This window comes from Kitasatospora sp. NPDC034533 (assembly GCF_055575155.1).
Map to the genome: position 1 here is coordinate 1 of NZ_JBVITE010000039.1, position 55,885 is coordinate 55,885.

At 74.3% G+C, this 55,885-nt stretch carries 49 protein-coding genes (1 of these 49 cut by a window edge); 27 read left to right on the forward strand and 22 right to left on the reverse strand.

What is annotated here, in order from left to right:
* Positions 1-170: 170 nt before the first annotated feature.
* A complete protein-coding gene (locus tag ACZ55U_RS24520) occupies positions 171-1,682 on the reverse strand; it encodes a YihY/virulence factor BrkB family protein (RefSeq protein ID WP_465528956.1) in 1,512 nt (503 codons plus the stop codon).
* Positions 1,683-1,881: 199 nt separating this feature from the next.
* Here ACZ55U_RS24520 and ACZ55U_RS24525 point away from each other — a divergent pair, with 199 nt between their 5' ends.
* The 11 genes from ACZ55U_RS24525 to ACZ55U_RS24575 all read left to right on the forward strand — a co-directional run bounded on the left by ACZ55U_RS24525 (position 1,882) and on the right by ACZ55U_RS24575 (position 11,899).
* Positions 1,882-1,965 carry a putative leader peptide gene (locus ACZ55U_RS24525; RefSeq protein ID WP_310593185.1) on the forward strand — a complete coding sequence of 28 codons (84 nt, stop codon included), beginning with the start codon at positions 1,882-1,884 and terminating at the stop codon, positions 1,963-1,965.
* A gap of 198 nt (positions 1,966-2,163) precedes the next feature.
* Positions 2,164-3,888, forward strand: coding sequence for a nitrite/sulfite reductase (locus tag ACZ55U_RS24530; protein WP_465528958.1), 1,725 nt, complete (start codon positions 2,164-2,166; stop codon positions 3,886-3,888).
* A 154-nt stretch (positions 3,889-4,042) separates the two neighbouring features.
* Positions 4,043-4,225, forward strand: a complete 183-nt coding sequence (locus tag ACZ55U_RS24535) for a hypothetical protein (protein WP_465528960.1) — start codon at positions 4,043-4,045, stop codon at positions 4,223-4,225.
* Positions 4,206-4,907, forward strand: coding sequence for a phosphoadenylyl-sulfate reductase (locus tag ACZ55U_RS24540; protein ID WP_465528962.1), 702 nt, complete (start codon positions 4,206-4,208; stop codon positions 4,905-4,907). Before ACZ55U_RS24535 ends, ACZ55U_RS24540 begins: the two co-directional genes overlap by 20 nt.
* A 76-nt stretch (positions 4,908-4,983) precedes the next feature.
* Positions 4,984-5,580, forward strand: a complete 597-nt coding sequence (gene cysC / locus ACZ55U_RS24545) for an adenylyl-sulfate kinase (protein WP_465528964.1) — start codon at positions 4,984-4,986, stop codon at positions 5,578-5,580.
* Positions 5,577-6,515, forward strand: a complete 939-nt coding sequence (gene cysD, locus ACZ55U_RS24550) for a sulfate adenylyltransferase subunit CysD (protein WP_465528966.1) — start codon at positions 5,577-5,579, stop codon at positions 6,513-6,515. The genes cysC and cysD overlap by 4 nt, the downstream gene beginning before the upstream one ends.
* 2 nt (positions 6,516-6,517) lie before the next feature.
* On the forward strand, positions 6,518-7,882 hold the full coding sequence (locus ACZ55U_RS24555) for a sulfate adenylyltransferase subunit 1 (RefSeq protein WP_465528968.1): 1,365 nt from the start codon (positions 6,518-6,520) through the stop codon (positions 7,880-7,882).
* A gap of 246 nt (positions 7,883-8,128) precedes the next feature.
* The gene (locus ACZ55U_RS24560; protein WP_465528970.1) at positions 8,129-9,292 is read left to right on the forward strand and encodes an aliphatic sulfonate ABC transporter substrate-binding protein; all 1,164 of its coding nucleotides are present in this window, start codon (positions 8,129-8,131) and stop codon (positions 9,290-9,292) included.
* Between the two features lie 148 nt (positions 9,293-9,440).
* Positions 9,441-10,244 carry an ABC transporter ATP-binding protein gene (locus ACZ55U_RS24565; protein WP_465528972.1) on the forward strand — a complete coding sequence of 268 codons (804 nt, stop codon included), beginning with the start codon at positions 9,441-9,443 and terminating at the stop codon, positions 10,242-10,244.
* Positions 10,231-11,145, forward strand: a complete 915-nt coding sequence (locus ACZ55U_RS24570; RefSeq protein WP_465528974.1) for an ABC transporter permease — start codon at positions 10,231-10,233, stop codon at positions 11,143-11,145. The genes ACZ55U_RS24565 and ACZ55U_RS24570 overlap by 14 nt, the downstream gene beginning before the upstream one ends.
* A 10-nt stretch (positions 11,146-11,155) precedes the next feature.
* A complete protein-coding gene (locus tag ACZ55U_RS24575) occupies positions 11,156-11,899 on the forward strand; it encodes a sirohydrochlorin chelatase (RefSeq protein WP_465528975.1) in 744 nt (247 codons plus the stop codon).
* An 82-nt stretch (positions 11,900-11,981) separates the two neighbouring features.
* Here the strand turns inward: ACZ55U_RS24575 and ACZ55U_RS24580 are convergent, their stop codons facing one another.
* From ACZ55U_RS24580 to ACZ55U_RS24595, 4 genes are all read right to left on the reverse strand, one after another.
* Positions 11,982-12,281, reverse strand: coding sequence for a hypothetical protein (locus tag ACZ55U_RS24580; protein ID WP_465528977.1), 300 nt, complete (start codon positions 12,279-12,281; stop codon positions 11,982-11,984).
* Between the two features lie 818 nt (positions 12,282-13,099).
* Positions 13,100-14,785, reverse strand: coding sequence for a DEAD/DEAH box helicase (locus ACZ55U_RS24585; protein ID WP_465528979.1), 1,686 nt, complete (start codon positions 14,783-14,785; stop codon positions 13,100-13,102).
* Between the two features lie 158 nt (positions 14,786-14,943).
* Positions 14,944-15,150, reverse strand: coding sequence for a cold-shock protein (locus ACZ55U_RS24590; RefSeq protein ID WP_030060364.1), 207 nt, complete (start codon positions 15,148-15,150; stop codon positions 14,944-14,946).
* 311 nt (positions 15,151-15,461) lie between these two features.
* Positions 15,462-17,654 (reverse strand): MMPL family transporter, encoded by a 2,193-nt coding sequence (locus tag ACZ55U_RS24595; RefSeq protein ID WP_465528981.1) that lies wholly within the window; start codon positions 17,652-17,654, stop codon positions 15,462-15,464.
* Between the two features lie 789 nt (positions 17,655-18,443).
* Here ACZ55U_RS24595 and ACZ55U_RS24600 point away from each other — a divergent pair.
* Both ACZ55U_RS24600 and ACZ55U_RS24605 read left to right on the forward strand, forming a co-directional pair.
* Positions 18,444-19,337, forward strand: coding sequence for a phosphotransferase enzyme family protein (locus ACZ55U_RS24600; protein ID WP_465528983.1), 894 nt, complete (start codon positions 18,444-18,446; stop codon positions 19,335-19,337).
* Positions 19,338-19,510: 173 nt separating this feature from the next.
* The gene (locus ACZ55U_RS24605) at positions 19,511-20,539 is read left to right on the forward strand and encodes a polysaccharide deacetylase family protein (RefSeq protein ID WP_465528985.1); all 1,029 of its coding nucleotides are present in this window, start codon (positions 19,511-19,513) and stop codon (positions 20,537-20,539) included.
* A 16-nt stretch (positions 20,540-20,555) separates the two neighbouring features.
* On the opposite strand, the gene ACZ55U_RS24610 is transcribed toward ACZ55U_RS24605, so the two are convergent.
* The 4 genes from ACZ55U_RS24610 to ACZ55U_RS24625 all read right to left on the reverse strand — a co-directional run bounded on the left by ACZ55U_RS24610 (position 20,556) and on the right by ACZ55U_RS24625 (position 24,037).
* A complete protein-coding gene (locus tag ACZ55U_RS24610) occupies positions 20,556-21,035 on the reverse strand; it encodes a GNAT family N-acetyltransferase (RefSeq protein WP_465528987.1) in 480 nt (159 codons plus the stop codon).
* A gap of 23 nt (positions 21,036-21,058) precedes the next feature.
* Complete coding sequence (locus ACZ55U_RS24615) at positions 21,059-21,760, reverse strand: exonuclease domain-containing protein (RefSeq protein ID WP_465528989.1); 702 nt, start codon at positions 21,758-21,760, stop codon at positions 21,059-21,061.
* 83 nt (positions 21,761-21,843) lie between these two features.
* Complete coding sequence (locus ACZ55U_RS24620; RefSeq protein WP_465528991.1) at positions 21,844-22,797, reverse strand: GNAT family N-acetyltransferase; 954 nt, start codon at positions 22,795-22,797, stop codon at positions 21,844-21,846.
* A 46-nt stretch (positions 22,798-22,843) separates the two neighbouring features.
* On the reverse strand, positions 22,844-24,037 hold the full coding sequence (locus tag ACZ55U_RS24625) for an SAV2148 family HEPN domain-containing protein (protein ID WP_465529082.1): 1,194 nt from the start codon (positions 24,035-24,037) through the stop codon (positions 22,844-22,846).
* Between the two features lie 486 nt (positions 24,038-24,523).
* Here ACZ55U_RS24625 and glgX point away from each other — a divergent pair, with 486 nt between their 5' ends.
* The 3 genes from glgX to treZ all read left to right on the forward strand — a co-directional run bounded on the left by glgX (position 24,524) and on the right by treZ (position 30,959).
* Positions 24,524-26,668 carry a glycogen debranching protein GlgX gene (glgX, locus tag ACZ55U_RS24630; RefSeq protein WP_465528993.1) on the forward strand — a complete coding sequence of 715 codons (2,145 nt, stop codon included), beginning with the start codon at positions 24,524-24,526 and terminating at the stop codon, positions 26,666-26,668.
* A 122-nt stretch (positions 26,669-26,790) separates the two neighbouring features.
* Positions 26,791-29,226, forward strand: a complete 2,436-nt coding sequence (gene treY, locus ACZ55U_RS24635) for a malto-oligosyltrehalose synthase (RefSeq protein ID WP_465528995.1) — start codon at positions 26,791-26,793, stop codon at positions 29,224-29,226.
* Entirely contained in the window at positions 29,226-30,959 is a 1,734-nt protein-coding gene (gene treZ, locus ACZ55U_RS24640) for a malto-oligosyltrehalose trehalohydrolase (RefSeq protein WP_465528997.1), read from the forward strand. Before treY ends, treZ begins: the two co-directional genes overlap by 1 nt.
* 53 nt (positions 30,960-31,012) lie before the next feature.
* Here treZ and ACZ55U_RS24645 read toward each other — a convergent pair whose 3' ends face one another.
* Both ACZ55U_RS24645 and ACZ55U_RS24650 read right to left on the reverse strand, forming a co-directional pair.
* On the reverse strand, positions 31,013-31,906 hold the full coding sequence (locus tag ACZ55U_RS24645; RefSeq protein ID WP_465528999.1) for a transketolase family protein: 894 nt from the start codon (positions 31,904-31,906) through the stop codon (positions 31,013-31,015).
* Positions 31,907-31,970: 64 nt separating this feature from the next.
* Positions 31,971-32,684, reverse strand: coding sequence for a thiamine pyrophosphate-dependent enzyme (locus tag ACZ55U_RS24650; RefSeq protein ID WP_465529001.1), 714 nt, complete (start codon positions 32,682-32,684; stop codon positions 31,971-31,973).
* Positions 32,685-32,741: 57 nt separating this feature from the next.
* Here ACZ55U_RS24650 and soxR point away from each other — a divergent pair, with 57 nt between their 5' ends.
* Entirely contained in the window at positions 32,742-33,278 is a 537-nt protein-coding gene (gene soxR, locus ACZ55U_RS24655; protein ID WP_465529003.1) for a redox-sensitive transcriptional activator SoxR, read from the forward strand.
* A gap of 7 nt (positions 33,279-33,285) precedes the next feature.
* On the opposite strand, the gene ACZ55U_RS24660 is transcribed toward soxR, so the two are convergent.
* The 3 genes from ACZ55U_RS24660 to ACZ55U_RS24670 all read right to left on the reverse strand — a co-directional run bounded on the left by ACZ55U_RS24660 (position 33,286) and on the right by ACZ55U_RS24670 (position 35,249).
* Positions 33,286-33,807 (reverse strand): GNAT family N-acetyltransferase, encoded by a 522-nt coding sequence (locus ACZ55U_RS24660; protein WP_465529005.1) that lies wholly within the window; start codon positions 33,805-33,807, stop codon positions 33,286-33,288.
* A gap of 113 nt (positions 33,808-33,920) precedes the next feature.
* Complete coding sequence (locus tag ACZ55U_RS24665) at positions 33,921-34,586, reverse strand: formylglycine-generating enzyme family protein (RefSeq protein WP_465529007.1); 666 nt, start codon at positions 34,584-34,586, stop codon at positions 33,921-33,923.
* A gap of 210 nt (positions 34,587-34,796) precedes the next feature.
* Positions 34,797-35,249 carry a hypothetical protein gene (locus ACZ55U_RS24670; protein ID WP_465529009.1) on the reverse strand — a complete coding sequence of 151 codons (453 nt, stop codon included), beginning with the start codon at positions 35,247-35,249 and terminating at the stop codon, positions 34,797-34,799.
* 409 nt (positions 35,250-35,658) lie between these two features.
* Here ACZ55U_RS24670 and ACZ55U_RS24675 point away from each other — a divergent pair, with 409 nt between their 5' ends.
* The 3 genes from ACZ55U_RS24675 (at position 35,659) to ACZ55U_RS24685 (ending at position 38,734) form a co-directional block, all read left to right on the forward strand.
* Positions 35,659-36,372, forward strand: a complete 714-nt coding sequence (locus ACZ55U_RS24675) for a class I SAM-dependent methyltransferase (protein WP_465529011.1) — start codon at positions 35,659-35,661, stop codon at positions 36,370-36,372.
* Positions 36,373-36,767: 395 nt separating this feature from the next.
* Positions 36,768-37,415 carry a TetR/AcrR family transcriptional regulator gene (locus tag ACZ55U_RS24680; protein ID WP_465529013.1) on the forward strand — a complete coding sequence of 216 codons (648 nt, stop codon included), beginning with the start codon at positions 36,768-36,770 and terminating at the stop codon, positions 37,413-37,415.
* Positions 37,416-37,969: 554 nt separating this feature from the next.
* Positions 37,970-38,734: a hypothetical protein gene (locus ACZ55U_RS24685; RefSeq protein WP_465529015.1), complete on the forward strand. Its 765-nt coding sequence runs from the start codon at positions 37,970-37,972 to the stop codon at positions 38,732-38,734.
* A gap of 188 nt (positions 38,735-38,922) precedes the next feature.
* On the opposite strand, the gene ACZ55U_RS24690 is transcribed toward ACZ55U_RS24685, so the two are convergent.
* From ACZ55U_RS24690 to ACZ55U_RS24700, 3 genes are all read right to left on the reverse strand, one after another.
* Positions 38,923-39,492: a hypothetical protein gene (locus tag ACZ55U_RS24690; protein ID WP_465529017.1), complete on the reverse strand. Its 570-nt coding sequence runs from the start codon at positions 39,490-39,492 to the stop codon at positions 38,923-38,925.
* 180 nt (positions 39,493-39,672) lie between these two features.
* The gene (locus ACZ55U_RS24695) at positions 39,673-40,233 is read right to left on the reverse strand and encodes a GNAT family N-acetyltransferase (protein ID WP_465529019.1); all 561 of its coding nucleotides are present in this window, start codon (positions 40,231-40,233) and stop codon (positions 39,673-39,675) included.
* The gene (locus ACZ55U_RS24700) at positions 40,230-41,288 is read right to left on the reverse strand and encodes a LysR family transcriptional regulator (protein ID WP_465529021.1); all 1,059 of its coding nucleotides are present in this window, start codon (positions 41,286-41,288) and stop codon (positions 40,230-40,232) included. The genes ACZ55U_RS24695 and ACZ55U_RS24700 overlap by 4 nt, the downstream gene beginning before the upstream one ends.
* A gap of 70 nt (positions 41,289-41,358) precedes the next feature.
* On the opposite strand from ACZ55U_RS24700, the gene ACZ55U_RS24705 reads away from it, so the two are divergent.
* Entirely contained in the window at positions 41,359-42,138 is a 780-nt protein-coding gene (locus tag ACZ55U_RS24705; RefSeq protein WP_465529023.1) for a CTP synthase C-terminal region-related (seleno)protein, read from the forward strand.
* Between the two features lie 7 nt (positions 42,139-42,145).
* On the opposite strand, the gene ACZ55U_RS24710 is transcribed toward ACZ55U_RS24705, so the two are convergent.
* Positions 42,146-42,820 (reverse strand): GNAT family N-acetyltransferase, encoded by a 675-nt coding sequence (locus ACZ55U_RS24710; protein WP_465529025.1) that lies wholly within the window; start codon positions 42,818-42,820, stop codon positions 42,146-42,148.
* 101 nt (positions 42,821-42,921) lie between these two features.
* On the opposite strand from ACZ55U_RS24710, the gene ACZ55U_RS24715 reads away from it, so the two are divergent.
* Positions 42,922-44,184 (forward strand): sensor histidine kinase, encoded by a 1,263-nt coding sequence (locus ACZ55U_RS24715; RefSeq protein ID WP_465529027.1) that lies wholly within the window; start codon positions 42,922-42,924, stop codon positions 44,182-44,184.
* A 23-nt stretch (positions 44,185-44,207) separates the two neighbouring features.
* On the opposite strand, the gene coaE is transcribed toward ACZ55U_RS24715, so the two are convergent.
* Together coaE and ACZ55U_RS24725 are read right to left on the reverse strand one after the other, a co-directional pair.
* Positions 44,208-44,810: a dephospho-CoA kinase gene (gene coaE / locus ACZ55U_RS24720; RefSeq protein ID WP_465529029.1), complete on the reverse strand. Its 603-nt coding sequence runs from the start codon at positions 44,808-44,810 to the stop codon at positions 44,208-44,210.
* A gap of 52 nt (positions 44,811-44,862) precedes the next feature.
* Positions 44,863-45,504 (reverse strand): MBL fold metallo-hydrolase, encoded by a 642-nt coding sequence (locus tag ACZ55U_RS24725; protein WP_465529030.1) that lies wholly within the window; start codon positions 45,502-45,504, stop codon positions 44,863-44,865.
* A gap of 62 nt (positions 45,505-45,566) precedes the next feature.
* Between ACZ55U_RS24725 and ACZ55U_RS24730 the strand changes: the two genes are divergently transcribed.
* Positions 45,567-45,998 carry a MarR family winged helix-turn-helix transcriptional regulator gene (locus ACZ55U_RS24730; RefSeq protein ID WP_465529032.1) on the forward strand — a complete coding sequence of 144 codons (432 nt, stop codon included), beginning with the start codon at positions 45,567-45,569 and terminating at the stop codon, positions 45,996-45,998.
* Here the strand turns inward: ACZ55U_RS24730 and ACZ55U_RS24735 are convergent.
* Positions 45,981-48,314: an MMPL family transporter gene (locus tag ACZ55U_RS24735; RefSeq protein ID WP_465529034.1), complete on the reverse strand. Its 2,334-nt coding sequence runs from the start codon at positions 48,312-48,314 to the stop codon at positions 45,981-45,983. The two genes, ACZ55U_RS24730 and ACZ55U_RS24735, sit on opposite strands and share 18 nt — an antisense overlap.
* Positions 48,315-48,646: 332 nt before the next feature.
* Positions 48,647-50,137, reverse strand: coding sequence for a 30S ribosomal protein S1 (rpsA, locus tag ACZ55U_RS24740; RefSeq protein ID WP_402224825.1), 1,491 nt, complete (start codon positions 50,135-50,137; stop codon positions 48,647-48,649).
* 414 nt (positions 50,138-50,551) lie between these two features.
* On the opposite strand from rpsA, the gene ACZ55U_RS24745 reads away from it, so the two are divergent.
* The 4 genes from ACZ55U_RS24745 to ACZ55U_RS24760 form a co-directional block, all read left to right on the forward strand.
* Positions 50,552-51,439, forward strand: a complete 888-nt coding sequence (locus tag ACZ55U_RS24745) for a class I SAM-dependent methyltransferase (RefSeq protein WP_465529036.1) — start codon at positions 50,552-50,554, stop codon at positions 51,437-51,439.
* A gap of 6 nt (positions 51,440-51,445) precedes the next feature.
* Positions 51,446-53,959 carry an ATP-dependent helicase HrpB gene (gene hrpB, locus ACZ55U_RS24750; RefSeq protein WP_465529038.1) on the forward strand — a complete coding sequence of 838 codons (2,514 nt, stop codon included), beginning with the start codon at positions 51,446-51,448 and terminating at the stop codon, positions 53,957-53,959.
* 236 nt (positions 53,960-54,195) lie between these two features.
* Positions 54,196-55,416 carry a helix-turn-helix domain-containing protein gene (locus ACZ55U_RS24755; RefSeq protein ID WP_465529040.1) on the forward strand — a complete coding sequence of 407 codons (1,221 nt, stop codon included), beginning with the start codon at positions 54,196-54,198 and terminating at the stop codon, positions 55,414-55,416.
* Positions 55,417-55,869: 453 nt separating this feature from the next.
* On the forward strand, positions 55,870-55,885 hold the start of the coding sequence (locus tag ACZ55U_RS24760) for an ATP-binding protein (protein ID WP_465529042.1). Its footprint extends 410 nt past the window's final position; only the first 16 of its 426 coding nucleotides appear in the window; the start codon lies at positions 55,870-55,872; its stop codon lies off the right edge, out of view.

A 55,885-nucleotide genomic window follows, 5' to 3' on the forward strand; every position in this document is an offset into this window, starting at 1 on the left:
CGCTCGGCTGGGAAACCCCAGCCGAGCGTCTGGCTAAACTCCTCGCGGCCTAGACAACCGACCACGTGTTGCAACGACCGCTAGAAACCGCCACTCGCGGGAAAGGCCCTGTCCGTATGTCCTGCGGTGAGTTCCCGCCGGTCCTGCGGTGAGTTCCCGCCGCGTCCGTCCTACCGCTGTTCCCACGGCGGCCGGGGCGGCCTCGGCGGGTACCCCGGCACCTGCTGCCCGGGAGGCCCCGGCGGAGGCCCCAGCGGAGGCCCCGGGGGCGGTCCCAGGGGAGGCGGCCCCAGCGGCGGCCTCGCCTGAGCCACCGGCCCCGCCCCGGAACCGGACCCGGACCCCGACCCCGGCCCAGCGCCAGGCCCAGGCCCCGCGCCAGGCCCGCCCCCAGAACCAGAATCAGGACCAGAACCAGGCCCAGAACCCCGCCCCGACCCCGCCCCGCCCGGCCGGTCGCTGTCCGGCGGCGGCGGCGCCGGCCGGTGGTGCGGCCCGCCCCGGGCCGTGAGCCGCCCGCGCAGGTTGTCGGCGGCCAGCACGTCGGCCCACCGCTCCGGGTACTCGGAGGGCGCGTCGACGTCCTCCCCCTCGTCCTCGCCCCACTCCTCCTCGACGCCCTCCGCGAGCCCGAGCTCGCGGGCGCGCCGGGCCCGTTCGCCGGCCCGCCGGGCGGCCACCTCGCGGATCACGGCAGCCGCCGCCTCCTCCTGGGCGCGCTCGTTCTCGGCACGCGCGTCGGCGGTCTCCAGGGTCGGCCAGCGGCGGTCTATCGCGGCGTTCATCGCGGCGCCGATGAGGACCGCGAGCGCCACCACGAAGATCCACAGCAGCACGGCCACCGGCGCCGCCAGCGAGCCGTACGCCGAGGGCGAGGAGCCCTCGACCGACCGGACCAGGTAGATCCGCAGGCCGACGCTGCAGAACACCAGCACCACCAGGGCGACCAGCGCGCCGGGGATGTCCTCGCGCCACGGGGTCGAGACCGGGACGGCCAGGTGGTAGAGGGTGGTCAGCGAGACGATCAGCAGCACGATCGCGACCGGCCCGTAGAGGGTGTCGACCAGTCCGGCCACGCCCGGCACCGCGTTCTCCACCAGCCCGGGCCCGGCCATCAGCAGCGGCAGCACCAGCGAGCCGATCACCAGGGCGCCGAGGTAGAGGCCGAGCGACATCAGCCGGGTCTTGACGATGCCCCGCTTGCCGTCGAGCCCGTACATGACGGTGATGGTGTCGATGAAGATGTAGAGGGCCCTGGAGCCGGACCACAGCGACAGCAGGAAGCCCAGCGAGATGATGTCGGGCCGGGTGGTGCCGAACACCTGGTTCAGCAGCGGGACCACGATCTCCTCGACGGAGGAGTTCGACAGCACCTTCCCGGAGGCCGAGATGATGTCGTGCTTGAGCCCGTCGATGGTGCTCGCCTCGACGAAGGAGTCGAGGTAGCCGAGGGTGCCGGCCAGACCGAGCAGCAGCGGCGGGATGGACAGCAGGGTGAAGAAGGCCGCCTCCGCGGCGAGGCCGGTGACCCGGTACTCGACGCAGGTGTTGGTGGTGTCCTTCACCAGCTCCCAGGCCGTGCGGTGCCAGGTGGCCTGTCTGGCCGCGCGCCGGGAGCCCTTGCCGCGGCGCCGGGAGGGCCGCTCGGCGTTCGGTCTGCTCGTATCGCCTGCTGCTTGCACAGGGCCAACCGTATCGGGCCGGGGCCGCGCGGTTGATCTCCCCGGGTACGGGCGCGGGCGCGGACGTCCCGGCGGGCAGTGGCGGGGAGCGGCGGCGGGGAGCGGCGGCAACCCCCATTCGTCCCACATGACGGAACGTCAGCGTCCATTATCCGGATGTTAGTGGACCGCGAGTCCCGCGCCGTGCGAATCTCTTGCCATGCCTAGCGCCGGAACCACCCTAGTAGGTCGACTCCACGTCGATCTCCTTCGCGTGTCCAGCGCCATCTGTCCGGTGACCTGAGCTCCCACCTCCGCCGCACCACCGCATCCGGCGCCGACCCCCCGCCATCCCCGCCGCCGTGGATGCGCAGGCGCCCGCCCGGTCCTGGTCACTGCCCGCCATGCCTTGAGAAATCCGCAGGTCAGAGCAGCACCGCACGGCCGAGCACGCCCAGCGATCCCTCCGGCGCCAGCGCCACCTGCCCAGAAGGACTTCACCATGGCCACCTCCCCCGAGACCGTCGAGCCCCCGGCCGACCGCGCCGCCGAGCGCCGCCCCGCGGCGGCCCGCAAGGTGACCCGCCACCGCGGCGAGGGCCAGTGGGGCATGGGCCACTACACCCCCTTGAACGCCAACGAGCAGTTCAAGAAGGACGACGACGGTCTCAATGTGCGGACACGTATTGAGACGATCTACGCGCACCGGGGCTTCGACTCGATCGACCCCGCCGACCTGCGCGGCCGGATGCGCTGGTGGGGCCTCTACACCCAGCGCAAGGAGGGCATCGACGGCGGCAAGACCGCGATCCTGGACCCGCACGAGCTGGACGCCGAGTTCTTCATGCTCCGGGTGCGCATCGACGGCGGCCGGCTGACCGCCCCCCAGCTGCGGGCGATCGCCGAGGTCTCCGAGCAGTACGCCCGCGGCACCGCCGACCTGACCGACCGCCAGAACATCCAGTACCACTGGATCCGGATCGAGGACGTCCCGGCGATCTGGCAGAAGCTGGAGGCCGTCGGCCTGTCCACCACCGAGGCCTGCGGCGACACCCCGCGCGTCATCCTCGGCTCCCCGGTGGCCGGCATCGCCGAGGACGAGATCATCGACGGCACCCCCGCCATCGAGGAGATCCAGCGCCGCTTCATCGGCAACAAGGACTTCTCCAACCTTCCGCGCAAGTTCAAGAGCGCGGTCTCCGGCTCCCCCCAGCTGGACGTCGCGCACGAGATCAACGACGTCTCCTTCGTCGGCGTGGTCCACCCCGAGCACGGCCCCGGCTTCGACCTGTGGGTCGGCGGCGGCCTGTCCACCAACCCCAAGCTGGGCGTGCGGCTGGGCGCGTGGGTCCCGCTGGAGGAGGTGGCGGACGTCTACGGCGGCGTCATCGGCATCTTCCGCGACTACGGCTACCGGCGCCTGCGCAACCGCGCCCGGCTGAAGTTCCTGGTCGCCGACTGGGGCGCGGAGAAGTTCCGCCGGGTGCTGGAGGAGGAGTACCTCGGCCGCGCGCTGGTCGACGGCCCCGCCCCCGCCGAGCCCACCGCCCGCTGGCGCGACCACGTCGGCGTCCACCGGCAGAAGGACGGCAACTACTACATCGGCTTCGCCCCGCGCGTCGGCCGGGTGGACGGCAAGCTGCTCGGCCGGATCGCCGACCTCGCCGAGGCCCACGGCAGCAACCGGCTGCGCACCACCGCCGAGCAGAAGATGCTCATCCTCGACATCGCCGAGGACAAGGTCGACTCGGTGGTGGCCGGCCTGGAGGCGCTCGACCTGCGGGTCAGCCCCTCGCCGTTCCGCCGCGGCACCATGGCCTGCACCGGCATCGAGTACTGCAAGCTCGCCATCGTCGAGACCAAGGAACGCGGCCGCACCCTCATCGACGAGCTGGAGCAGCGCCTGCCGGACTTCGACGAGCCGCTGACCATCAACATCAACGGCTGCCCGAACGCCTGCGCCCGCATCCAGGTCGCCGACATCGGCCTCAAGGGCCAGCTGGTCACCGACGAGCACGGCAACCAGGTCGAGGGCTACCAGGTGCACCTCGGCGGCGCGCTCGGCCTGGAGGCCGGCTTCGGCCGCAAGATCCGCGGCCTCAAGGTCACCAGCGAGGGCCTGCCCGACTACGTCGAGCGCGTGCTGACCCGCTACCGGGCCGACCGCGCCGAGGGCGAGCGCTTCGCCCAGTGGGCGGCCCGGGCCGGCGAGGAGCAGCTGTCGTGACCGGGCGCGGCGAGCGGACCGAGCGGGCGGGGGCGACGGCCCGGCGCACCGGCAGGGACGGGGCGACGGCCCGGCGCACCGGCAGGGACGGGGCGACGGCCCGGCGCACCGGCAGGGACGGGGCGACGGCCCGGCGGACCGAGGAGGCGCCGCGATGAGCGAGCGCGCCGCACCGTTCTTCTGCCCGTACTGCGGGGACGAGGACCTGCGCCCCTCCGAGGCCGGGCACGGCGCCTGGGAGTGCCACGGCTGCCGCCGGGCCTTCCAGCTGAAGTTCCTCGGCCTGCTGTCACCGACCGACCACGGGGGTACGTCACATGAGCAGCACCGCCACTGACCACGAGGCGATGGCCCGCAAGGCCGGGCTCGAACTGGAGGAGGCCTCCGCGCAGGAGGTCCTCCGGTGGGCCGCCGACACCTTCGGCCCGCGCTTCTGCGTCACCTCCTCGATGGAGGACGCGGTGGTGGCGCACCTGGCGTCCTCGGTGTTCCCGGGGGTGGACGTGGTGTTCCTGGACACCGGCTACCACTTCCCGGAGACCCTCGGGACGCGCGACGCGGTGGCCGCGACCATGCCGGTCAACGTCATCACGCTCACCCCGCTGAAGAGCGTCGCCGAGCAGGACGCCGAGCACGGCCCGCGGCTGCACGACCGCGACCCGGACCTGTGCTGCTCGCTGCGCAAGGTCGAGCCGCTGAACCGGGGCCTGGCCGGCTACGACGCCTGGGCGACCGGGCTGCGCCGCGACGAGTCGCCGAGCCGGGCGAACACGCCGGTGGTGTCCTGGGACCCGAAGCGCCGCAAGGTCAAGATCGCCCCGATCGCCCGCTGGACCCAGGAGGACGTGGACGCGTACGTCGCGGCCCACGGCGTGCTGCTCAACCCGCTGCTGTGGGAGGGCTACACCTCGATCGGCTGCTCCCCGCTGTCCTGCACCCGCAAGCCCGCCGAGGGCGAGGACGCCCGGGCCGGGCGCTGGTCCGGCTCCGGCAAGACCGAGTGCGGCATCCACCTCTGACACCCTGATCCGACGACATCCGACCACCTCCGACCACTTCCGACGACACCGTCGGCCACCGCGTAAGGAAGATCCCGTGACAGCTCACACCCCGGCCGCCGACGGAGCCGCAGAGGCGGCCCCCACGGCCGCCCCCTGCGAGCGCGGCGCCACCGTGTGGCTGACCGGGCTGCCCAGCGCCGGCAAGACCACCCTGGCCTTCGCACTGGCCGAGCGGCTGCGCGCCGAGGGCCACAAGGTCGAGGTGCTGGACGGCGACGAGATCCGCGAGTTCCTCTCCAAGGGCCTCGGCTTCTCCCGCGAGGACCGCCATACCAACGTCACCCGGATCGGCTTCGTCGCCGAGAAGCTGGCCGCCAACGGCGTCAAGGTGCTCGCCCCGGTGATCGCCCCGTTCGCGGACTCCCGCGCCGCGGTGCGCGAGCGGCACGCCGCGAACGGCACCGAGTTCCTGGAGGTGCACGTCGCCACCCCGGTCGAGCTGTGCGCCGAACGCGACGTCAAGGGCCTGTACGCCAAGCAGGCGGCCGGGGAGATCTCCGGACTGACCGGTGTGGACGACCCGTACGAGGCGCCGGAGAACCCGGAGCTGCGGGTCCGGACGCAGGGCCGCGAGGTGGCCGACTCCGCCGCCGAGCTGCACGCCTTCCTGACCGAGAGGGGCCTGGCATGACCACCGCGACCGACAGTCCGGTCCGCACCGACGACAACCCCTTCGCGCTGTCCCACCTGGACGCGCTGGAGGCCGAGTCGGTGCACATCTTCCGCGAGGTCGCGGGGGAGTTCGAGCGCCCGGTGATCCTCTTCTCCGGCGGCAAGGACTCCATCGTCATGCTGCACCTGGCGCTCAAGGCCTTCGCGCCCGCCGCCATCCCCTTCTCCCTGCTGCACGTCGACACCGGGCACAACTTCCCCGAGGTCATCGCCTACCGCGACCGCGTCGCGGCCCGGCACAACCTGCGCCTGCACGTCGCCCACGTCCAGGACTTCATCGACCGCGGCGTGCTGCGCGAGCGCCCGGACGGCACCCGCAACCCGCTGCAGACCGTCCCGCTGCTCGACGCGATCGAGAAGAACCGTTTCGACGCGGTGTTCGGCGGCGGTCGCCGGGACGAGGAGAAGGCCCGCGCCAAGGAGCGCGTCTTCTCCCTGCGCGACGAGTTCGGCGCCTGGGACCCGCGCCGCCAGCGCCCCGAGCTGTGGTCGCTGTACAACGGCCGGCACGCCGTCGGCGAGCACGTGCGCGTCTTCCCGCTGTCCAACTGGACCGAGCTGGACGTCTGGCAGTACATCGAGCGCGAGGGCATCGAGCTGCCGGAGATCTACTACGCCCACGAGCGCGACGTCTTCTCCCGCAACGGCATGTGGCTGACCGCCGGCGAGTGGGGCGGCCCCAAGGACACCGAGCCCGTCGAGCGGCGTCTCATCCGCTACCGCACCGTCGGCGACATGTCCTGCACCGGCGCCGTCGACTCCGACGCCACCACCATCGAGGCCGTCATCGCCGAGATCGCCGCCAGCCGCCTCACCGAGCGCGGCGCCACCCGCGCCGACGACAAGCTCTCCGAGGCCGCGATGGAAGACCGCAAGCGCGAGGGGTACTTCTAACCATGACCAGCACCACCCAGGCCGGCCTCTCCGGGACCGGCACCGCCACGTCGCTGCTGCGCTTCGCCACCGCCGGCTCCGTCGACGACGGCAAGTCCACCCTGGTGGGCCGGCTGCTGCACGACTCCAAGTCGGTGCTCGCCGACCAGCTGGAGGCCGTCGAGCACGCCTCCCGCAGCCGCGGCCAGGAGGCGCCCGACCTGGCGCTGCTCACCGACGGCCTGCGCGCCGAGCGCGAGCAGGGCATCACCATCGACGTGGCCTACCGCTACTTCGCCACCCCCCGGCGCCGGTTCATCCTCGCCGACACCCCCGGCCACGTGCAGTACACCCGCAACATGGTCACCGGCGCCTCCACCGCCGAGCTCGCCGTCGTCCTGGTCGACGCCCGCAACGGCGTGGTCGAGCAGACCCGCCGGCACGCCGCCGTCGCCGCCCTGCTGCGGGTGCCGCACGTCGTGCTGGCCGTCAACAAGATGGACCTGGTCGACTACGCGGAGCCCGTCTTCGCCGCCATCGCCGCCGAGTTCACGGCCTACGCGGCCTCCCTCGGCGTCAAGGACGTGCTGGCCGTCCCGATCTCGGCCCTCGCCGGGGACAACGTCGTCGAACCGTCCGCGCACATGGACTGGTACGGCGGCCCGACCCTGCTGGAGCACCTGGAGACGGTGCCGGTCGGCAGCGACCCTAGCGCCGAGCCGGCCCGCTTCCCCGTCCAGTACGTGATCCGCCCGCAGACCGAGGAGCACCCCGACTACCGGGGCTACGCCGGGCAGCTGGCCTCCGGGGTGCTGCGCGTCGGCGACACCGTCACGGTGCTGCCCTCCGGGCACACCACCACCGTCACCGCCATCGACGCCCTCGGCCGCCCCAGCGACATCGCCTGGGCACCGCAGTCGGTCACCGTCCGACTCGCCGACGACATCGACATCTCCCGCGGCGACCTCATCGCCGCCGGCCCGGCGCCCGTGCCCACCAAGGACATCGAGGCCACCGTCAGCCACCTCAACGAGCGGCCGCTGCGCGCCGGGGACAAGGTGCTGCTCAAGCACACCACCCGCACGGTGCGCGCGCTGGTCAAGGAGATCTCCTACCGCATCGACATCACCGCGCCGATCAGCGAAGGGGGCCTCGAACAGCGCCCCGCCCCCGAGGGGTTGAACGTCAACGACATCGGCCACGTGAAGCTGCGCACCGCCGAGCCGCTGGCCCTCGACGACTACACCGACAACCGCCGCACCGGCTCGTTCCTCCTGATCGACCCGGCCGACGGCACCACCCTCACCGCCGGCATGGCGGGCGAGGCCTTCGACACCGTACGCACCACCGACGCACCCGACGCATCCGAAGAGGAGGACTGGGTCTGATGCCCAGCGAGGCGTTCTCGGGCATGGACAAGGAAGGCGGCCGCATCGGCAGCGGCGTCCTCGGCAGCGGCCAGGGCGGCCTGACCCGATGTGTGGGCCGACGGGGCTGAGAACCGCCCCGTCACCGGGCGCTCCCGTTCCACGGCCGCCCGGCTTGCCCCGGCACACCGCTGCCGCGTGCACCACCTTCCGACCTTCCGCCCGGGACCGCCTCCTGACGGTCCGTCAGCGAACAGGACTCTCGCCATGGCACCGAACCCCGCCCCCTCGCATACCGCCGTCCGCCCGAACGCCGGACGGATCAGACGCTCCGCCGCCGCGGCGGCGGCCGGTCTGACCGCGGTGGCGCTGCTGTCCGCCTGCGGCTACGGCTCCCAGTCGAACGACAAGTCCTCCGGCGCCTCCGCCGGCACCACGGCCACTGCCGGGGATTCCGGCGCGAAGCTGTCCGCCGACACGGTGAAGATCGGCTACTTCGCCAACCTGACCCACGGCACCCCGCTGGTCGGCCTGCAAGAGGGCATCTTCCAGAAGGAGTTGGGCGCCACCCAGGTCAAGACCCAGGTCTTCAACGCGGGCCCGGCCGAGATCGAGGCGCTCAACGCCGGCTCCATCGACATCGGCTGGATCGGCCCCTCCCCGGCGATCAACGGCTACACCAAGTCCAACGGCGAGTCGCTGAAGATCATCGGCGGTTCGGCCTCCGGCGGCGTCAAGCTCGTCGCCAACCCGGACAAGATCGCCTCGCTGGACGACCTCAGGGGCAAGAAGATCGCCACCCCGCAGCTGGGCAACACCCAGGACGTGGCGCTGCTCAACTACCTCGCAGGCAAGGGCTACAAGGTCGACGCGGCGAGCGGCGCGGGGGACGTCTCGGTGGTGCGCACCGACAACAAGGTCACCCCCGACGCCTACCGCCAGGGCTCCATCGACGGCGCCTGGGTGCCCGAGCCCACCGCCTCCAAGCTGGTCACGCTCGGCGCGAAGGTCCTGCTCAACGAGAAGGACGTCTGGCCGGACAGGAAGTTCGTGATCACCAACATCATCGTCTCGCAGAAGTTCCTCAAGGAACACCCGGACGTGGTGGAGGCCGTGCTGCGCGGCTCGGTGAAGACCAACGCCTTCATCAAGGCCAACTCCGACAAGGCCAAGGCCGACGCGAACGAGGCGATCAAGAAGGAGGCCGGCAACTCCCTGGAGCCGGCCATCCTCGACCCGGCCTGGGCCGACATCGACTTCCTGGACGACCCGCTGGCGAACACCCTCCAGGCCGAGGCCGACCACGCCGTCACCGCCGGGCTCCTCAAGAAGCCCAGCCTGAACGGCATCTACGACCTCACCCTGCTGAACAAGGTCCTCGCCGCCCAGGGCCAGCCCGCCGTCGCGGACGCCGGGCTCGGCGCCAAGTAGCGCCCGCGGCACCGCCGTTCGTCCCGACTCCGCGGTCCGGCCCCGCCCCGCCCGGTCGATCCCCGATCGATGCCCACCGGAGGGGCGGGCCGGACCCCGGCCCCGACCTCGACGCCCGACGAAGACCACTCACGCAGGAGGTGCCCGGATGACCCCGGCACTGACCACCTCGGCCGACACCCCCGCCACCAGCCCCGACGGCGCCGCGCCCGCCGTCCGGCTCTCGCACGTGCACAAGTCCTTCGGCCGCCCCGGCTCCCAGACCCACGTCCTGGACGACATCACCCTCGACGTCGCCCCCGGCGAGTTCGTCACCCTCCTCGGCGCCTCCGGCTGCGGCAAGTCCACCCTGCTCAACCTGGTCGCCGGCCTCGACCGGCCGACCGGCGGCACCATCGAGGTGTCGGGTGGACGCCCCGCGCTGATGTTCCAGGAGCACGCCCTGTTCCCCTGGCTCACCGCCGGACGCAACATCGAACTCGCCCTCAAGCTCGCCGGCGTTCCCCGCCCCGAGCGCCGTGCCGAGGCCGAGCGGCTGCTCGAACTCGTCCGGCTGGGCGGCGCCCACGACAAGCGGGTCCACGAGCTGTCCGGCGGCATGCGCCAGCGCGTCGCGATGGCCCGCGCCCTCGCCCAGGGCAGCAAGGTCCTGCTCATGGACGAGCCCTTCGCCGCCCTCGACGCCATCACCCGCGACGTGCTGCACGACGAGATCACCCGGATCTGGGCCGAGCGGCAGCTGTCCGTCCTGTTCGTCACCCACAACGTCCGCGAGGCCGTGCGCCTCGCCCAGCGCGTCGTCCTGCTCTCCTCCCGCCCCGGCCGGGTCGCCCGCGAGTGGCACATCGACCTGCCCCAGCCGCGCCGCATCGAGTCCGCCGGCGTCGCCGACCTGTCCATCGAGATCACCGAAGAACTCCGGGGGGAGATCCGCCGCCATGTCCAGAACTGACACCACGCTCAGCAAGCCCGCCGACGGCGCCGAGGGCACCGAGGCCGACACCGCCTCCGTCGGCGCCGGACTCGACGCCCTGGACAGCGTCGCCGCGCAGGGGGGCTCCTTCGGCGAGGCCCTGCGGACCAAGGCGCTGCCGCCGCTGATCGGCGTCCTGGTGGTGCTCGCGCTGTGGCAGGGCGCCTACAGCCTGCACGTCACCTCGTCGTACAAGCTGCCCAGCCCGGCCGACGTATGGCAGTCCGCCGAGGACCTCTGGTACAAGGGCAGCCTGTTCTCCATCATCTGGACCAGCGTCTGGCGCGGCCTGTCCGGCTTCTTGCTCGCCGTCCTCATCGGCACCCCGATCGGCCTGGTCGTCGCCCGGGTCCGGCCGGTGCGCACCGCCCTCGGCCCGGTCCTCCAGGGCCTCCAGTCGCTGCCCTCGGTCGCCTGGGTGCCCGCCGCCGTCATCTGGCTCGGCATCAACGACTCGATGATGTACGCCGTCATCCTGCTGGGCGCCGTCCCCTCCATCGCCAACGGCCTGGTCGCGGGCATCGACCAGGTGCCCCCGCTGTTCCTGCGGGCCGGGCGCACCATCGGCGCCACCGGCCTCAACGGCGCCCGCCACGTCCTGATCCCCGCCGCCCTGCCCGGCTACCTGGCCGGCCTCAAGCAGGGCTGGGCCTTCTCCTGGCGCTCCCTGATGGCCGCCGAACTCGTCGCCTCCTCCCCCGACCTCGGCCGGGGCCTGGGCCGGTTCCTGGAGGACCAGCGCGAGTTCTCCGACATGTCCGGCGTGCTGCTCGGCATCATCCTGATCCTCTTCGTCGGCATCGCCATCGAGCTGCTGGTCTTCACCCCGGTCGAGCGCCGGGTGCTGCGCAACCGCGGTCTGCTGGCCGCGGGCAAGTGAGGCACCGCTGATGCCCGCCCTCCTCCTGATCGCCCACGGCAGCCGCGACCCGCGCCACGCCGCGACGGTGGCCGCCCTGGTGGAGGAGGTGCGGGCGCAGCGCCCCGGCACCGAGGTCGCCACCGCCTACCTGGACCACTGCGCGCCGCGCATCCCGCAGGTGGTCGGACGGCTCGGGGAGGCGGTGGCGGTGCCGCTGCTGCTCAACCGGGCGTTCCACGCCAAGCACGACGTACCCGCCGCGCTGCGGGCCGCCGGCTCCCGGCTGCCGGTCGCGGACGTGCTCGGTCCGTCGCCGCTGCTGCTCGCCGCCCTGGACCGCCGGCTCGCCGAGGCCGGGGTCGACCTCTCCTGCTCGGCCGTGCGGGCCGCCACCGGTGTGGTCCTGGCGGCGGCCGGCTCCTCCGACCCGGCCGCCGACGCCGCCACCCGCGCGGTGGCCGCCGAGTGGCGCCGCACCCGCGGCTGGGCCGCCGTCGAGGTCGCGTACGCCTCCGCGGGGGGCCCACGCGTCCCCGAGGCCCTCGCCGCACTCCGGTCGGCCGGCGCCGGACACACCGCCGTCGCCCCCTACCTGCTGGCCCCGGGCCTGCTGCCGGACCGCATCGCGGCCGCTGCCGAGGCCGCCGACACGGTCGCGGACGTCCTCGGCCCGGCCCCCGAGGTGGCCGCCCTCCTGCTGGCCCGCTACGACGAGGCCCTCCGGGCCCGCCGCACCACCCGGGCGCGCACCACCCGGGCGCTGACCGCCTGAGCCGGGCGGCCTCCCCGGCCCTGTGCACGGGCTCCGCACCCGCCTCGCCTCCGGCGCCCCACCGCCCTGCCCCTTCGGCAGATCACTCGGCGCGGGCCACTCGTTGGTGCCGCGCCGCGGCGGCCGTGATCACACTCAGTGGCACCGGCTCGTCCCGGTCCGCGACGGCGGCCACGATCCACTCCCGCATGATCGCCGTCGGCTCCACGCCGCGCTCCGCCGCCCGACGCCGGACCTCGGCCATCACCGGCTCGGACAGCCCCAGCGCGGCGGCGACCGCCACCGTTTCGGCGTCGCCTGAGCCGGTGGCCGCTTCCTCGGCCGGTTCCCGCCCGCGTTCGTGCCCGCGGGTCGCCTCCGGCCATCCGCCATCGTCCCTCACCCGTTTCCCTCCGTTCCCTCGCGCCGCAGCCTGCCGCCATCACTGTTCGGACGGCCAGCCGCCCTCACCCGGGCGAGTGACGGCGCACGAAAACGGCCCCCGCCGTCTCCGGGACGGGAGCGGGAGGCGTGACCCGGCCGCACCGCAGCCAGCCAGCACCACCGTTCCGGCGGCCGGCCGCCCCCACCGAAGCGGGTGGCGACGCACGGCAAGGCGGACAGCGCGCGGAAGCGGCCCCCGCCGTCTCCCGGAGGGGGCGGGGAGGCAAAGGCCCGGCTCAGCCTCACACCGTCACCGTTCCGGCGGCCGGCCGCCCCCACCGAAGCGGGTGACGGCGCACGGCAACACGGCCCTCGCCGCCGGGGCGAAAGCAGGGGGCGAAGGCCCGGCCGCCCAGCAGCCCGCCACCGCCGATCCGGCAGCCGACCGCCCTCCATCCGAGCGATGACAGCGCACGGCGCGTGGAAACAACCCCAGCCGTCTCCCGGAGGGGGCGGGGAGGCAAAGGCCCGGCTCAGCCTCACACCGTCACCGTTCCGGCGGCCGGCCGCCCCCACCGAAGCGGGTGACGGCGCACGGCAACACGGCCCTCGCCGCCGGGGCGAAAGCAGGGGGCGAAGGCCCGGCCGCCCAGCAGCCCGCCACCGCCGATCCGGCAGCCGACCGCCCTCCATCCGAGCGACGACAGCGCACGAAAACGACCCCCGGCCACCTCCAGGGCGGGCGGAAGCGGGCGGCAGGGCCCCGGGACGCCGGACGGGCCCCGCGCCTCCCTGCCGGCAGGGTGGTGCGGGGCCCGTCGGAGGCCGGAGAGGGGGTCAGTCGAACTTGCGGCGCTGGCGGCCCGTCCCGTAGTTGGAGCCGGACTTGCTGCCGCTGCCGGGCTTGGCGCGGCCGGCGGAGCGGCCGATGAAGCCGGCCGCCTGCGGGCGGTCGCCGTTCTGGGCGGCGGCGCCCATCCGCTGCTTGGGGCGGGGGCGGCGCGGGTTGCCGTTCATGTCGACGTCGGTGGGCAGCCCGGAGCGCTTGCCGGCCCGCCGGCGCGGGGCACCGGACTTGGCGGGCTTGTCAGCACCGACACCGGCCGCGACAGCAGCCTGCTCGGCGGTGACCGGCACGGCCAGCGTCACCGGGACGCCGCTCGGCGTGCGGGCGCCGGTGATCCGGGCCAGGTCGGCATCGCCCGGGCGGATCTTGGTGACGGTCGGGCGGATGCCGGCCACCGTCATCAGGCGGTTGACCTCGCGGCGCTGCTCGGGCAGCACCAGGGTGACGACCGTGCCGGACTCGCCGGCCCGGGCGGTGCGGCCGCCGCGGTGCAGGTAGTCCTTGTGGTCGACCGGCGGGTCGACGTTGACGACCAGGTCCAGGCCGTCGATGTGGATACCGCGCGCGGCGACGTTGGTGGCGATCAGCGCGGTGACGTGGCCGTCCCGGAACTGGTCCAGGACCCGGTTGCGCTGCGGCTGGGACTTGCCGCCGTGCAGGGCGGCGGCCTTCACGCCGTTGGCGAGCAGCTGCTTGGCCAGCCGGTCGGCGCCGTGCTTGGTGTGCACGAACATGATCACGCGGCCGTCGCGGGAGGCGATGTGCGCGGTGGCGGAGGCCTTGTCGGTCGGGTCCAGCTGGAGGACGTGGTGGTCCATGGTGGTGACGGCGCCGGCCGAGGGGTCGACCGAGTGGGTCACCGGGTCGGTCAGGAAGCGCTTGACCAGCCGGTCGACGTTGCGGTCCAGGGTGGCGGAGAACAGCATCCGCTGCCCGTCCTCGGCGACCTGCTCCAGCAGCTTGGTGACCTGCGGCAGGAAGCCCATGTCGGCCATCTGGTCGGCCTCGTCGAGGACCGTGATCGCGACGTCGGAGAGGTTGACGTCACCGCGCCCGATCAGGTCGTCCAGCCGGCCCGGGGTGGCCACCAGGACCTCGGTGCCGCGGCGCACCGCGTTGGCCTGCCGGTTGATCGACATGCCGCCGACGACGGTAGTGATCCGCAGGTTGACGGCGGTGGCGTACGGGGTGAGCGCGTCGGTGACCTGCTGGGCCAGTTCGCGGGTGGGCACCAGGACGAGCGCCAGCGGGTGCCGGGCGTCGGCGCGGCGCCCGGCGGTGCGGGCGAGCAGCGGCAGGCCGAAGGCCAGGGTCTTGCCGGAGCCGGTGCGGCCCCGGCCGAGGACGTCGCGCCCGGCGATCGAGTCGGGCAGCGTGGCGGCCTGGATCGGGAACGGCTCGGTGACGCCCTCGCGGCCGAGCGCGGAGAGGATGCCCTTGGGGAGATCCAGCTCGGCGAAGGAGGCCGCCGGGGGCCGGGGCGGGGTGCCCTGGACCACGGTGAAGTCGGTGGCCTCGGGGACGGCGGCGGGGCGGTTCTGCTTGGGGGCGCCGGCGCGGCCCCGGGGCTTGCGCGCGCGGTCGCCGCCCGCGGCGCGGCCGGGCTGGCCGTTGCGGCGGGACTGGTCGGTGGTGCGGGGGCCGCGGTCGCGCGGCGGGCGGGCAGGGGTGGTCACGGGATCTCCGTCCGTCGGTCAGCAGCCCGCGGTGCGGGCTGGTCGGCCGTCGGAAGGGAGTGCGCCGCCCCGGCCGTACGGCGGCATGAGCGGGGGCCCGCACCGAGCGGTGCGGGCCCCCGCTTCGCGATGATCGCGAGTCAGCGTGGGAGCTGACGTCAGCCGATGATCTGGATGTTCTCGGCCTGCGGGCCCTTCTGGCCCTGGGTCACGTCGAACTCGACCTTCTGGCCCTCGAACAGCTCACGGAAGCCCTGAGCCTGGATGTTCGAGTAGTGGGCGAACACGTCGGCGCCGCCACCATCCTGCTCGATGAAGCCGAAGCCCTTTTCGCTGTTGAACCACTTCACGGTGCCGGTAGCCATAACCGTCTCCTCTAACTGGGGCATCAGGGACCCACACCTCGTGAATCCCCAAGTAGCCGCGATCCCCATCCGGAGACTGAAACACCGGACAAAACAAATGCGCCTGTCGGTTGGAACCAGCAGGCGCACACCACGTTCATGGGAACCAAAACTGCAACTGCTTCGACTGTAGCACGGTGCCACCCCGGGTGACCGGGGATTTTCCCGCCCTGTAGATCACGTTTGACGGCCCCGGGAAAGGGGCAGGCGGCGCCCCGCCGAAGCGGGGCGCCGCCTGTTCCTCCTCGGGCCGGCCGGTCAGCGCCGGCCGGTCAGCGCCGGCCGGCCGGCTCCGGCATGCCGTACGGGTCGGCCTGCGGGGCCGGGCCCTCCCCGTGGCCGTGACCGTGGCCGGCGGTGTCCCCGTGCCCGGGCCACCAGGCGCGGCGGCCGAGCAGCGCGGTGAGCGCCGGGGTGAAGAACATCGACATCACGAAGGCCGCGATGAGGATGCCGATGGCGATCGAGAAGCCCATCTCGCTCATCATGGTGTTCCCGGCCAGCAGCATGGTGCCGAAGGTCGCGGCCAGGATGAAGCCGGCCGCCGCCACCGTCGGGCCGCCGTGGCGGATCGCCTGGCTCGCCGCCTCGCGGGGGCTGCGGCCCTCGCGGGCCTCCTCGCGCAGTCGGGCGATCATCAGGATGTTGTAGTCGGTGCCGAGCGCGACCACGAACAGGTAGATCAGGATCGGCAGCATGAACATCAGGCCCTGCTCGCCCTTGATGTTCTGGAACAGCAGGGTGGTGGCGCCGAGGGTGGCGCCGAAGCCCAGGCCGACCGAGGCCATCAGGTACCACGGGGCGACCACGCTGCGCAGCAGCAGGCCGAGGATCACCATGATCAGCACCGCGGCGATCGGGAAGACCAGGCTGTAGTCGTGGGCCATCGCCGTGTTGATGTCCTTGTACACGGAGGTGGTGCCGGCGACGTAGGCCTTGGTACCGGCGGGCGCGTGGTCGTGGGCGACGGTGCGGACCTCGCCGATGGTGTCGATGGCCTTGTTGCTGGCCGCCTCGTCCTTGAGGACGACGGTGATGTCGGCGGTGAGCCCGTCCTTGCTGACACCGTGCTCCGGGTCCGGCATGGCGGCGCCGGCCACGCCGGGCACCTTGCCCAGGTCCTCCACGTAGCCCTTGAGCCCGGCGACGTCGATCTTCTTGCCGTCCTGGCTGGTCAGGTAGACGTGGGCGGGGTCGGCGGCACCGGCCGAGTAGGCCTTGATCATGGTGTCCTGGACGACCATCGACTCCTTGGACTTCGGCATCGAGCTGCCGGCCATGTCGAAGGTGCCCTGGTAGTTGAGCGCGGCGACCGCGAGGCCGACCATCACCAGGCCGGAGAGCGCGGCGGCGGCGGCCGGGCGGCGGCCGACGGCGCGGCCCATCGCGGCGAAGCGGGCGTTGGACGGCTCGCGCTGCCAGGCCTTGGAGGGCCAGAACAGGACCTTCTCGGGGATCAGGCAGAGGATCGCGGGCACGAGGGTGACCGAGGCGATCGCGGTGACGGCCACCGCGATGGCCAGCGAGGGGCCGAGTGCCTTGAACATGCCGAGGCTGGACAGGACGAGCACGGCGAAGGCGACCACGACGGCGCCGGCGGCGGAGGTGATGGCCTCGCCGACCCGGGAGACCGCGTTGGCGACGGCCTGCCGGCGGCCGTCCCCGGCCCGCAGCCGCTCGCGGTAGCGGAACATCAGGAACAGGAAGTAGTCGGTGCCGACGCCGTAGAGCACGACGGTGAGGATCTGTTCCATCGAGCTGTCGGCCTTGAGTCCGAACACCTTGCTGGCGTCGGCGATCAGGCCGGTGGCGACCATCGAGTAGATGACCACCGAGAGGATCGGCAGCAGCGCGATGATCGGGCTGCGGAAGATGATCCCGAGCGTGAGCAGGATGATCACGATCGTGCCGAGGCCGATCAGCATGCCGGCCTTCTTGCCGGCGTCCTGCTGGTCCAGGTTCATCGCGGCCGGGCCGCCGACCTGGAACTTGAGGTTGCTGCCGGAGGCGAGCGCGGTGCCCTCCTCGCGGAGCTTCTTCGCGGCGTCGGTGTACTCCTCCGACTGCATCTTGGTCTTGTCGATGGAGACCATCGACATCGCGTACTTGTGGTCCTTGGAGTACGACGCCGGGGAGACCGGGACGACCATCTCGACCAGCGGGATCTTCTTGTCGGCCAGCCCCTGGGTGACCTTGGTCATGGTCGCCGCGTCGCCGTCGTCCAGGGCGCCGCCGTCGGTGCGCTCGAAGAGCAGCAGCGCGGAGGGCGAGATGTTGGACGGGAACGCCTTCTGCTGGACGTCCGCGGCCTGGATGGACTCGTAGTGCTTGGGCAGGAAGGCCGCCTCATCGGTGTTGGCCTTCAGCGGCGGGGCGGTCGCGATGATCGCGACCGCGGCGATCAGCCATGCGCCGATCACCCACCAGGGGCGGCGAACGACGAATTGTCCGAGTCGGTGGAACATGCTCGTGATGCCTCCTGGGCATGGTTCACCGCAGCCCTTGGGGGACGGGACGCTGGGCGACGGCAGGACCGGCCGGGGACGCCCGAAGGCCCCCTTGCCGGTCGGCAGGTAAGTGGGTCTGGGGCGTCATCCTACGAGCACTTGCTTGCCGCCCGGCAAGGAGCCCCCGTCTGCTTCAACCCCCGTAGGCCGCCCCGAAGCGGCCCCGACCCAGTCTCTCCCGGGCGCAAGCCCGTTGACCTCGTGCTCCGGGTGGAGACAGGTCCCCCTCAGGGTGGAGTCACACCCCCTATCCCCCAGGAGGAGATCTCGGGGTAGCGCTCAGGGTAGGGAAAACCCCACCCCGGCCCCGCAGGAGCGCCGGGCAACGGCCTGCCCGCCCGGCCGACGGAGCATCGGAAGACCTGCCGCCTGACATCGGACGGGGCACCGGGACGCGGCCGGCGCACGGCGGCCGGTGACTCCCCCGGCCCCGGGCCCGCCGCTCCCGCGCCCGCGCCGGTCCGGTCCGGTGACGACCCTCACCTGCCCTCAGGGAACCACCGGTGCGGCCCGTGAGGACCGGCCCCGGCCCGGACGCCCCGATCGGCGGCGCCCCACCGCGGCACCCGGACCGCCGGGGCCGCGCCGGTGCCCGGTCAGGCCTCCCGGCGCAGGCCAGAGCGGGCGGTGACGCCGGTCACGCCCGGCCGGCGCCGCGCCCCGCGACGCGCGGGGCCCGGCGTCCGTGCGTCATGATGATCACCGTCCGGAACGCCCGGACGGACAGCGGCGGAACGGAGCCCAGTCATGATCCCCTTCGACGAGGGCCGCGCCCGGCTGCTGCTCGCCCACGCCTGCGAGTCCGCCGGGCTGCCCGCCCCGGACGGCGCCGCGCTGCTCGCGCTCGGCGAGAACGCCGTCTTCGACCTCGGCGACCCGGCCGTGGTCGCCAAGGTCGGCCGCGGCCCCGAGCTGTACGACCGGGCGCACCGCGAGCTGGCCCTCGCCCACTGGCTGGCCGGGCAGGACGTGCCGGTGGTGCGCCCGTACGACGCGGTGGCGCCCGAGCCGCAGCTGGCCGACGGCCACCCGGTCACCTTCTGGTACCGGCTCGCGCCCGCCGTCCGCCCCGCCCGCCCGGTCGACCTCGCCCCGCTGCTGCGCGCCCTGCACCGGCTGCCGCTGCCGCCCTTCACCCTCGGCCGGCGCGACCTGCTGGCCCCGGTCGAACGCTGGCTGGCCTCCGCCGAGGGCCACGTCGACCCGGCGGACGTCGCCTTCCTGCGCCACCGCCGGGAGGCCTTCGAGGCCGCCCTGCCCGACCTGGTGCCGCGGCTGCACCCCGGGGTCATCCACGGCGACGCGCTGCCGCGCAACGTCCACGTCGGCCCGGACGGGCCGGTGCTGCTCGACCTGGAGTTCATGGCCAACGACCTGCGCGAGCACGACCTGGTGGTCCTCGCCCTCAGCCAGGACCGGTACGGCGTGCCCGCCGAGGAGTACCGCACGTTCACCGAGGCGTACGGCTGGGACGTGCGCGAGTGGCCCGGCTTCGCGGTGCTGCGCGGCGCCCGGGAGACCGCCAGCGCCTCCTGGGTGGCGCAGCAGGCGGCCAGCAACCCGGCCGCGCTGAAGGAGTTCCGGCGCCGGGTCGACTCACTGCGGGACGGGGCCGCCGAGGTGCGCTGGTACCCGTTCTGAGGGCGGCGGCGATACCCCGGCCGGCGCCGGGGCGCCAACCGGGGCGAGTGTGAGAAGACTCCTGGGACGGTTCGGTCCGGTCCGCAACCGGGCCACGTACGATCGGCGTCCTATCGGACAGTCGTCCTGACCCGAGAAACCGGCACCGCACTCGCACCTCAGGAGCCGCCGCCATGCACCGGACCGCCCGCCATCCCTCCGCCCCGACCCGACTGACCCGCTCCAGGCGCCGGCTGCTCGCGGGCTGTGTCGCGGTGGCCGCCGCCCTGGGCCTGGCGGCGTGCGGGACGGCGAGCGGCGCGCTCCAGTCGTCGAGCGCCCCCACGGCCTCCGGGGCGCCGGCCGCGAGCGCCCAGCCGAGCGGGACGGCGGCGACCACCATCGCGCCGCGGCCCGGCTCGGACGCCGTGCCGCCGGGCACCGCCACGGCCTCCCCCGCCTCGCCCGCCGCTTCGGCGTCGCCGGCGAAGCCGTACCCGTCGACGGCGACGGGCTCGCCCGTCTCCGCCAAGCCCAGTGCGCCGGCCACCCCGGCCGCGCCGACCGCTACCCCGACGGGTGCCCCGGCCTCGCCCGCCGCGCCGCCGCCGCCGCACACCGGGGCGGGCACCGTGATCGGCTCCACCGCCTCCGGCGGCCGCACCGTCGCGCTCACCTTCGACGACGGCCCCGGCCCGGCCACCGGCCAGATCCTCGACCTGCTGGCCCAGTACCACGCCAAGGCCGTGTTCTGCGAGATCGGCCAGAACGCCGCCGCCAACCCGGCCATGGTCAAGCGGATCGTGGCCGCCGGGCACCGGCTCTGCGACCACAGCGTCCACCACCCGCAGCCGTTCGCGAAGCTCCCGCACGACAAGGCGGCCTACGAGATCACCGCCGCCCGGGACATGATCGTCCAGGCGGGCGGCCCGGGCACCGAGGTCGGCTGGTTCCGCGCTCCGGGCGGCGGCTTCAACGCCGACAACGAGCACATCACGGCGGGCCTGGGGATGTCCTCGCTGGGCTGGTCCGTCGACCCGCGCGACTGGTCGCGTCCGGGCGTGCCGGCGATCGTGTCGGCCGTGCAGCGGCAGCTCAAGCCCGGCGGGGTGATCCTGATGCACGACGGCGGCGGCGACCGGAGCCAGACCGTGGCCGCCCTCAAGCAGCTGCTGCCCTGGCTGGTCGAGCAGGGGTACACCTTCGACTTCCCGGCCGCGTAGCGCCCCCGGGCGGGCGTCAGTCGGTGCCCGGTCCGGTGACGGTCAGCCGGTAGACCTGCCGGGAGCCGCCCTCCGGGCCCGGGTCGGTGGCCTCGGCCGGGGTGAAGCCCAGCCGCTCGTAGAAGACCCGGGCGCCGCTCGCCACCGCGCCCGGGTGGTCCGGGCCGAAGGTCACCACCTCGACGGTGGCCGGGCCCCGGACGTGGCGGCGCAGCACGTCCTCGACCAGCTCCCGGCCGACGCCGGTGCCCCGGGCGCGACCGGCGACCACCAGCCAGTGCAGGTGGTGCGGCCCCTCGCCGCCGACGCCGAACAGCAGGCCGCCGAGCAGCCCCTCGCCGTCCTCGGCGACGGTCGCCAGGCCCTGGTCGACGCTGTCGCGCACCGCGCGGTGGAAGCCCGGCTCGGCGACCATCGGGCCGAACCAGTGCTCGACCTCGGCGGCGAGGGCGAGGAAGCCGGGCAGGTCGTCGGGGCGGGCGAGGCGTACGGTCATCCGGGCATCGTGCCGGACGGCCGTCACCGGGCGGGCCAGCGCGGGTCGACCACGGCCCGCGGGTCCTTGCCGCGTCGCAGCCAGGCCTGGAGGCCCTCGGCCCACTGCCGGTACCAGTCGACCTGCCGGCGGTGCAGTTCGGCGGGCTCCACCGCCCCCACCTCGGCCGGGTAGCGCCCGGCGAGCGCGACGGCGACCCGGACGGCGGCCAGCGCGTCGCTGCCCGCCTCGTGGGCGTCCGTCAGTTCGACCCCGTACAGCTCGCAGACCCGCTGGAGGGTGCGCGAGCCCTTGCGGTACCTGTCCACGGCCCGGTCGATGACCAGGGCGTCCAGCACCGGCCCGACCGGTCGGCCCAGGCGCTCGTCGAGCGTCGCGAGCCCGTACCGGCGCAACTCGGCGTCCAGCAGCGAGAGGTCGAACGGGGCGTTGAAGGCCACGACCGGCCGCCCGTCGGCGATCCGCTCGCACAGCGCGGCGGCTATCTCCTCCACCGCTTCCTTCGCCGGCCTGCCCTTGCGCCGTGCCTCCTCGTCCCCGATCCCGTGGATCGCCTCCGCCTCGGCGGGTATCGGCACCCCCGGGTCGAGCAGCCAGTGCGCGGCGCCCACCCGGGCGGCTCCGACGGTGTCCACGAGGGCGGCCGTGACGATGCGGTCCACGGCCGGGTCGGTGCCCGTGGTCTCCAGGTCGAAGCCGACCAGTGGCTGCTGCCACCAGCTCATCAGGTGTGTCCTTCCGTCCTGTCTCCCGAAACAGCCCCTATCATCACCCGCCCCACCGACAACCCGGCCCACGGGGAGCCCGGTCAGCGGCTCCCGCCGCCCCGGGCCGCCAGGCGGCGGGCTTCGGCGAGGACGTCGGCGTCCAGTTCTGCCCGGGTGCGGGTGCCGTAGTCCGCCGTGGCGTATTCGTCGTGGAGGCGGGCGAGGGGATCGGCCTCGGCGAAGTCGTGGCCGAAGCGCCGGTGGACGCGGCGGGCCAGTTCCTCCGGGCCGTACGTGCCGGAGAGCAGCCGGGTGGCGAGCGCCCGCAGGACGGCCCGCTTGGCGGGCATGCCGCCGGGCGGGTGGAAGAGCAGTCCGAACTCCGCGAGGGCGGGCGGCAGCAGGTCCGGCACCCGGTCGGCGGCCTCGGCGTCCGGGCAGGCGGCGAGGGCGGTGAGCGCCTCGCCGTCGGATCCGGCGACGAGGATCGCGCAGGCGGCGTCGACCACGTCGCGGGCGGTCAGCTCCCCCGTGCTCCACAACAGGGCCGTGTCCCGCAGCCGTTCGGCGGCCGGGTCGGTGCGCACCACGGGCACCGGGCGGTGGAGGAAGACGTCGATCTCGTCCTCGTGCTCGGGCAGGAAGCCGTGCCGTTCGTACAGGCGGCGGGCGGCGCTGCCCCGCAGGACGTTCAGCCGGACGGGGTCGCCCGCCGCGTCGGCCTCGGCGAGGACGTGGCGCAGTACGGCGGTGCCGAGGCCCCGGCCCTGGTGGCGCGGGTGGAGGTAGAAGTGCTCCAGCCACCGGCCGCCCTGTGCGGCGGGGCGGACGGTGACGGACCCGGCGAAGGAGCGGCCCCGGGGCGTCCGCCCGACCAGCACGATCGAGGTGTGCTCGGGCGAGAAGCCGTCGCGCAGCCGCCGGCGGACCAGGTGCGCGTCGTAGCGGCCGAGGCGTTCGAGGTCGGCGCGCATCACCTCGGCCCGCAGGTCGGCGAGGGGTTCGACGTCGTCGGGCGTGGCGGGGCGCAGGCTCCAGTCCGGGTCGCTGTTCACGGCCCGCAGTCTGGCAGCCGCGCCGCCGCGCCGACCAGTGCCTTTCTCAGGACACCGGCCGGGAGTCGGCCCAGACGCCCTCGAACTCCTCGCGGTAGACCTCCAGCAGGCCCGGCTCGGTGCCGCCGGGCTGCTGGCCGGCGCCGCCGCGCAGTACCAGGGCCGGGGACTCCATGCCGCGGGCGCGGCGCAGGTAGGGCTGGATGACGCCGAGGTCGCGGCCCTGGCGGCGGCCGCCGCCCTGGCCGGCGGTGCGGGGGCCCTCGACCAGGTAGGCGGTGAAGCGCGGGGTCTCGTCGAAGACCCGGATCTCGAAGCCGCCCTGGTCCCGCAGGTGGGCCCGGACCCGCCGCACGTGCATGATGTTCATCTCGATGGAGCGGGACAGCTCGCTGCGGCCGAGGCCGAGTTCGCGTTCGCGGCGGCGCACCGCGCTGCTCGCCGGGTTGAGGAACAGCAGCCGTACCCGGCAGCCGTCCGAGGCGAGGCGCACCAGGCGCTTGCCGGTGTAGTTCTGGCAGAGCATGCCGAGGCCGATGCCGAGCGCGTCGAGGCGCCGGGCGCCGTCCAGCAGGTCCTCCACGGGCAGGTCGCGCTGGAGCCGGACCCGGTCGGCGTGCACCGCGACCACGTCGGCGTAGCGGCCGGCGACCAGGGATTCGACCACGTCGGCGGGCACCCCGCCGCCGGTGCCGCCGTCGAGGACGGCGAGCAGCCGGGCGGCGGCCCGTTCGGTCTGGGCGAGCACGGTCTGGGTGAGCACCCGGTTGCGGGAGACGACGTGCCGGGCGACTTCCAGTTCGTCCAGGGCGAGTTCGATCTCGCGCCGGTCGGCCAGGAAGGGCTCGAAGCAGGGCCAGTGCTGGACCATCAGCTCGCGCAGCTGGGGCAGGGTGAGGAAGACCAGCGGGTCGTCGTCGGCGGGGTCGAGCAGGTAGCCCTTGCGGCGGCTGACCTCGCGCACGGCGCCGGCCCGGTGGGCCCACTCCTCGCCGACCGGTCCGGCGGCGGCGGTGACCCAGTCCTCGCCGTGGGCGGGGGCGTAGATCGGGTGGAGCACCTCGTCGACCAGGGCGCGCAGCCGCTGCTCGACCAGGTTGAGCCAGACGTACGCGCGGCCGGAGAGCCGCACCCGCTGGTAGGCCTCCTCCCACTCGCCGGCGGACCAGGCCAGTGCGGGTATCTCGACGGGCCCGGCCTGGGCGGGCACCAGGGCCCGGCCGGTCAGGGTGGGGCGCATGACGACCGTGGGCGCCTCGCTGCGGGCGGCGCCCCGGTCGGGGCCGCCGGGCCCGGAGCCGCGGCCGCCAGCGGGGAACACCATGCGCCACCTCATCTGCGGCTGAACCCCGCGGGCGCGGGGACCGTTGACAGGCCGTTGACAAGCACCGGGTCGGCCGGGGCGGCCGGACGATCAAGGGTACTGCCCGCCGCGAGCCGCCCGCAGCCGGATCCCCGGCGGGCCCGCGCGGAGGCGGCCCCGCCCGTGCCGCGGACCGCCCGGAATCTTCACAGGAATGACCGCCGGACACCCGTTCGGGCGAACCCCGGCACTACCTCCCGGCCTCCGGGGGAGGGCTCGGGGAGGATTGCGGGCTGTGCCGTGCGTCACGGCGCGCGAGCGTCGCACATGCCCGGCCGCCCGGCCGGGAAGAGAGCGCACGGGTCCGGGAAGGTAGTCGGACTATCTGTCAGTTTCCGTACGCCAGATGGGAGTTGAGGAGTCATGCAGGTCTGGCCCGGTACGCCCTACCCGCTCGGTGCCACCTACGACGGGGCCGGCACCAACTTCGCCGTGTTCTCCGAGAGCGCCGACCGGATCGAGCTGTGCCTGATCGGCGCGGACGGCTCCGAGACGGCCGTCGAACTGCGCGAGACGGACGCCTTCGTCCGGCACGCCTACCTCCCCGGCGTCCAGCCCGGCCAGCGCTACGGCTTCCGCGTGCACGGCCCGTACAACCCGGGCCTGGGCCAGCGGCACAACAGCGCCAAGCTGCTGCTGGACCCGTACGCCAAGGCGATGAGCGGCCACATCGACTGGGACGAGTCGGTCTACGGCTACCACTTCGGCGCCCCCGAGCGCCGCAACGACCTGGACTCCGCCCCGCACACCATGCACTCGGTGGTGATCAACCCGTACTTCGACTGGGGCACCGACCGCCCGCCGCGCACCGACTACCACCGCACCGTCATCTACGAGGCCCACGTCAAGGGCCTCACCCGGCTGCACCCGGGCATCCCCGAGGAGATCCGGGGCAGCTACGCCGGCCTGGCCCACCCCGCGGTGATCGAGCACCTCGCCAAGCTCGGCGTCACCGCGATCGAGCTGATGCCGGTCCACCAGTTCGTCCGGGACCACCGGCTGCGGGACCTGGGCCTGTCCAACTACTGGGGCTACAACACCATCGGCTTCTTCGCCCCGCACTCCTCCTACTCCTCCACCGGCGACCGGGGCCAGCAGGTGCAGGAGTTCAAGTCCATGGTCAAGGCGCTGCACGCGGCCGGGATCGAGGTGATCCTCGACGTCGTCTACAACCACACCGCCGAGGGCAACCACCTGGGCCCGACGCTGTCGCTGCGCGGGCTGGACAACGTCTCCTACTACCGCCTCGCCCAGGACCAGCGCTTCTACGAGGACACCACCGGCACCGGCAACAGCCTGCTGATGCGCAGCCCGCACGTGCTCCAGCTGATCATGGACTCGCTGCGCTACTGGGTCACCGAGATGCACGTGGACGGCTTCCGCTTCGACCTCGCCGCCACCCTCGCCCGGCAGTTCCACGAGGTGGACCGGCTCTCCTCCTTCTTCGACCTGGTCCAGCAGGACCCGGTGGTCTCCCAGGCCAAGCTGATCGCCGAGCCCTGGGACCTCGGCGAGGGCGGCTACCAGGTGGGCAACTTCCCGCCGCTGTGGACGGAGTGGAACGGCAAGTACCGGGACACCGTGCGCGACCTGTGGCGCGGCGAGACCGCGACCCTCGCCGAGTTCGGCTCCCGGCTGACCGGCTCCTCCGACCTCTACCAGGACGACGGGCGCCGCCCGATCGCCTCGATCAACTTCGTGACCTGCCACGACGGTTTCACGCTGCGCGACCTGGTCTCGTACAACGAGAAGCACAACGAGGCCAACGGCGAGGACAACCGGGACGGCGAGTCCTTCAACCGCTCCTGGAACTGCGGCGTCGAGGGCCCCACCACCGATCCGGCCGTCGAGGAGCTGCGCGCGCGCCAGCAGCGCAACTTCATCGCCACCCTGATGCTCTCCCAGGGCGTGCCGATGCTCTCCCACGGCGACGAACTCGGCCGCACCCAGCTGGGCAACAACAACGCCTACTGCCAGGACAACGAACTCACCTGGGTGCACTGGCCCGAGGGCGACGGGCCGCAGGCGCGGCTGCTGGAGTTCACCCAGGCGATGATCTGGCTGCGCCGCGACCACCCGGTGTTCCGGCGGCGGCGGTTCTTCCACGGCCGGCCGGTGTCGGGCCACGGCCGGCCGGCGCCCGCCTCCGGGGGGTTCGACGACCTCACCGACATCGCCTGGTTCACCCCGGCCGGGGAGGAGATGACCAAGCGCAACTGGGGCGCCAGCTACGCCAAGTCGCTGACCGTCTTCCTCAACGGCTACGCGATCTCCGAGCCGGACCGGCGCGGCGGGCGGATCGTCGACGACTCCTTCCTGCTGATGTTCAACGCGCACTTCGAGCCGCTGGAGTTCACCGTGCCCGCCGGGCACGGGCAGGAGTGGCAGGTCGTCGTGGACACCGCCCAGCCCCGGCTGCCCGCCCCCGGCACGGGGGCCAGGGTCAAGGCCGGGGACGCGCTGTGGCTCACCGACCGCTCGCTGATGGTGCTGCAACGGCCCGCGTAGGAGCCGCCGGCCCCTCGCTCGGCCCGGGCGGTCACCGCGGGCCCTTCCGACGGGCCGGGCGGTCACCTGTTCGGGCCAGCAGCGGGTCTTGGTGGCGGCCTCCCCCGGGTACCTATGGAGCTATGACCCCCGCCGCCGAGCCCCCGCAGCCCCGCCCGGCCGCCGCCGTCCCCTCCTCCTCGTACCGCCTCCAGCTCCAGCCCGGGTTCACCCTCCACGACGCCACCGCCGCCGTCCCCTACCTGGCCGCGCTCGGCGTCACCCACCTGCACCTCTCCCCGCTGCTGGAGGCCGTCCCCGGCTCCACCCACGGCTACGACACCGTCGACCACACCCGGATCAGCGAACAGCTCGGCGGCGAGCCCGCGCTGCGCGGGCTGGCCGCCGCCGCGCACCGCCACGGGCTGGGGCTGATCGCCGACGTGGTGCCCAACCACATGGCGGTGCCCACCCCCGAACGGCTCAACCGGCCGCTGTGGCAGGTGCTGCGCGACGGGCCCGACTCGCCGTACGCGCGCTGGTTCGACATCGACTGGACCGCCCAGCCGGGCCCCGTCGACGCCCCCGGGCGCGGGCGGGTGCTGCTGCCGCTGCTCGGCGACCGGCTCGGCGCCGTCCTGGACCAGCTCACCGTGGACGCCGGGGTGCTGCGCTACCACCGGCACGAACTGCCGCTGCGCCCCGGCACCGAGGACCTGCCGCTGCCCGAGCTGCTCGCGCGCCAGTGGTACCGGCTCGCCTGGTGGCGCCTGGCCCGCACCGAGCTCAACTACCGGCGGTTCTTCACCGTCAACGAGCTGATCGCGCTGCGCGCCGAGGACCCGGAGGTGTTCGCCGCCACCCACGCCGTGCTGCTCGGACTGCACGCCGACGGCGTCCTGGACGGCTTCCGGATCGACCACCCGGACGGGCTCGCCGACCCGCTCGGCTACCTGCGGCGCCTCGCCGAGGCGACCGGCGGGGCGTACGTCGTGGTCGAGAAGATCCTCACCGGCGAGGAACGGCTGCCCGAGGAGTGGCCGGTGGCCGGCACCACCGGCTACGACGCGCTGCGCCGGATCGACGGCGTGCTCACCGACCACGCGGGCGCCTGCCGGCTGGCCGGAGCGTACGAGTCCTTCCGGCACGGCGGCCCGGTGCGGGACCTCTGCGAGGACCCGCACCCGGCGATCGCCGCCGCCCGGCGCGGGCGCGCCGACATGACCGGGCCGGACGGCGAACTCGCCGCCGAGGTCGAGCGGCTGGTGCGGATCGCCCAGCGGATCGGCGCCGCCGAACCCGCGCACGCCGACCACTCGCCCGGGCAGCTGCGCGCCGCGCTCGGCCGGCTGCTCACCGGCTACCCCGCGTACCGGCCGTACGCCCGGCCGGGCGAGGTGGTCCCGACCGTCTCGGCGCAGCAGCTGCGGGCCGCCCTGGACGGCTCCGACGACCCGACCGACCGCCTGCTGGCCGCGCTCGCGCTCGGTGAACTGGGCCGCGGCGCCGACAAGGACGAGTTCTGCGTGCGCTTCGCCCAGACCGCCGCCGCGGTGGCCGCCAAGGGCGTCGAGGACACCGCCTTCTACCGCTGGAACGCGCTGCCCGGCCTCAACGAGGTCGGCGGCGAGCCCGCCCGGCCCGGGCTGCACCCGGCGGAGTTCCACGACTGGTGCCGCTACCTGGAGCGCACCTGGCCGCACAGCATGACGGTGCTCTCCACCCACGACACCAAGCGCAGCGCCGACGCCCGAGCCCGGCTCACCGCGCTCGCCGAACGACCGGACGCCTGGGCCGCCGAGGCCGCCGCCTGGTCCACCGCCGCCGGGCCCGGCTTCGACCCGGACGCCGACTGGCTGCTGTGGCACACCCTGGTCGCCGCCTGGCCGATCTCCCCGGACCGGCTGGTCGCCGCCCTGCTCAAGGCCGCCCGCGAGGCCAAGGAGCACACCTCCTGGACCGCCCCCGACCCGCACTACGAACAGCAGCTGGAACAGCGGGCCCGCGCCGCCTACGCCAACCCCGGGCTGCTCCCCCGGATCGAGGGCGCCGTGCACGCCCTCGCCCCGTACGCCCGCGCCAACACCCTGGCCGCCGCCCTGCTGCACCTCACCGTGCCGGGCGTGCCGGACCTCTACCAGGGCAGCGAGGAGCCGCTGTACACCCTGGTGGACCCGGACAACCGGGGTGTGGTGGACTTCGGCGCGCTCGCCGTGCGGCTCACCGACGCGGCCGCGCCGCGCCCCGGCGACCTCGCCCGGGAGAAGCTGCACCTCACCACCACCGCGCTGCACCTGCGCCGCGCCCGCCCGCTCGGCCCGTACCGGCCGCTGGCGGCCACCGGCCCGGCCGCGGAGCACCTGCTGGCCTTCGCCCGGGGCGACGACCTCGTCACCGCCGTCACCCGGCTGCCCCACCGGCTGGAACGGGCGGGCGGCTGGCGGGACACCGCGTTGGAGCTGCCGGCCGGCGGGCCGTGGACGGACGAGCTGACCCTGCGGAACTTCCCGGCCGGCCCGGTGCCGGTGGCGCAGCTGCTGGCGTCCTCCCCGGTGGCACTCCTGGCGAGGAGGGGCTGATGCCGGCCTACGAGGTGTGGGCGCCGCGCGCCGAGGCCCGGGTGCGGGTCGAAGTCAACGGCTTCTCCTACGAGTTGGCGCGCTGCCGGGACCGCCCGGGGTGGTGGTCCGGGGACGCCCCGGCGGGCGACTACGCCTTCCGGCTCGACGACGGCCCGCCGCTGCCCGACCCGCGCTCGCCCCGGCAGCCGCACGGCCCGGACGGACCGAGCCGCCCGGTGGACCACGCCGCGTTCCGCTGGTCGGAGGCGGGCCGGCGCGGCCGGGCGCTGCCCGGCGCGGTGCTGTACGAGCTGCACGTGGGCACCTTCACCGCCCGCGGCACCTTCGACGCCGCCGCCGAACGCCTGGACCACCTGGTCGAGTTGGGCGTGGACTTCGTCGAGCTGATGCCGGTCTGCCCGTTCCCCGGCCGGCACGGCTGGGGCTACGACGGGGTCTCGCTCTGGGCCGTCCACGAGCCCTACGGCGGCCCCGAGGGGCTCAAGCGCTTCGTGGACGCCGCCCACCGCAAGGGCCTCGGCGTGGTCCTGGACGTGGTGCACAACCACCTCGGACCGTCCGGCAACCACCTCCCCGCCTACGGCCCGTACTTCACCGACCGGCACCACACCCCGTGGGGCTCGGCGGTCAACCTGGACGCGCCGGGCTCGGACGAGGTGCGCGCCTACCTGATCGGCAGCGCGCTGGCCTGGCTGCGCGACTACCGGATCGACGGGCTGCGGCTGGACGCCGTGCACGCCCTCGCCGACAACAGCGCCGTCCACTTCCTGGCGGAACTCTCCTACGAGGTGGAGAAGTTGGCGGTCGCCACCAACCGGCCGCTGTTCCTGGTCGCCGAGTCCGACCGCAACACCCCGGCCACCACCGCCCCGCGCGAGGCCGGCGGCCACGGACTCACCGCCCAGTGGAGCGACGACTTCCACCACGCCCTGCACTGCGCGCTCACCGGCGAATCCCAGGGCTACTACGGGGACTTCGCGCGCGCGCCGCTCGCCGCCCTCGCCAAGACGCTCACCCGGGGGTTCTTCCACGACGGCACCTGGTCCTCCTTCCGGGGCCGCCGCCACGGGCGCCCGTTCACCCCCCTCGGCAACGGGCACCGGCTGCTCGGCTACCTCCAGACCCACGACCAGGTCGGCAACCGCGCGCTCGGGGACCGCCTCTCCGCCGGCCTCTCCCCCGGCCGGCTCGCCTGCGGCGCCGCGCTGGTGCTCACCTCCCCGTTCACCCCGATGCTGTTCATGGGCGAGGAGTGGGGCGCCACCACCCCCTGGCAGTACTTCACCGCCCACACCGACCCGGCGCTCGCCGAAGCCGTCCGGCAGGGCCGGCGGCGGGAGTTCGCCGAGCACGGCTGGGCCGCCGAGGCCGTCCCGGACCCGCAGGAGCCCGCCACCGTGCTGCGCTCGGTGCTCGACTGGACCGAGCACCGGCGCTCCCCGCACGCCGAACTGCTCGACTGGTACCGGCGGTTGATCCGGCTGCGGCGCGAGCGGGCGGAGCTGTCCGATCCGGACCTCGGCGCGGTGCGGGTGGAGTTCGACGAGGCGGCCGGCCGGCTGGTGGTGCACCGGGGGCCGTACCGGATCGCGGTCAACCTCGGGCCGGACGAGGCCGCGCTGCCGCTGGGGGCCGCCGGGCGCGAGGTGGTGGCGGCCTTCGGGGCGGCGGCGCTGGACGGGTCCGCGGTCCGGGTGGCGGCGGACGCGGTGGCGATCGTCACCGTCTGAGCGCCGGGCCGCGCCGTCCGGGGACCGCGGCGTACCCGGGGGAAGGGACCCGCCTACCGGAGGAAGGCCCCGATCCGCTCCCGCAGCCCCGCCGCGTCCAGGCCGTAGGCGGCCAGGTGCTCCGCGATCGAGCCGTAGTGCCGGTGCTCCTCGCGCGGCACGCCCAGCGCCAGCACCCGGTGCGGGCGGTCGGCCAGCGCCTCGTGCGCCTCGTTGGCGGAGGTGCCCGCCAGGTACGGCTCCACCAGCACCACGTCCGTCCGCTCGCCCAGCGCCGCGCGCAGCCCGGCGCCGTCGAAGGGACGCACCGTCGCCGCGTACAGCACGGTGGCGTCCAGGCCCTCGGTGGCCGCCAGCACCGCGTCCAGCATCGGGCCGACGGCCAGCACCACGCCGCGCGAGCCGGTCCGGACGGGGGTGAAGCGGCCCGGCTCGACGGCCACCGGCGCCGCGTTCTGGTGCGCCGAGAGCCGGACGTACACGTTGCGGTCGCCGTCCGCGTAGGCGTGGCGCAGCAGCCGCTCGGCCTCGTCCGGGTGGCCGGGCACGTGGACGGTCCAGTCCGGCAGGGTGTCCAGCAGGGCGACGTCACCCGGCGACATGTGGGTCCGGCCGCCGGCCGGCCAGTCGTAGGAGCCGGCCGCGCTCACCAGGACGGCGCCGACGCCCTGGTGGACCAGGTCCAACTTGACCTGCTCGAAGGGCCGTTCGATCAGGAAGCTGGCGAAGGTGTGGGCGATCGGACGCATCCCGCTGAGCGCCAGGCCGCCGGCCGCGCCGATCAGCAGCTGCTCGCGGATGCCGACGTTGACCACCCGGTCGGGGTGGCGCTCCTGCGCCGGGGCGAAGGCGGCCGCGGTGATGTCGGCCAGCACCAGGGCCAGCCGGGGGTCCTCGTCCAGCAGGCGGGTGGTGACGTCGACGAAGCGGTCTCGCATGGTGTCCATCGGTGGACTGCCTTTCGTGGCGGGAGGGTTGGAGGCTCCGCCGAGCGGAGCCGGCGGGAGGTGCTCAGGCTTCCTTGGGTTCGACCCGGGCGACCACCACGTGCGGGCGGCCCGGGTGCTCGGCGGTGAAGGCCCGGTACAGCGCCTCGTGGTCGCGGCCGTCCACCGTCGCGGTCGACCAGCCCTCGGCCGCGAAGCGCCGGTCGATGCCGCCCTGCCAGCCGTGCGTGGCCGAGGAGTTGTCGATCACCACCACGTGCAGCCGGTCCAGCCCGTACGCCCCGGCGAAGGCCACCGCCTCGGCGTTGGAGCCCTCGTCGAACTCCGCGTCGCCGACCAGCACCCACACCGCCGGGCCGGTCAGCCCCTGCGCCCGCAGCCCGAGCGCGGTGCCGACGGCCAGCGGCAGGCCGTGGCCGAGCGAGCCGGAGGCGATCTCCACACCGGGCAGCAGGGTGCGGTCCGGGTGGTGGCCGAGCGGCGAGTCGTAGCCGCCGAAGCTCGGCAGCACGGCGGGGTCGATGAAGCCCTTGGCCGCCAGCACCGCGTAGTACGCCATCGGGCCGTGGCCCTTGGACAGCAGGAAGCGGTCCCGGTCCTGCTCCTCGGCGGTGGCCGGGGTGACCCTCAGGACCCGGTCGTACAGCACCCAGAGCGCGTCCAGGGTGGAGGTGGCGGCGGGGCCGTGCTTCTCGTCGCCGGTCATCAGGCCCATCAGGGCCGGCAGGTCCTCGAACCGGGCCCCGTGAGCGGCCCCGGCCGTCGTGTTCGTCGTCATGACCACGATGGTGCGACTTAAAGCCGACTTGAGGTCAAGCGACTACAGTGGGTTCCCATGACCGCCCACACCGACGGCCACCGGGCCACCGGCCCGCACCACAGCGACCTGCTCACCATCGGCCAGCTCGCCGCCCGCAGCGGCCTCGCCCACTCGGCGCTGCGCTACTACGAGAGCCTCGACCTGATCCACGCCACCCGCACCGCCGGCGGCCAGCGCCGCTACACCCGGGGGACGCTGCGCCGGATCGCCTTCATCCGCGCCGCCCAGCGGGTCGGCCTCTCCCTGGACGAGGCGAAGGTCGCGCTGGACCGCCTCCCCGAGCGCCCGGCCCCCAGCGGCACCGAGTGGGACAAGGTCGCCGCGTCCTGGCAGAGCAGGATCGACGAGCAGATCGCCGAACTGGAGCGGTTGAAGGCCAAGCTCACCGGCTGCATCGGCTGCGGCTGCCTGTCGCTGTCCCGCTGCGCCCTCTACAACGCCGCCGACCGGGCCGGGGAGGCCGGTCCGGGCGCCCGCTACCTGCTCACCCGCGATCCGGCCACCGGCCCGGAGCCCGTCCCCACCGGCCCCGGCGCCGACGACGGACCGTAGAAACGCCTCAGGGCCGCGGGTCGGTGCGCAGCAGGCTGTAGCGGACGACGTCGCGCCACTCGCCGTCCCGGAAGGTCACCGCGCGCTGCACGCCCTCCCTGGTGAAGCCGAGCTTCTCCAGGACGCGCTGCTCGGCGAGGTTGCCGGCCTCGGTGTCCGCCTCCAGCCGCATGGTCGGCGTGTGCGCGAACACGTACTCCACCAGCAGCCGCTGGGCCCGCGTCCCGATCCCCCGCCCGCGCGCCTCCGGCACCAGCTGCGCACCGAGGCTCCAGTACGGGGAGGCCGGCCGCGGGCCGGTACGGGTGGCGGCGACGAAGCCGCGGAACTCGTCCTGGACGGCCACCGCGAGGATCCACCGGTCCTCCCCCAGCAGCCCGTTCTCCGCCCACTGCCGGCTGAACCGCTGCGGGTCCCGCCAGCCGTACCACTGGAACTCGCCCAGCGCCTCGGGGTCGTTCAGCATCGCGTCGAAGGCGGCCAGGTCGGCCTGGACGATCGGGCGCAGGGAGACGCTCTCATCACTCATGCAGGCGCCAACGGCCGGGCGGCCACGGCGGTTCCTCGGCCGGGTGCCGGGCGGTGACCCGGCCGAGGAACCGCCGTTCGCCGTCACGCGAGGCCCTCGGCCGCTTCGCGCCCTCACGGGTGGCGTCGGACGTCCTTCACCGCGCCCGGCGGTCCCTGTCCGGGTGTGATCGACCGGGCGAGCCGGAATCCCACGTCGTCGATGCGCAGGGTCGGATGGCTGCGGCGGCGGACGGAGGCGCGGCAGCTCCAGTGCTCGTCGAACCAGCCGCCGCCTCGCAGGACGCGGTAACCGCCGTACACCTCGGGGTCGTAGAGGTCCCAGCACCACTCCCAGACGTTGCCGAGCAGGTCGTGCAGCCCGTAGGCGTTGGGGCGCAGCTCGCCCACCTCGTGCGGGCGCTCGTCCGAGTTCCCGCGGTGCCAGGCGATCTCGTCCAGCGGGCCGTAGCGGGGGCCGTCGGTGCCGGCGCGGCAGGCGTGCTCCCACTCGGCCTCGGTGGGCAGCCGGTAGCCGTCGGCGGAGCGGTCCCAGGAGACCTCGTCGCCGTCCACCTCGTAGGCGGGCAGGCGGTGTTCGCGCCGGGACAGCTCGTTGCAGTAGCGGACGGCGTCGAGCCAGGAGACGCTGTGCGCGGGACGGCGGTCGCCGGTCAGGCCCTCGTACTGCTCTCGCGTCACCGGACAGGCCGCCAGCTCGTGGGAGTCCACATCGACGGTCCAACTGCGCTGGGTGCGGCGGTCGGAGAGGGTGACCCGGCCGGCCGGAACGGTGATCATCCCCCCGATCCTAGGGTTTGGCGCCCCGCCGAGGCCCGCCCTCGGCGCCCGGCACCCCCAACGCAGCGGCGAGCAGCCCCGGAAACGAGCTGACGGGCAAGGCGATCGGCACGGCGCGGGTGGACGTCCGGCGGCCCGGCGCCCGGGGGCCCGGGGCCCGAGGCGAAGGCCGGAGCCGGGGCCGGGGTGCCGGGGTGCCGGGGCCGCCCCTCAGTCCAGTGCGAGGGTGGTGAGGTACCCCCAGCCGATCGCCGTGATCACCATGGCCGTCCAGGCCACCACGATCGCCCGCCGGCCTCTCTCGCGGCCCTTGGCCCGCTGGAAGCCGGCGATCAGCGCGGCGATCGCGGTGACGGGCAGGGCGAGGAAGGCGAGGTAGAGCAGCCAGGCCCAATCCGGCACGGTCACCGCGAACACGAGGCCGAGGAGCCCCGGCGGCGCCGACACCGCCGCCACCGTCATCCCGGCGGCCGCACAGGCGACCCGGAAGCGGTCCCGGCGCCGGAAGAACGCCGGCACGGCACAGGCCGCGACGCACAGCAGCACGGGCAGGTAGAAGTACAACCCCCCCGACCCGTGGCTCCCCGCCACGGGAACCGGCAGCAGGAACGCCAGGATGCCCAACCCGGTCAACCACCGGGCACTCACCGGTACAACGGCCATCGCTCCCCCAAAGCACGCAGGCCTGTTCGAATGCGCGCGAACCTAACACGGCCGGCCGAGATCCGTCACGATCCCTCCCCCTCCGGGCGGAGACGCCCACGCCTGCCGACCTCGCGGTCGCCGACGGCATCGTCGGCGTCGCCTCCCGCCCCCGCGACGGCGAGGCCTCGCGGCCCCGCCCTCGGCCTCACCCCCGAGGTGTGCTCGAACCGTTATGCCCGCCCCTTCCTCGGTGCCCCGCCCGCCCCGCAGGAACGCCCCTTGCCGGGGCGGGGCGGTGGCGCCGCCGGGCCCCGGACCGGGCCCGGGAGGCCCGGCCCGGGCCGGGCCTCGGGCGGCCCAACGGCCCACCGTCCGAGCGTTTTCGGGACCCGGGCGCACACCGGCCGGGGCACCTAGGCTCGACGGCATGAACCGTGCGATCCGCACCGTCGAGGACGTCCTCGTCCTCCTGGACGGCCTCTTCCCGCCCGCCGAACCGTTCTGGGACCGCTTCTACGCGGACCGGTCCGCCGAGCGCCCGTTCTTCGCGCCCAAGCCCGACGAGAACCTGGCCTCCTACCTGGACCGCGGCCTCCTGCGCCCCGGCCGGGCGCTCGACCTCGGCTGCGGCAACGGCCGCAACGCGATCCACCTGGCCTCGCGCGGCTTCGAGGTGGACGCCGTCGACCTCTCCGCCACCGCCCTCGCCTGGGCCGAGGAGCGCGCACGAGAGGCGGGCACGGGCGCCGGCCCGCGCTTCCACCGGGCGAGCATCTTCGAGGCCGAACTCCCCACCGCCCAGTACGACTTGGTCTACGACTCCGGCTGCCTGCACCACCTCCCTCCGCACCGCCGGGTCAGCTACCTGGCCCTCCTCGACCGGGTCCTCGCCCCCGGCGGGCACTTCGCCGTCACCGCCTTCGCGGCCGGCGCGACGGGCTCCGAGCGCCCCGACGAGGAGCTCTACCGGCTCGGCACCCTGGAGGGCGGCCTCGCCTACTCGCCGGACGAACTCCGCTCGCTGTTCCGCGAGTTCACCCCGCTGGAAGTCCGGCCGATGGCCGCCCAGGACGCCGGCTCCGAGCTGTTCGGCGTCCCGTTCCTCCTCACAGCGCTCTTCCGGAAAACACCCAGCCTCTAACCGGCCTGCCATCCTCCACCCCCGGCCTGCGGCCGTATGAACGTCTCCCTGCTCGACCGCTGGTTCCCGTGGACGGTCCGGGCCGCGGCCCTCGCGCCGTTCCTGGCCACGGTGAGCCGACGGGACAGGAGCCGGCTGCGCCGACGGGGCCCGATCGCGCTCGCGTCGGCGCCGGCGCCGTCGCCGTGCCGGCGCCGAGCGGGATCACCGACCCGATCCCGTCCGGGGTGTGGCCGTGGAGCGGGGTGGTGGTCGCGGCGCTGTGCGGGCTCGGGTTCGACCGGCGCGGCGCGCGCTGGTGGCGGCGGGCGCTGGTGGTACCGACCGTGCTGCCGGCGCCATTCCTAAAACCTGACACAGATATGTTTTCGTGACACTCCCGATAGACTCCGCCCATGAGCAAGCCTCGGGGGCCGTACGCCAAGACCTCGGCCAAGCGCCAGCAGATCATCGACGCCGCGCTCGCCGCCTACGCGGAGGCAGGGGGGCGCAACGTCTCGCTGCGCGACATCGCCCAGCGCGCCGGGATGACCTACGCCGGCGTGGTGCACCACTTCGGCAGCAAGGAGGCCCTGCTCACGGCCGTCCTGGAGGCGCGGGACGCGGCGGCCGAGGAGCGCTTCGGCCCCGACCCCGAGGGCACCGAGCTGCCGCACGCGGCGGTGCTGCGGCACAACGCGTCCACCCCGGGGCTGGTCAAGCTCTTCGTCGACCTCGCGGCGGCGGCGGCCGAACCCGACCACCCCGCGCACGACTTCTTCGAACACCGCTACGCCCACTTCCGCGCCCGACTCGCGGAGCGCATCGAGCACGGCGTCACCGACCCCGCCGCCGTGGACGCGGCCTGGCTCGCCCGGATCTTCATCGCCGCCGCCGACGGCATCCAGCTCCAGTGGCTGCTCGACCCGGACATCGACATGGCCGCCGACATCGAGCGGCTCGGCGAGCTCCTGGTCGGCCCGCACTGGGCCACCGAGTTCCCGACGCGGCGGGCGGCGTCGACCGCCCCCGAGGAGGAGCGCCCGGCGCCACCGGCGCCGTGAGCGGCCGGGGCTCGGTGATCGCTCGACGCCGCCGACCCGGTCGGCCGGGGCGCCGAGCCCGGCGATCGCCGCCCACCGGCGGGCCGTCGGACTCCACCGGGAGCCCGCGAGCGGCCCGGCCCGCCTCCCCGCCGCGCCCCGTTCCCGGTTCCCCCTCCCCGGCGCCCCTGCCCCACACCGCCGGGCCGGGCAATCCCGGTCGAACGCGACATCCGGCACCCTTGAGCGCGCTCGGCGGCAACTCCCCGTGAGCACCCGTGACTTGGCGCTCCGGCATGTGGGATGCCGCTTTGCTCGCGGCGGCCCGGTGGAATAGGTTTCGACCGCCGTCGACGCAGCACTGTGCCTGGCCTCCCCTCAGTCCCGAGGCGGGGCAGCGGGGCGCGGAGCCCGACGGCCGTACGCACAGGGGAGGGACCGCGATGCCGAGTGCCCGCGACCACGGGTCGACCGGGCGGCGAAGCCGGACGGAGGGTGCCGTGCAGCAGCAGCGGCCCACGGCCGGTGCGTGCCCGCCCCCGACCCATGCCACCGGACATCCGAGGACACGTCAGTTGCGCACCACCAGAGTCGTCACCGCCACCGCCGCAGCCCTGGTCTGCCTGGGCACCCTAGCCGCCTGCGGACCGGACAACGGCGGCCAGGACGCCATGCCGCCCGCCGCCCAGGCCACCACGCCGGACACCAACCCCACCAAGCCCACCGGATCCGACAAGGGCGTCCCGGACAAGGCCTGGATGGACACCAAGAGCATCCCGATGGACGAGAGCTACCACTACACGCCGCTGGCGGCCAACGCCAAGCAGCTCTCCGGCACGGTCGCGTTCAAGGGCATGGAGCTGTGCCACGCCGCGGTCGCCAAGGACGACGAGCCGCTGTTCACCGGCGTCGCCGCCGCCAAGTCCGAGGTCGGTTTCGCCGGGGAGCGCTGGGCGGCCCAGCAGACCCTGCTGTTCCACGGCGACCCGACCCACAGCAGCGGCGCCAAGCAGAGCACCAACCTGGCCCAGGGCCGCCTGACGGAGGCGATCAAGAACTGCGCCAAGACCGCGCCCGGCGCCACCGTGAAGGTCGACAGCGCCCCCGAGGCGCCGTACTTCGCCGCCGTCCTGACCGTCCCGCAGGCCGACGGCGGCACCGTCACCCTGCACGAGTACGTGGTCAGCGACGGCGGCGTGGTCAGCGAGCTGTCCGTCTGGGCCACCACCAAGGCGGGCGCCCAGCCCAAGGACGCCTGGAAGGCCCCCGAGGACAAGTACGTCGGCTCCGGCATGTCGGCACCGATGTGCGAGGCCTTCCCGGGCTGCGACGGGCACTGACGCCACGACGGACGGCGACCGCGCACGGCGGGCATCGACCGGGCCCGCCGAGCACCGACCGCCGGGGCGAGGGCCGGCTCCCGAGGAGCCGGCCCTTTCCTCAAGGCTCCGGGACCACGGCCCCAGGCCCCTCACAGACCCGGGCCCCTCACCGTCACCGGCCCGGGCCCCTCACAGACCCGGGACCCTCACAGCCCCAGGACGCCGAGCGCGGTGGTCCAGTCACTCGCGATCGCGGCACGCGCGTCGTTCAGGCCCACCCGGCCGCCGCACACCGCGTTCTTGAGCTTGGTCTCGACGGAGTCCTTGCTCTGCGCCGGCTGGCTGCCGTAGCGCGGCTCGGGCCACAGGTTGGCCGGGTCTCGCGGGGCGCCGCCGAGCTCCAGCGGGACGAGGTGGTCCTCCTCGTAGTCCGCCGTGCTGGTGTCCGCGTAGCCGTAGGCCGCGATCTGCTGCACCTTCAGCGCGTTGGTGTAGCTGGTCGGCGGGCGGACGGTGGCCGTCCAGCCCGAGACGCAGATGGTCTGCCCGATGGTCGCCTGGGTGACGTCCGGGTTGTACGCCCCGGGGGTGCAGGACGGGTCGGGCAGCGGCAGGTACGCCTGCGAACAGCTCGTCGCGAGCGGGCGGGGCGTCGAGGCGGGGGCGGCGGCCGGGACGGCGGCCCGCGCGGTGCCGGCGGTGAGTCCGGCGGCGGCGAGCGCGGCGGCGACGACGGCCGCCGAGGCGGTGCCGGTGCGGCGGTGACGGAGCATCATGGGGAAGCACTCCTGGTCCGGCCCGGCACTCCGCCGGGCGACTGTGCTCATGACAGCACCGCGCGGCCGACCGGCGTCAGGCCCGGGACGTGAACGCCTGGTGCCCGCACCTCCACAACCGCCCCCGCCCTCCCGGGTCCGCCCCCGGTCAGCCCGTCGGACCGCCGACTCCGCCCCCGGTCAGCCCCGCCGGACCGCCAACTCCCGCTCCCGGCCCGGCCCGCCGCCGGGCACCGGCAGCACCGCCCCGGTGGGCTCGAAGCCCGCCTTCCGGTACAGCGCCTCGGCCCGGGGGTTGTCCTCGTGGACGAACAGCCGCACCCGCTCGATCCTGGGCCCGGTGAGCGACCACGCCCAGTCCTGGAGGACCCGGATCAGGTCGAGCGCCAGCCCGGTGCCGCGCGCTTCCGGCCGGACGTAGACGCCGACCACGTGCACCTGCTCGACCTCGATGACGTCGCCCTCCAGCGCGCCGTCCCCGCCGGGGTGCTCGACCAGGCCGGTCATCGTGCCGAGCCAGCGCCCGTCCTCGGCCTCCGCGACGAACTGCGCCACGTGCGGGTCCGTCGCCGCCCGGGTGGTGCGGTCCTGCCAGAACTCGTCGGGGCGGGCGGCGGCCTGCTCGTGCGTCTCCAGGAAGGCCACGGCCGCGGCCGGGTCCAGCAGCGCGTCCAGGCGGATGTCCCTGAGCCGCTGCCAGTCCTCGGTCCGTACCCGTCTGATGGTGATTCCGGTGCTCATCGCATGATCATTTCATCGGTACCATCGGCCCGCGCAAACGAATTCACCCCGCCGACCGGACCGGCGACACCCACCGGACAAGCGACACCCGCCGGACCGGCCGCGCCCGCCACCGCGACCGAACCCGCCGCCCTGGCCGCACCCGCCTCACCGGCCGCACCCACCCCACCCGCCAGCAGTCGCCCCAGCAGCGCCGCCGGCCCCTCCGGCAGGCTGCCGTGGACGAGTTCGATGCGGTGCACCAGCCGGGGCGCGGCGATCGGCGCGTACCCGATCCCGGGCGCCGCCACCGGCACCGCCTCGGGCAGCAGGGTGAGCCCGTGCCCGGCCGCCACCAGCGCGAGCAGTCCGTGCAGGTCGGTGCCCTGGTAGCGGGTGGCGGGCCGGAAGCCGTCGACGCCCGCGACCGCGCGCAGCCGGGAGGCCGAGGGGGTGAGATCGGGGGCCTCCAGCCAGCGGGCGGCACAGAGGTCGGCGAGGGCGAGTCCGCGGTGCCCGGCCAGCGGGTGGCCGGCCGGCAGGGCGACGGCGACCGGCTGTTCGGCCACCGCGAGGGTGCACAGCGGGCCGACCTCCGGCAGCGGCAGCGGGTCGCTGGGTGCGGCCAGGCCGTCGATCAGGGCGAGGTCGACCTCGCCGGTGGCCACCCGGGCGGGCAGCACGTCCTGGGCGAGTACCCGGACCACCAGGTCCACCCTCGGGTACGCCCGGCGCACTTCGCCGAGCGCGCGCCCCAGCGCCGCACCGACCGCCAGCGGGGTGGCCCCGAGCACCAGCCGGGCGCTCGGGGCGCCCGCCAGGCGCGCGACGTCGGCGCGCGCCGCCTCCAGCCGGAGCAGCAGCGGCGCGGCGTGCTCCAGCAGCCGCCGTCCGGCCGCCGTCGGGCCGACCGGGCGGCGGGCCAGCAGGGCGGCGCCGAGGTCGGCCTCCAGCGAGGCGATCTGCTGCGAGACCGCGGACTGGGTGTAGCCGAGTTCCCGCGCCGCCTCCGAGAAGGAGGCGAGGCGGGCGACGGTGACGAAGGTGCGCAGCTGCTGCGGGTCCACGGCGGTCATCAACCGATCTGATCGAAGCTTAAGGAATCATCGTTGGCGCTGATCTCGGGTGCCGGGCCAGGATAGCCGCATGACCTACCTGACCCCGCGGGTCGCCCTGGTCGGCGACCGCTCCCCCGCCGTCCGCTCGCACGCCCGCGTCCCCGGCCTGCTCGACGCCCTCGCCGAGCACGACCGCCTCGTCCTGGACGCCTACTGGATCCCGACCGGGGACGCCGCCGCGCCCGGCGCCCTGGACGGCTTCGACGCGGTCTGGCTGCTGCCCGGCAGCCCGTACCGCAGCGAGGCCGGCGCGCTGGCCGCCGTCCGGACCGCCCGCGAACGCGGCATCCCCTTCCTCGGCACCTGCGCCGGGTTCCAGCACGCCGTGCTGGAGTACGCCCGCAACGTCTGCGGCCTGTCCGGAGCCGTCCACGGCGAGGAGCACCCGGACGGGGACCAGCAGGTGATCTCCCCGCTGGCCTGCTCGCTGGTCGGCCACGAGGGGGCCGTCACGATCACTCCCGGCAGCCTCGCCGAGCAGGTCCTCGGCACCACCCGCACCCAGGAGCGCTACCACTGCGCGTACGGCCTCAACGGCGCCTATCTGGACCGGCTCACCGCGCACGGGCTGCGGTTCAGCGGCGCGGACGGCTCCGGCGAGGTGCGCGTCCTGGAACTGCCCGGCCACCCGTTCTTCCTGGCCTCGCTGTTCCAGCCCGAGCTGTCCGGCGACGGCACCCGGGCGCACCCGATGATCCGCGCGCTGGCCGTCGCGGCCGTGGCGCACGCGGACTCGGCGGCCTCCGCGGCGTCGACGGCCTCCACCACCTCCGCGGCGTCCGCCGCCCCCTCCGCCATCGGCGCCTGAGCGGGTCTCACATCGGCAGCGAGCGCAGCCGCACCGGCCCCTCCGGCCACCCGGCCCCCGCCACCAGCGGGGCCCACATGGTGCGCAGCGGCATCTCCGCCAGCCGCCCCTCCGGCTGTTCCACCGTCACCGCCCGCGGCACCTCCCGGAAGCCCAGCCCCCGGTAGAACGCGACCAGCGGCGGACGGCAGAACAGCAGCGCGTACCGGTGGCCGAGCGTGCGCCCGTGGTCGAGGGCGGCCCCGACCACGGCACGCGCGAGGCCGCCGTGGCGCCGGTCGGGCGCCACGCAGACGCCGCCGACGCCGATCACCGTCAGGTCGTTGCCGCCCACGGTGAGCGGCACCGGCACCAGCCCGGCGTGGGCGACGAGCCGTCCGTCGGCGGCCCGGACCCCGAAGTGGATCTCCTTCGACCGGAAGGACAGCCCGGTGTACGCGACGCCGTACGGGTCGTCCCCGGGGCCGAGGACCTCCTGCTGCTCGGTACGGCCGTACTGCGCGAGCCGTTCGACCACCGGGGCCTCGGCGAGCTGCGGGCCGGTCGCGGGCACGGCGGTCCCGGGCCCGGGCAGGGCGGTCCCGGCCGTGGTCACGGCCCCGGCTCCGGTCGCGGGCTCGGACACCGGCACGGCCCCGGTCGCGGGCTCGGTCTCGGCCCCGGGCGAGAAACGATCATCCATTCCGCCATGCTCTCCCCCGCCACGGCCTTTCACCAGTCCGTTCCCGGCCACTCGGTCGGACGGATCGGCCCGGCGCCGCGGCGGTGTGGAAGCATGCCCCCATGCAGCAGCCCACCGACCAGTCGGCCGCCGACCTCGCCGCTCCGCTGCCCGGCCCCCCGCTGCGCCTGCCCGGTCCCGTCCGGGCCCTCGCCCCGACCGCCCTGGTGCTGCTGGTCCTCGTCCCGCTCGCCGCCAACGACGCGGACGTCGGCCCGACCACCTCCCCGACCGTCAACGCGGTCCTGATGGCGGTCGGCGCGCTCGCCCTCGCGCTGCGGCGCCGCCACCCGGCCGCCGTCGCCGCCGTCACCCTGGTCAGCGGCCAACTCCCGCTCGCCGTCGCGCTCTACGGGCTGACCGCGCGGCGCGGCGGCACCACCCTGGTGTACGTCCTGGCGGCCCTGGCCGAACTGCGGCTGCTCATCCCGTTCGACCTCACGGGCCTCGGACCCTCCGGCGGGCTCGGGGACCTCGGGGACCTCCGTGAGATCGCCTCCCCCTCCGGGCTCGCCAACCTGATCGAGGACCCGCTGCTCTTCGGAGCCGTCCCGCTCGCCCTCGGGCTGACCGCCCACCAGCGCGCCCGCACCGTCGAGGCGCTGGCCGAACACAACCGGCTGCTCGGTGAGCGCAACCGGCTGCTGGAGGAGGCCCGCCGGCACGCCGAGGAACGCGCGGTGGCCGAGGAACGCGCCCGGCTCGCCCGGGAGATGCACGACGTCGTCTCCAACCGGGTCTCCCTGATCACCCTGCACGCCGGCGCCGGGCAGGTCGCCCAGGCCGGGGATCCGGCCGCCGTCCGGGAGACGCTCGGCCTGATCCGCACCCTCGGCCTCCAGGCGCTCACCGAACTGCGCGGCCTGCTGGGCGTGTTGACCGCCGGCGCCGACCAGGCTCCCTCGCTGGGCGCGCTGCCCGCCCTGGTCGAGGAGTCCCGCCGGGCCGGCTTGGTGGTCGGGCTGACCGTCAACGGCCCGGCCGACGGGCCCGCCGGCCCCGGTCCCGCCGTGCAGTACGCGGCCTACCGGATCGTCCAGGAGGCGCTGACCAACGCGCACAAGCACGCCCCGGCGGCCGAGGTGGCCGTCACCGTCGAGGTCGAACCGGACGGGCTGCGCCTGGCGGTGGTCAACTCCCCCACCGGCGGCGGGGGCGCCGAGCCCGCCGCCGGGCCGGCCGGTCCCCCGCGACTGCCCTCCGGCGGCCACGGCCTGCACGGCATGCGCACCCGGGCCGGCGACCTCGGCGGCACCCTGCACGCCGGACCGACCCCGGACGGCGGCTTCGCCGTCCGCGCCCGGCTGCCACGGGGCACCGCCTGAGCGGCGGCACCGACGGGCCGGTGTCAGGCCGCCGCCGCCCGCCGCGCCAGCTCCGCCCACACCTCGTCCACCCGGGCCGCCAGCTCCGCCAGCCCGCCGCCGTTGTCGATCACCAGGTCCGCGATCGCCAGCCGCTCCTGCCGGGAGGCCTGCGCGGCCATCCGTGCCCGGGCCTCCTCCTCGGTCATCCCGCGCAGCCGCACCAGCCGCTCCACCCGCACCTCGTCGGCCGCGTCCACCACCACGACCAGGTCGAACAGCGGCGCCAGCCCGTTCTCCGCCAGCAGCGGCACGTCGTGCACCACGACCGCGTCCGGCGCGGCCGCCGCCTCCAGCGCGGCGGAGCGGGCCCGCACCAGCGGGTGGACGATCGCGTTCAGCGCCTTCAGCCGCTCCGGGTCGGCGAACACGATCGCCCCGAGCGCCGGACGGTCCAGCGTGCCGTCCTCCCGCAGCACCTGCGGGCCGAACTCGGCGGTCACGGCCGCCAGGCCGTCCGTCCCGGGGGCGACCACCTCGCGGGCGATCACGTCGGAGTCCACGATCACCGCGCCGTGCGCGGCGAACAGCCGGGACACCTCGCTCTTGCCCGCGCCGATGCCACCCGTCAGTCCGATCTTCAGCATGGCGTCAGGCTACCGGCGCGCCACCGGCACCGGACAGCGGGAGACCGCCGCCTCAGCCCAGCTCCAGGCTCTCGCCCTCCCCCAGCACCGCCAGCTCCGCGCCCGTCCCGGGCCCCTCCGGCCCGACCAGCCGGGTCTGCACGGCGAGCCCGATCGGGCTGAGCACCGCCTCGTGCACCGGCACCGCCCGGCGCGGTCCGGCCTCCCGGACGTAGTCGATCACCTCGGAGGCCTTGCTCCAGGGCGCCGCCAGCGGCAGCAGCAGCGTCTCCACCGGGTGCGGCGGCACGGTGAAGGCGTCGCCGGGGTGGAACAGCCGGCCGTCGAGGAGGAAGCCGATGTTCGTCACCAGCGGGATGTCCGGGTGGATCTCCGCGTGCCACTCGCCGTGCACCGAGACTCCGAGCCCGCCGATCTCGAAGGCGTCGCCCTCGCCGACCGCGCGGACCCGCCGCGCCGCGCCCTCCAGCCGCGCGGCGACGGCGGCGTTGGTCCACACCCGAAGCGCCGGGTCGGCGGCCAGCGCGGCGCGCAGCCGGGACTCCTCGAAGTGGTCCATGTGCTCGTGGGTGATCAGGACGGCGTCCGCCCCAGCCAGTGCGCCCGGGTCGGTGAAGGACCCCGGGTCGATGACCACGGTGGTGTCCCCGTGCTCGACGCGTACGCAGGCGTGTCCGAACTTGGTGATTCGCATGACGAAAACTATACAGCAATGCTGTACAGCTATGCTGAACATATTCCCGGTAGACTCGTCCCATGACCAGCCGAGACCCCCACCCGGACACCCTGGAACTCGCCGCCGACCTGCGCGCCGCCCTCGGCAGCCTGGTCCGCTCCCTGCGCACCGGCGACGAACTGCCGCAGAACCAGGCCGCCGTGCTCGGTCTGCTGGTCCGCGACAAACGCTCCTGCACGGTCGCCGAACTGGCCGAGCTCCAGCGCGTCCGCCACCAGTCGATGGCCCGCACCGTCGCCCTGATGACCGAGGCCGGACTGGTCACCCAGCAGCCCCACCCCACCGACGGCCGCAAGCAGCTGATCGCCGCCACCGAGGCCGGCCGCACCGCCCTGCTCGACCAGCGCGCCCGCCGCGAACACCACATCGCCACCGCGATCGAGTCCCGGCTCAGCCCCGAGGAGCGGCGGCAGCTGCGCGCCGCGGTCGCGCTGCTAGACCGGCTGAGCTGAGCCCACCAGGCCCTGGGCCGCGCCCTTGGGCTCGGGCACCGGCGAAGCGGCTACTCCGGCGCGCGGCGCGGGAATCGCCACCGGGCCGAGCTCCGACCCGATCTCCGCCCCGGGTTCCGGCGCGAGCCGCGACCCGCCCCCCGGACCGGCCTCCGCCCCCGTCTCCGGCCCGAGCTCCGGCAGCTCGACGTGCTCGCTCAGCCCGAACCGCCGGTGCAGCCGCCGCAGCGGGGCGGGCGCCCACCAGTTGAACTCGCCGAACAGGCTCATCGCGGCGGGCACCAGCAGGCAGCGCACCAGGGTGGCGTCCACCGCGACGGCCACGGCCAGCGCGATGCCCATCTGCTTGACCATCAGCATGTCCCCGAGGGCGAACCCGGCGAAGACGATCACCATCAGCATCGCCGCCGAGGTGATGATCCGGCCGCTGCGCTGCACGCCCAGCTCCACCGCCCGGACGCAGCCGTGCCCGCGCAAGGTCAGCTCCCTGATCCGGGAGAGCAGGAACACCTCGTAGTCCATCGACAGCCCGAAGGCGAAGGCGAACACCAGCACCGGGATGAAGGTCTCCAGCCCGCCGGTCGGACTGAACCCGAGCAGCCCGCTGAAGTACCCGTCCTGGAACACCAGGGTCAGCGCGCCGAGCGAGGCGCCCAGCGAGAGCAGGTTCATCAGCAGCGCCTTGACCGGCATCACCACCGAGCCGGTCATCAGGAACAGCAGCACCAGCGTGCCCAGCGCGACCAGGCCGAGCGCCCACGGTCCGCGCGAGAGCAGCTCGTCCTGGAAGTCCACCACCGAGGCCGCGCCGCCGGTGACGTAGGTGGTCAGCCCGGCGCGGTCGGCCCGCAGCTCCTCCACCACCCGCTTGGCCGACGCGCCCTGCGGATCACCGGGCACCAGCACGTCGACGGTGGAGACCGCCTCGTTCACCGGGGTCACCGCCCGCACCCCGCTCACCCCGGGCAGCTTGGCGACGACCTCGTCCGCGTACGCCTGCGCCACCTTCGCGCCGCCCTCGACCACCACCGTGACCGGCGCGGCCGAGGCCTGCGGGAAGCGCTGGTCGACGGCCTCGGCGACCTGCCGCCCGGCCGAGGAGGCGGGCAGCACCGCCGCGCCGGAGCTGCGCATCTCGGCGTGCAGGAACGGCGCCCCGGCCGCCATCAACAACGCCACGGAGGCGAGGGTGACCGCCACCGCCCGCTTGCGCACCCGGCGCACGGTCCGGCTGAAGAACCCCTCGTCCGCGACGGGCGCGGCGGGCGCCTTGATCCGCGCCCCGGCGAAGCCGAGCAGCGCGGGGATCAGCGTCAGCGCGGCGGCGACGGCGATCACCACCACGCTCACCCCCGCCGCCGCCACCGCGCCGAGCACCGGGCTGGTGAAGACGAACAGGCCCGAGAGCGCGACGGCCACCGTCAGCCCGGAGAAGGCCACGGTGCGCCCGGCGGTCGCCGCGGTCCGCTCCACGGCGGCGGCGATGCCCGCGCCCTGGCCGCGCTCCTCACGGAAACGATTCACCATGAGCAGCGCGTAGTCGATGGAGAGTCCGAGCCCCAGCACCGTGGCGATCGGCAGCACGCTGGTGTCGATGTCCATGATCCGGCTGAACCCGAACATGGCCAGCAGCGCGCCGCCCACCGAGGCCACCGCCCCGATCACCGGCAGCGAGGCCGCCGCCAGCCCGCCGAAGACCAGCACCATGACGATCAGCGTGAGCGGCAGCGTCACCATCTCGCCGAACCGGGTGTCCTTCTCGGTCTGCTGCTTGACCTCCTGCTGGAGCACCAGGTCCCCGCCGACCGTGACGTGGGCGCCGCCCGCCCCGTCCAGCGCCGCGAGCCGCCCGGTGACGGCGTCGGTCTGGGCGCTGCTCGCGCTGTCCGCCATCCGTACGGTGACCAGGCTCGCCGTCCCGTCGGCGGAGCGCAGGGCGGCCGGCTGCGGGCCGGGGCCGTACGCGTCCAGCGCGGAGGAGACCCCGGGCAGGGCGGCGATCTCGGCGGTGGCCCTCTCCACGGCGGCCTTCACCGCCGGATCGTCCACCGGCCGGCCGTCCACCACGGCGGTGACGGTGCCCTTGGCCGGATCGGCGGCGGCGACCACCGCGGTGCCCCGGTCGGCCTCGGCGGTGGCGGAGGAGGCCCCGGCCACCGAGCCCTCGAAGACCCGGCCCCCGATCAGGACGCCGACCACCAGGACGACGGCCCACAGGCCGAGCACCCAGCGGCGGTGGCGGAAGCAGAACCGGCCGAGGGCCGCGAGCCGGCCGCCGACCACGGCGGTGGGGGCGGCGGAGGAGGGATTGCGCATGAGGAGCCTTTCGGGCAGCTCCCCTCAATCTAGGCGCAACCCGAACTCCGGCCTATAGATGGGCAATGAGCCCCATCTCACACTTTCCTTCACATAACGAACATATAAGTCGGCGCGGCATAAAGCATCGCGGAAAACGAAATGCGCCGCACGGAACGACCACCCGAAACGTAGCCACCCGAAACGAACCGCGCGCACGGGGCCGCGTGGACCGAGGCCCCGCGAACGCGGCCCCACGAAACCGAAGCAGCCCCACACAAGCGAATGGGCCCCACCCGGAAGTTCCGGGTGGGGCCCACCGTCTAGCTATCGGCTAGCGGGAAGCGAGAGCCTCAGCTCTGGCCGCCGGCCAGCTTCTCGCGCAGGGCGGCCAGGGCCTCGTCGGAGGCCAGGGCGCCCGAGCCCTCGTCGCTGCTGGACGAGTAGGAACCACCGGCGGCAGCGGCGACGGCGTCGCCACCCTCCTCGGCGGCCTGGGCGTCGGCCTCGCGGCTCTTGATGACCTGGGCCTGGTGCTGCTCGAAGCGGGCCTGCGCCTCGGCGTACTGGCGCTCCCACTCCTCGCGCTGCTTCTCGAAGCCGGGCAGCCAGTCGTTCGCCTCGGGGTCGAAGCCCTCCGGGTAGATGTAGTTGCCCTGGTCGTCGTACGAGGCGGCCATGCCGTACAGGGTCGGGTCGAACTCGACCTCGGCCGGGTTGGCACCCAGGGCCTCGTTGGCCTGCTTCAGCGACAGGCTGATGCGACGGCGCTCCAGGTCGATGTCGATGACCTTGACGAAGATCTCGTCGCCGACCTGGACGACCTGCTCCGGGATCTCGACGTGGCGCTCGGCCAGCTCGGAGATGTGGACCAGACCCTCGATGCCCTCGTCCACGCGGACGAACGCACCGAACGGAACCAGCTTGGTGACCTTACCCGGGACGACCTGACCGATCTGGTGGGTCCGGGCGAACTGCTGCCACGGGTCCTCCTGGGTCGCCTTCAGCGACAGGGAGACGCGCTCGCGGTCCATGTCCACGTCGAGAACCTCGACGGTGACCTCCTGGCCGACCTCGACGACCTCGGACGGGTGGTCGATGTGCTTCCAGGACAGCTCGGAGACGTGCACCAGGCCGTCGACGCCACCCAGGTCCACGAAGGCACCGAAGTTGACGATCGAGGAGACGACGCCGGAGCGCACCTGGCCCTTCTGCAGGGTGGTGAGGAAGGTCTGGCGGACCTCGCTCTGGGTCTGCTCCAGCCAGGCACGGCGGGACAGGACCACGTTGTTGCGGTTCTTGTCCAGCTCGATGATCTTGGCCTCGAGCTCCTTGCCCACGTAGGGCTGGAGGTCGCGGACACGACGCATCTCGACCAGCGAGGCCGGGAGGAAGCCGCGGAGGCCGATGTCGAGGATGAGACCACCCTTGACGACCTCGATGACGGTACCGGTGACGATGCCGTCCTCTTCCTTGATCTTCTCGATCGTGCCCCAGGCACGCTCGTACTGAGCGCGCTTCTTGGACAGGATGAGACGACCCTCCTTGTCCTCCTTCTGGAGAACCAGGGCCTCGATGTTGTCACCGACGGCGACGACCTCGTGCGGGTCAACGTCGTGCTTGATCGAGAGCTCGCGGGACGGGATGACGCCCTCGGTCTTGTAACCGATGTCGAGGAGGACCTCGTCACGGTCGACCTTCACGATGACGCCCTCGACGATGTCGCCATCGTTGAAGTACTTGATGGTCTCGTCGATCGCGGCGAGGAACGCGTCCGCGTCGCCGATGTCGTTGACCGCGACCTGCGGGGTGGTGCTGAGGGAGGAGTCGGTGGGGCTCGTCATTAGGAAAAGGGCTCCGGTACGGACATGAAAGTCGTAGGTAATGCCACGCGGAGGGCCCGTATCGCTCCCACCGAAAGCCGGACAGCCAAGAACACGGCGCACCGGGATTCCCGTACCACGAGAACCGGCGTCCGTCTTGCGACCGTGGGGTCTTCGACAGATGCGAGCGCGACCTGCTCCGTCCGAGGCGCGCAGGCCCGCAGCGCAACTTGTAGCATACGGGGACGGCCAGGCACGGTCAATGCCGAAGGACGGCAAGACGGTGGAGCCTGGTACGGATCAGGCCATATCCTCCGATTGCGCGCCTCGCGACGGCGCCCGCAGGGGCCCTTTCCCCGGATGCCACCACCAGGAGCCGGGCCCCTCACGGGACGGTTCTCGGCAGCGGCGCTTCCGCACTCCATACCCTACGCGATGGGCATTGTCACCGTGGCCACCACCCCCCAGCCGGACCTGCACGATCTTGACACCTCCACCGCGCACGACACGCGGGCCGAGGAGGAGGACGGCGACGACGCGGTCCGCCGCGAGGCCGGCACCGGGGAGAGCAGCCGGGCCAGCCGGCACTGGTGGGACCGCAACGCCGACGAGTACCAGGACGAGCACGGCGAGTTCCTCGGCGACGACCGCTTCACCTGGTGCCCCGAGGGACTGGACGAGGCGGACGCCCACCTGCTCGGCCCCGTCGAGGGCAAGGACGTCCTGGAGATCGGCGCCGGCGCCGCCCAGTGCTCCCGCTGGCTCGCCGCCGCCGGAGCCCGGCCGGTCGCCCTGGACATCTCCTACCGCCAGCTCCAGCACTCCCGCCGGATCGACCTCGGCCGCGGCACCGCGCCCGTCCCCGTCGTCCAGGCCGACGCCGCCGTCCTGCCCTTCGCCGACGCCTCCTTCGACCTCGCCTGCTCCGCCTACGGCGCCGTCCCGTTCAGCGCCGACACCGAGGCCCTGATGCGCGAGGTGCACCGGGTGCTGCGCCCGGGCGGGCGCTGGGTCTTCTCGGTGACCCACCCGATCCGCTGGGCCTTCCCGGACGAGCCGGGCATCGAGGGCCTCACCGCGATGTCCTCCTACTTCGACCGCACCCCGTACGTCGAACAGGACGAGCGGGGCCGCGCCACCTACGTCGAGCACCACCGCACCCTCGGCGACCGGGTCCGCGAACTCGTCGCCGCCGGCTTCCGGCTGGTCGACCTGGTCGAGCCGGAGTGGCCGGCCGGGCTGGAGCAGGAGTGGGGCGGCTGGTCCCCGCTGCGCGGGCGGCTGATCCCCGGCACGGCGATCTTCGTCACCGAGCGGGGCTGAGCCGTCTTGCCGAACCCGGTCTGGCGCGACCTGCCCGTCCGCACCGCCCTGCCCGCCCTGCACGACGCGCTGGCCGGGCACGGCACCGCCGTCCTCGCCGCCCCGCCCGGCACCGGCAAGACCACGCTGGTGCCGCTCGCCCTGGCCGGGCTGCTGGATCCGCAGGACCCGCCGCGCCGGGTACTGGTCGCCGAGCCGCGCCGGCTCGCGGTGCGGGCCGCCGCCCACCGGATGGCCTGGCTGCTCGGCTCGTCGGTGGGCCGCGAGGTCGGGTACACGGTGCGCGGCGAGCGCCGGGTGGGCCCCGGCACCGTGGTCGAGGTGGTCACCACCGGGGTGCTGCTGCAACGGCTCCAGCGCGACCAGGAGTTGCCCGGCGTGGACCTCGTGGTGCTGGACGAGTGCCACGAACGGCACCTGGACGCCGACACCGCGCTCGCCTTCCTGCTGGACGTCCGGGCGGCGCTGCGGCCCGAACTCGGGCTGGTCTGCGCCTCGGCCACCTCCGACACCGAAGCCTGGGCCGAACTGCTCGGCGGCGCACCGGTGGTGGAGGCCCACGGCACCTCCCACCCGGTCGAGGTCGTCTGGGCCCCGCCGCCGCGCGCCGTCCGGCCCGCGCACGGCACCCGGGTGGACCCGGCGCTGCTCGACCACGTCGCCTCGACCGTCCGGCGGGCCCTGGCGGAGCGGGACGGGGACGTGCTCTGCTTCCTGCCGGGCGTCGGGGAGATCGCCCGCGTCGCCGGGCAGTTGTCCGGCCTGCCCGTGGACGTCCTCCAACTGCACGGCCGCGCACCGCAGGCCGTCCAGGACGCCGTGCTCTCCCCCGGTGGGGGCCGCCGCGTCGTCCTCGCCACCGCCGTCGCCGAATCCTCGCTCACCGTGCCCGGCGTGCGGGTCGTGGTGGACGCCGGGCTCGCCCGCGAACCGCGCACCGACCACGCCCGGGGGCTGGCCGGGCTGGTCACCGTCCGGGCCTCGCTCGCGGCGGCCCGCCAACGGGCCGGCCGTGCCGGGCGCGAGGCCCCCGGCACCGTCTACCGCTGCTGGAACGAGGCCGAGGACGCCCTCGCCGCCCGCTTCCCCACGGCGGAGATCGCGCTCGCCGACCTCACCTCGTTCGCCCTCCAGGCCGCCTGCTGGGGCGACCCGGACGCCACCGGCCTCGCCCTGCCCGACGCCCCGCCGGCCGGGGCGATGGCCGCCGCCCGGCAGACCCTCCAGGCCCTCGGCGCCGTTTCCCCGGACGGACGGGCCACGGCGCGCGGGGTCCGCCTCGCCCGCACCGGGCTGCACCCCCGGCTCGGGCGCGCCCTGGTCGACGGCGCGGCGGCGGTCGGCGCGCGGCGGGCGGCCGAGGTGGTCGCGCTGCTGTCGGAGGAACCGCCCCGGGCGCTCGGCGACGACCTCGGCGCGGTGTGGCGGACGGTGCGCTCCTCGCGCGACCCGTACGCCGGGCGCTGGCGCGAGGAAGTGCGGCGCCTGCTGCGTGCCACCTCCGACGAGCCCGCCACCGACCTGCCGGACTCGACGGCCGCAGGACTCGTCGTCGCCCTCGCCTTCCCGGAGCGGATCGCCCGCGCCCGGGTCGAGCGGCCCGCGCCGGGCGAGCGCAGCCCGTACCTGATGGCCTCGGGGACGGCGGCCGAACTCGCCCCCGACACCCGGCTCGGCACCCTGCCCTGGCTCGCCGTCGCGGTCGCCGACCGCCCGGCGGGGTCGCCCTCGGCCCGGGTGCTGCACGCCGCGGCGCTGGACGAGGCCACGGCGCTGCTCGCCGGCGCGGCGCTGCTGACCACCCGCGAGGAGGTCCACTGGGACACCCGGCGGGGCGAGATCACCGCTCGCCGGGTGGAGTCCCTGGGCGCCATCGAACTCGCCGAGAAGCCGCTGGACCGCCCAGACCGGGCGCTCGTCCGGGCCGCGTTGCTGGAGGGCCTCGCCAAGGAAGGCGTCAGCACGCTGCTCACGTTCCCGTCCAACCTGCGCGAGCGGCTGGCCTTCCTCCACACCGCCGTCGGCGACCCCTGGCCCGATGTTTCGGATGCCGCTCTGCTGGATCGCGCCGACGAGTGGCTGGAGCCCGAGCTGTCCCGCGCCCGCCGCCGCGCGGACCTGGCCCGCATCGACACGACGGCCGCTCTTCAGCGCCTGCTGCCCTGGGCCAGCAGCGAGGCCGGGCGTCTGGACGAGTTCGCCCCCGAGCGCATCACCGTGCCGTCAGGCTCGAAGATACGGGTCGACTACAGCACCGAACGCCCGGTGCTGGCCGTCAAGTTGCAGGAACTCTTCGGCTGGACGGCGGCCCCCGCCCTGGCCGGAGGCCGTGTGCCGCTGACCATCCACCTGCTGTCCCCCGCCGGCCGCCCCGCCGCCGTCACCGGTGACCTGGCGAGCTTCTGGCACGAGGGCTACCGAGCCGTCCGCGCGGAGTTGAGAGGCCGTTATCCCCGCCACCCCTGGCCCGAGGACCCGACCACCGCGGAACCCACCCGCCGTCTCAACGCCCGGAAGTAGCAGCGGAAGTCCCCACCACCCGGCCACGGGTGGTGGGGTTTCGGACTGCTCGCGGGGTGGCGCGTCAGACCTCGCCGAACTCGCCGGAGCGGACGGCGGCGACGAAGGATGCGCCTCGCCCCTCCGCTTCGTCTCGCTACAGCCAGCGATGGACCTGTTCGGCGTGGTCAGCAACGTCAAAGGATCTGTGATCGGACGAGTTCGGGGGTACGGTCCCCGTGCACACGGTTCAAGGCATGCACGGGATGGGGACCAGCGTGGTACCTCCGGACGGAATCAGCATCGGGCAGCGGATCGCGGCCTACGAGGACGTGAGGGGCCTGAGCCATCGGCAGCTCGCCGATCGCGCTCATGTCTCGTACAGCCTGCTCACGAAAGTGGCATCCGGGCACAAGCCGGCGACGCCGGAGTTCGTGGCAGCGATCGCCAGGGCCCTGGGAGTCGAGCCGGGTGACCTCCAGCCCTCCTCGTACAGTGACGGCATGGCCGATGACCCACTGATTGCGCTGATGGGGCCGATCCGTACGGCGCTCGACCTGTACGATCTGCCGCCGCAGGAAGCCGTCAGGCCTCGCCCCCTGCCCGCACTCCGGGCTGCCGTACGACAGGTGAACGCACTGGCCCAGGCCGCGAAGTACAAGCCGATGGTCGCGATGCTGCCGGGTCTTCTGGTCGAACTGCACACGGCCGCGCACGAGTTCACCGGCGAACAGCAGAGGCAGGCCTGGGGCCTGCTGGCGGAGGCCTACCGGTGCGGGCACTCGGTCGGGATCGCGATCGGTTTGAGCGACCTGTCCGCGACCGCACTGGCCCGGATGGACTGGGCGGCCGAGCGAGCCGGTGACCGGGCGCCCGCGCTGCGGGCCGCCCGCGAATACCTGCGGGTCACCGCCTATCTACGCGTCGGCGACCTGGCGGCTTGCCGACGCCTCCAGGAGTCCGGCCGCAGCCACCTGGAGGGCACCGACGCCAAGACACCGAGCGCGCTGGTCACCACCGGACAGCTGCACCTCGGATCCGCCGTGGTCGCCGCCCGCTCCCGGCAGACGGACCTCATGAAGCACCACCTGGACGAGGCCGAGAGGGTCGCCGCCGAAACGGGCGAGCGCCCGGACCTGTCGCTGCACTTCGGCCCCACCAATGTGCAGGTGCACCGGGTGATGACGCTGGTGGAGGCCGGCGAACACGCCGAAGCGGTGGCCGCCGCGCGAGGGGTGCGGTTCCCCGCCGGATGGGCACCGACCAGGATCGGACACCACCACATCGACCTGGCCCGCGCTTATCGGTGGCTGGCCAACCCCGAAGCCGCGCTCGACCAGCTCGACGCCGCTTACGCGGTCGCGCCTGAACAGGCCTCCCGGCATCCACTCGTTCGCGAGACGGTAACCGCCCTGTCACGCTCCGCTAGTCGCCGAAGTCTGCGCCTGTCAACCTGGATCACCCGAACGGGCATCTGACGATCTTTCACTTCGTGAAATTCAGGGCCTTACATCAGCGGCATCGTGGTGTTCACGCCCCCGGGAGGTGACGCCCGGGACATGAGCCCGGTCCGGACCCGTACGCGGTCCGTACCAGCGCCCGCACCACACCACTGCCGCATTCCTGGAGCCCGTGATGGCCACTGCCCGCCGCCCACCGCGCCCCGTCCCCTCCCCGTCCGGGCCGCGTAGATCCACCGAGGATCGCCTGCGGCGGAGCGCCCTGGCCACCGCGGCTGCCGGCTGGGCCGACTTCTCACCCGCTGCCGACCCCCGGACCCGCCCGGGCTCGTGAGCACGGCGACCGTCCTGACACCCGTCAGCGAGGAGGCGCCCACTGCCGTCCGTCCCGCCTGACTCCGATCCCCGGGGTCATCCGGATGCCCGAACAGGCCCACCCCTTCGCCAGCAGCCCCCTTGAGGTACTCCCCCATGCTCATCACCCGCC

Bases quoted from the DNA above. Each gene is read 5' to 3' on its own strand.
- ACZ55U_RS24525 (WP_310593185.1), top strand. From the start codon at position 1,882: ATGCCTAGCGCCGGAACCACCCTAGTAGGTCGACTCCACGTCGATCTC.
- ACZ55U_RS24530 (WP_465528958.1), top strand. From the start codon at position 2,164: ATGGCCACCTCCCCCGAGACCGTCGAGCCCCCGGCCGACCGCGCCGCC.
- ACZ55U_RS24535 (WP_465528960.1), top strand. From the start codon at position 4,043: ATGAGCGAGCGCGCCGCACCGTTCTTCTGCCCGTACTGCGGGGACGAG.
- ACZ55U_RS24540 (WP_465528962.1), top strand. From the start codon at position 4,206: ATGAGCAGCACCGCCACTGACCACGAGGCGATGGCCCGCAAGGCCGGG.
- cysD (WP_465528966.1), top strand. From the start codon at position 5,577: ATGACCACCGCGACCGACAGTCCGGTCCGCACCGACGACAACCCCTTC.
- ACZ55U_RS24555 (WP_465528968.1), top strand. From the start codon at position 6,518: ATGACCAGCACCACCCAGGCCGGCCTCTCCGGGACCGGCACCGCCACG.
- ACZ55U_RS24560 (WP_465528970.1), top strand. From the start codon at position 8,129: ATGGCACCGAACCCCGCCCCCTCGCATACCGCCGTCCGCCCGAACGCC.
- ACZ55U_RS24565 (WP_465528972.1), top strand. From the start codon at position 9,441: ATGACCCCGGCACTGACCACCTCGGCCGACACCCCCGCCACCAGCCCC.
- ACZ55U_RS24570 (WP_465528974.1), top strand. From the start codon at position 10,231: ATGTCCAGAACTGACACCACGCTCAGCAAGCCCGCCGACGGCGCCGAG.
- ACZ55U_RS24575 (WP_465528975.1), top strand. From the start codon at position 11,156: ATGCCCGCCCTCCTCCTGATCGCCCACGGCAGCCGCGACCCGCGCCAC.
- ACZ55U_RS24590 (WP_030060364.1), bottom strand. From the start codon at position 15,150: ATGGCTACCGGCACCGTGAAGTGGTTCAACAGCGAAAAGGGCTTCGGC.
- ACZ55U_RS24595 (WP_465528981.1), bottom strand. From the start codon at position 17,654: ATGTTCCACCGACTCGGACAATTCGTCGTTCGCCGCCCCTGGTGGGTG.
- ACZ55U_RS24600 (WP_465528983.1), top strand. From the start codon at position 18,444: ATGATCCCCTTCGACGAGGGCCGCGCCCGGCTGCTGCTCGCCCACGCC.
- ACZ55U_RS24605 (WP_465528985.1), top strand. From the start codon at position 19,511: ATGCACCGGACCGCCCGCCATCCCTCCGCCCCGACCCGACTGACCCGC.
- ACZ55U_RS24610 (WP_465528987.1), bottom strand. From the start codon at position 21,035: ATGACCGTACGCCTCGCCCGCCCCGACGACCTGCCCGGCTTCCTCGCC.
- ACZ55U_RS24615 (WP_465528989.1), bottom strand. From the start codon at position 21,760: ATGAGCTGGTGGCAGCAGCCACTGGTCGGCTTCGACCTGGAGACCACG.
- ACZ55U_RS24625 (WP_465529082.1), bottom strand. From the start codon at position 24,037: ATGCGCCCCACCCTGACCGGCCGGGCCCTGGTGCCCGCCCAGGCCGGG.
- glgX (WP_465528993.1), top strand. From the start codon at position 24,524: ATGCAGGTCTGGCCCGGTACGCCCTACCCGCTCGGTGCCACCTACGAC.
- treY (WP_465528995.1), top strand. From the start codon at position 26,791: ATGACCCCCGCCGCCGAGCCCCCGCAGCCCCGCCCGGCCGCCGCCGTC.
- treZ (WP_465528997.1), top strand. From the start codon at position 29,226: ATGCCGGCCTACGAGGTGTGGGCGCCGCGCGCCGAGGCCCGGGTGCGG.
- ACZ55U_RS24645 (WP_465528999.1), bottom strand. From the start codon at position 31,906: ATGGACACCATGCGAGACCGCTTCGTCGACGTCACCACCCGCCTGCTG.
- ACZ55U_RS24650 (WP_465529001.1), bottom strand. From the start codon at position 32,684: ATGACGACGAACACGACGGCCGGGGCCGCTCACGGGGCCCGGTTCGAG.
- soxR (WP_465529003.1), top strand. From the start codon at position 32,742: ATGACCGCCCACACCGACGGCCACCGGGCCACCGGCCCGCACCACAGC.
- ACZ55U_RS24660 (WP_465529005.1), bottom strand. From the start codon at position 33,807: ATGAGTGATGAGAGCGTCTCCCTGCGCCCGATCGTCCAGGCCGACCTG.
- ACZ55U_RS24665 (WP_465529007.1), bottom strand. From the start codon at position 34,586: ATGATCACCGTTCCGGCCGGCCGGGTCACCCTCTCCGACCGCCGCACC.
- ACZ55U_RS24670 (WP_465529009.1), bottom strand. From the start codon at position 35,249: ATGGCCGTTGTACCGGTGAGTGCCCGGTGGTTGACCGGGTTGGGCATC.
- ACZ55U_RS24675 (WP_465529011.1), top strand. From the start codon at position 35,659: ATGAACCGTGCGATCCGCACCGTCGAGGACGTCCTCGTCCTCCTGGAC.
- ACZ55U_RS24680 (WP_465529013.1), top strand. From the start codon at position 36,768: ATGAGCAAGCCTCGGGGGCCGTACGCCAAGACCTCGGCCAAGCGCCAG.
- ACZ55U_RS24690 (WP_465529017.1), bottom strand. From the start codon at position 39,492: ATGATGCTCCGTCACCGCCGCACCGGCACCGCCTCGGCGGCCGTCGTC.
- ACZ55U_RS24695 (WP_465529019.1), bottom strand. From the start codon at position 40,233: ATGAGCACCGGAATCACCATCAGACGGGTACGGACCGAGGACTGGCAG.
- ACZ55U_RS24700 (WP_465529021.1), bottom strand. From the start codon at position 41,288: ATGACCGCCGTGGACCCGCAGCAGCTGCGCACCTTCGTCACCGTCGCC.
- ACZ55U_RS24705 (WP_465529023.1), top strand. From the start codon at position 41,359: ATGACCTACCTGACCCCGCGGGTCGCCCTGGTCGGCGACCGCTCCCCC.
- ACZ55U_RS24710 (WP_465529025.1), bottom strand. From the start codon at position 42,820: ATGGATGATCGTTTCTCGCCCGGGGCCGAGACCGAGCCCGCGACCGGG.
- ACZ55U_RS24715 (WP_465529027.1), top strand. From the start codon at position 42,922: ATGCAGCAGCCCACCGACCAGTCGGCCGCCGACCTCGCCGCTCCGCTG.
- coaE (WP_465529029.1), bottom strand. From the start codon at position 44,810: ATGCTGAAGATCGGACTGACGGGTGGCATCGGCGCGGGCAAGAGCGAG.
- ACZ55U_RS24725 (WP_465529030.1), bottom strand. From the start codon at position 45,504: ATGCGAATCACCAAGTTCGGACACGCCTGCGTACGCGTCGAGCACGGG.
- ACZ55U_RS24730 (WP_465529032.1), top strand. From the start codon at position 45,567: ATGACCAGCCGAGACCCCCACCCGGACACCCTGGAACTCGCCGCCGAC.
- ACZ55U_RS24735 (WP_465529034.1), bottom strand. From the start codon at position 48,314: ATGCGCAATCCCTCCTCCGCCGCCCCCACCGCCGTGGTCGGCGGCCGG.
- rpsA (WP_402224825.1), bottom strand. From the start codon at position 50,137: ATGACGAGCCCCACCGACTCCTCCCTCAGCACCACCCCGCAGGTCGCG.
- ACZ55U_RS24745 (WP_465529036.1), top strand. From the start codon at position 50,552: ATGGGCATTGTCACCGTGGCCACCACCCCCCAGCCGGACCTGCACGAT.
- ACZ55U_RS24755 (WP_465529040.1), top strand. From the start codon at position 54,196: ATGCACGGGATGGGGACCAGCGTGGTACCTCCGGACGGAATCAGCATC.